The organism is Pseudomonas sp. 203-8, assembly GCF_020708595.1.
Taxonomy (GTDB): domain Bacteria; phylum Pseudomonadota; class Gammaproteobacteria; order Pseudomonadales; family Pseudomonadaceae; genus Pseudomonas; species Pseudomonas aeruginosa.
The window spans coordinates 111212-167874 of sequence record NZ_JAJFDF010000009.1 but is presented as its reverse complement, the minus strand read 5'-3'; the positions used below and the strand labels follow the sequence as shown (position 1 = coordinate 167874).

At 64.5% G+C, this 56663-nt stretch carries 50 protein-coding genes and 3 tRNA genes (2 of these 53 running past the window's edge); 38 read left to right on the top strand and 15 right to left on the bottom strand.

The window, feature by feature from the left end; all coding sequences use genetic code 11:
* A protein-coding gene (locus tag LJF27_RS21620; protein ID WP_223818294.1) for a thioesterase II family protein crosses the window boundary here: on the top strand, positions 1-453 show its 3' portion. 276 nt of this gene lie to the left of the window's left edge; only the last 453 of its 729 coding nucleotides appear in the window; its start codon lies off the left edge, out of view; it ends in the stop codon at positions 451-453.
* Between the two features lie 6 nt (positions 454-459).
* Here LJF27_RS21620 and LJF27_RS21615 read toward each other — a convergent pair whose 3' ends face one another.
* The gene (locus LJF27_RS21615; RefSeq protein WP_003097575.1) at positions 460-1110 is read right to left on the bottom strand and encodes a TetR/AcrR family transcriptional regulator; all 651 of its coding nucleotides are present in this window, start codon (positions 1108-1110) and stop codon (positions 460-462) included.
* Between the two features lie 110 nt (positions 1111-1220).
* On the opposite strand from LJF27_RS21615, the gene LJF27_RS21610 reads away from it, so the two are divergent.
* From LJF27_RS21610 to LJF27_RS21585, 6 genes are all read left to right on the top strand, one after another.
* A complete protein-coding gene (locus LJF27_RS21610; protein WP_003097573.1) occupies positions 1221-2231 on the top strand; it encodes an HlyD family efflux transporter periplasmic adaptor subunit in 1011 nt (336 codons plus the stop codon).
* Complete coding sequence (locus LJF27_RS21605; RefSeq protein WP_003097571.1) at positions 2231-4000, top strand: ATP-binding cassette domain-containing protein; 1770 nt, start codon at positions 2231-2233, stop codon at positions 3998-4000. The genes LJF27_RS21610 and LJF27_RS21605 overlap by 1 nt, the downstream gene beginning before the upstream one ends.
* 12 nt (positions 4001-4012) lie before the next feature.
* Positions 4013-5146, top strand: a complete 1134-nt coding sequence (locus LJF27_RS21600; RefSeq protein ID WP_003097570.1) for an ABC transporter permease — start codon at positions 4013-4015, stop codon at positions 5144-5146.
* 4 nt (positions 5147-5150) lie between these two features.
* A complete protein-coding gene (locus tag LJF27_RS21595) occupies positions 5151-6269 on the top strand; it encodes an ABC transporter permease (protein WP_003122617.1) in 1119 nt (372 codons plus the stop codon).
* Between the two features lie 11 nt (positions 6270-6280).
* Positions 6281-7777 carry an efflux transporter outer membrane subunit gene (locus LJF27_RS21590; protein ID WP_049874895.1) on the top strand — a complete coding sequence of 499 codons (1497 nt, stop codon included), beginning with the start codon at positions 6281-6283 and terminating at the stop codon, positions 7775-7777.
* Positions 7778-7844: 67 nt separating this feature from the next.
* Positions 7845-8450 (top strand): LysE family translocator, encoded by a 606-nt coding sequence (locus tag LJF27_RS21585; protein ID WP_003097564.1) that lies wholly within the window; start codon positions 7845-7847, stop codon positions 8448-8450.
* A 29-nt stretch (positions 8451-8479) separates the two neighbouring features.
* Here the strand turns inward: LJF27_RS21585 and qteE are convergent, their stop codons facing one another.
* Entirely contained in the window at positions 8480-9052 is a 573-nt protein-coding gene (gene qteE, locus LJF27_RS21580) for a quorum threshold expression protein QteE (RefSeq protein WP_003090369.1), read from the bottom strand.
* 206 nt (positions 9053-9258) lie between these two features.
* Positions 9259-10362: a polyamine ABC transporter substrate-binding protein gene (locus LJF27_RS21575; protein WP_003451562.1), complete on the bottom strand. Its 1104-nt coding sequence runs from the start codon at positions 10360-10362 to the stop codon at positions 9259-9261.
* Between the two features lie 152 nt (positions 10363-10514).
* On the opposite strand from LJF27_RS21575, the gene vqsR reads away from it, so the two are divergent.
* The 3 genes from vqsR (at position 10515) to LJF27_RS21560 (ending at position 15320) form a co-directional block, all read left to right on the top strand.
* Entirely contained in the window at positions 10515-11321 is an 807-nt protein-coding gene (vqsR, locus tag LJF27_RS21570; RefSeq protein WP_003097562.1) for a transcriptional regulator VqsR, read from the top strand.
* Positions 11322-11440: 119 nt separating this feature from the next.
* Complete coding sequence (locus LJF27_RS21565) at positions 11441-14095, top strand: TonB-dependent receptor (RefSeq protein WP_003162157.1); 2655 nt, start codon at positions 11441-11443, stop codon at positions 14093-14095.
* Positions 14096-14105: 10 nt separating this feature from the next.
* Complete coding sequence (locus LJF27_RS21560; protein WP_003113355.1) at positions 14106-15320, top strand: MFS transporter; 1215 nt, start codon at positions 14106-14108, stop codon at positions 15318-15320.
* A gap of 15 nt (positions 15321-15335) precedes the next feature.
* Here the strand turns inward: LJF27_RS21560 and LJF27_RS21555 are convergent, their stop codons facing one another.
* Positions 15336-16364 carry an AraC family transcriptional regulator gene (locus tag LJF27_RS21555; RefSeq protein ID WP_003451560.1) on the bottom strand — a complete coding sequence of 343 codons (1029 nt, stop codon included), beginning with the start codon at positions 16362-16364 and terminating at the stop codon, positions 15336-15338.
* 617 nt (positions 16365-16981) lie between these two features.
* Between LJF27_RS21555 and pqsH the strand changes: the two genes are divergently transcribed.
* From pqsH to LJF27_RS21510, 8 genes are all read left to right on the top strand, one after another.
* Positions 16982-18130, top strand: a complete 1149-nt coding sequence (pqsH, locus tag LJF27_RS21550; RefSeq protein ID WP_003090354.1) for a 2-heptyl-3-hydroxy-4(1H)-quinolone synthase — start codon at positions 16982-16984, stop codon at positions 18128-18130.
* Positions 18131-18471: 341 nt separating this feature from the next.
* Complete coding sequence (gene uvrY, locus LJF27_RS21545) at positions 18472-19116, top strand: response regulator transcription factor GacA (protein ID WP_003090351.1); 645 nt, start codon at positions 18472-18474, stop codon at positions 19114-19116.
* Complete coding sequence (gene uvrC / locus LJF27_RS21540; RefSeq protein ID WP_003097551.1) at positions 19117-20943, top strand: excinuclease ABC subunit UvrC; 1827 nt, start codon at positions 19117-19119, stop codon at positions 20941-20943.
* A gap of 33 nt (positions 20944-20976) precedes the next feature.
* The gene (gene pgsA / locus LJF27_RS21535) at positions 20977-21537 is read left to right on the top strand and encodes a CDP-diacylglycerol--glycerol-3-phosphate 3-phosphatidyltransferase (protein WP_003090349.1); all 561 of its coding nucleotides are present in this window, start codon (positions 20977-20979) and stop codon (positions 21535-21537) included.
* 68 nt (positions 21538-21605) lie between these two features.
* Positions 21606-21681, top strand: a tRNA-Gly gene (locus LJF27_RS21530).
* Between the two features lie 639 nt (positions 21682-22320).
* Positions 22321-25299, top strand: coding sequence for an ATP-binding protein (locus LJF27_RS21520; protein WP_016852816.1), 2979 nt, complete (start codon positions 22321-22323; stop codon positions 25297-25299).
* Between the two features lie 90 nt (positions 25300-25389).
* Positions 25390-25923, top strand: a complete 534-nt coding sequence (locus LJF27_RS21515; RefSeq protein ID WP_003099002.1) for a ProQ/FINO family protein — start codon at positions 25390-25392, stop codon at positions 25921-25923.
* A gap of 289 nt (positions 25924-26212) precedes the next feature.
* A tRNA-Cys gene (locus LJF27_RS21510) sits at positions 26213-26286 on the top strand.
* A gap of 391 nt (positions 26287-26677) precedes the next feature.
* Here the strand turns inward: LJF27_RS21510 and LJF27_RS21505 are convergent.
* A complete protein-coding gene (locus tag LJF27_RS21505) occupies positions 26678-27718 on the bottom strand; it encodes a hypothetical protein (protein ID WP_003102461.1) in 1041 nt (346 codons plus the stop codon).
* Positions 27719-28141: 423 nt separating this feature from the next.
* Here LJF27_RS21505 and LJF27_RS21500 point away from each other — a divergent pair, with 423 nt between their 5' ends.
* Positions 28142-28732 (top strand): NAD(P)H-dependent oxidoreductase, encoded by a 591-nt coding sequence (locus LJF27_RS21500; protein ID WP_003102463.1) that lies wholly within the window; start codon positions 28142-28144, stop codon positions 28730-28732.
* A 324-nt stretch (positions 28733-29056) separates the two neighbouring features.
* A complete protein-coding gene (gene kynA, locus LJF27_RS21495) occupies positions 29057-29923 on the top strand; it encodes a tryptophan 2,3-dioxygenase (RefSeq protein WP_023086164.1) in 867 nt (288 codons plus the stop codon).
* Between the two features lie 31 nt (positions 29924-29954).
* Here kynA and LJF27_RS21490 read toward each other — a convergent pair whose 3' ends face one another.
* Together LJF27_RS21490 and LJF27_RS21485 are read right to left on the bottom strand one after the other, a co-directional pair.
* Complete coding sequence (locus LJF27_RS21490) at positions 29955-30515, bottom strand: GNAT family N-acetyltransferase (RefSeq protein WP_003102467.1); 561 nt, start codon at positions 30513-30515, stop codon at positions 29955-29957.
* A 14-nt stretch (positions 30516-30529) separates the two neighbouring features.
* Positions 30530-30967, bottom strand: coding sequence for an Lrp/AsnC family transcriptional regulator (locus tag LJF27_RS21485; RefSeq protein WP_003102469.1), 438 nt, complete (start codon positions 30965-30967; stop codon positions 30530-30532).
* A gap of 132 nt (positions 30968-31099) precedes the next feature.
* On the opposite strand from LJF27_RS21485, the gene LJF27_RS21480 reads away from it, so the two are divergent.
* The gene (locus tag LJF27_RS21480; RefSeq protein WP_003122625.1) at positions 31100-31999 is read left to right on the top strand and encodes a DMT family transporter; all 900 of its coding nucleotides are present in this window, start codon (positions 31100-31102) and stop codon (positions 31997-31999) included.
* Between the two features lie 62 nt (positions 32000-32061).
* On the opposite strand, the gene LJF27_RS21475 is transcribed toward LJF27_RS21480, so the two are convergent.
* Positions 32062-32664, bottom strand: a complete 603-nt coding sequence (locus LJF27_RS21475) for a nitroreductase family protein (protein WP_003113348.1) — start codon at positions 32662-32664, stop codon at positions 32062-32064.
* Positions 32665-33010: 346 nt separating this feature from the next.
* On the opposite strand from LJF27_RS21475, the gene alkB1 reads away from it, so the two are divergent.
* The gene (alkB1, locus tag LJF27_RS21470) at positions 33011-34159 is read left to right on the top strand and encodes an alkane 1-monooxygenase AlkB1 (RefSeq protein ID WP_023115940.1); all 1149 of its coding nucleotides are present in this window, start codon (positions 33011-33013) and stop codon (positions 34157-34159) included.
* Positions 34160-34270: 111 nt separating this feature from the next.
* Positions 34271-35878, top strand: coding sequence for a methyl-accepting chemotaxis protein (locus LJF27_RS21465; protein ID WP_016852819.1), 1608 nt, complete (start codon positions 34271-34273; stop codon positions 35876-35878).
* A gap of 10 nt (positions 35879-35888) precedes the next feature.
* Here the strand turns inward: LJF27_RS21465 and LJF27_RS21460 are convergent, their stop codons facing one another.
* The gene (locus LJF27_RS21460) at positions 35889-37232 is read right to left on the bottom strand and encodes a response regulator (protein WP_003102481.1); all 1344 of its coding nucleotides are present in this window, start codon (positions 37230-37232) and stop codon (positions 35889-35891) included.
* 77 nt (positions 37233-37309) lie between these two features.
* Between LJF27_RS21460 and LJF27_RS21455 the strand changes: the two genes are divergently transcribed.
* The 5 genes from LJF27_RS21455 to LJF27_RS21435 all read left to right on the top strand — a co-directional run bounded on the left by LJF27_RS21455 (position 37310) and on the right by LJF27_RS21435 (position 40848).
* On the top strand, positions 37310-38722 hold the full coding sequence (locus LJF27_RS21455; protein WP_003120048.1) for an ATP-binding protein: 1413 nt from the start codon (positions 37310-37312) through the stop codon (positions 38720-38722).
* Between the two features lie 113 nt (positions 38723-38835).
* Positions 38836-38922 (top strand) — tRNA-Leu (locus tag LJF27_RS21450).
* A 416-nt stretch (positions 38923-39338) separates the two neighbouring features.
* Positions 39339-39707 carry a PA-I galactophilic lectin gene (lecA, locus tag LJF27_RS21445; RefSeq protein ID WP_003102492.1) on the top strand — a complete coding sequence of 123 codons (369 nt, stop codon included), beginning with the start codon at positions 39339-39341 and terminating at the stop codon, positions 39705-39707.
* 273 nt (positions 39708-39980) lie between these two features.
* Complete coding sequence (locus LJF27_RS21440) at positions 39981-40322, top strand: hypothetical protein (RefSeq protein ID WP_003120049.1); 342 nt, start codon at positions 39981-39983, stop codon at positions 40320-40322.
* A gap of 118 nt (positions 40323-40440) precedes the next feature.
* Complete coding sequence (locus LJF27_RS21435; RefSeq protein ID WP_003113345.1) at positions 40441-40848, top strand: hypothetical protein; 408 nt, start codon at positions 40441-40443, stop codon at positions 40846-40848.
* A gap of 58 nt (positions 40849-40906) precedes the next feature.
* Here LJF27_RS21435 and LJF27_RS21430 read toward each other — a convergent pair whose 3' ends face one another.
* Complete coding sequence (locus tag LJF27_RS21430; protein ID WP_003113344.1) at positions 40907-42670, bottom strand: putative bifunctional diguanylate cyclase/phosphodiesterase; 1764 nt, start codon at positions 42668-42670, stop codon at positions 40907-40909.
* Positions 42671-42925: 255 nt separating this feature from the next.
* On the opposite strand from LJF27_RS21430, the gene LJF27_RS21425 reads away from it, so the two are divergent.
* The 4 genes from LJF27_RS21425 (at position 42926) to LJF27_RS21410 (ending at position 45780) form a co-directional block, all read left to right on the top strand.
* Complete coding sequence (locus tag LJF27_RS21425; protein WP_003090037.1) at positions 42926-43135, top strand: hypothetical protein; 210 nt, start codon at positions 42926-42928, stop codon at positions 43133-43135.
* A 192-nt stretch (positions 43136-43327) separates the two neighbouring features.
* Positions 43328-44515 (top strand): NAD(P)/FAD-dependent oxidoreductase, encoded by a 1188-nt coding sequence (locus tag LJF27_RS21420; RefSeq protein WP_003090036.1) that lies wholly within the window; start codon positions 43328-43330, stop codon positions 44513-44515.
* Between the two features lie 22 nt (positions 44516-44537).
* Positions 44538-44963 carry a DUF1641 domain-containing protein gene (locus tag LJF27_RS21415; protein ID WP_003090035.1) on the top strand — a complete coding sequence of 142 codons (426 nt, stop codon included), beginning with the start codon at positions 44538-44540 and terminating at the stop codon, positions 44961-44963.
* A complete protein-coding gene (locus LJF27_RS21410; RefSeq protein WP_003090032.1) occupies positions 44953-45780 on the top strand; it encodes a class I SAM-dependent methyltransferase in 828 nt (275 codons plus the stop codon). Before LJF27_RS21415 ends, LJF27_RS21410 begins: the two co-directional genes overlap by 11 nt.
* A 9-nt stretch (positions 45781-45789) precedes the next feature.
* Here the strand turns inward: LJF27_RS21410 and LJF27_RS21405 are convergent, their stop codons facing one another.
* Positions 45790-47277, bottom strand: coding sequence for a SulP family inorganic anion transporter (locus LJF27_RS21405; RefSeq protein ID WP_023116910.1), 1488 nt, complete (start codon positions 47275-47277; stop codon positions 45790-45792).
* 356 nt (positions 47278-47633) lie between these two features.
* Between LJF27_RS21405 and LJF27_RS21400 the strand changes: the two genes are divergently transcribed.
* On the top strand, positions 47634-48146 hold the full coding sequence (locus LJF27_RS21400) for an anti-virulence regulator CigR family protein (RefSeq protein WP_003090028.1): 513 nt from the start codon (positions 47634-47636) through the stop codon (positions 48144-48146).
* Positions 48147-48272: 126 nt separating this feature from the next.
* Here the strand turns inward: LJF27_RS21400 and ctpH are convergent, their stop codons facing one another.
* Complete coding sequence (gene ctpH, locus LJF27_RS21395) at positions 48273-49979, bottom strand: methyl-accepting chemotaxis protein CtpH (RefSeq protein WP_073654551.1); 1707 nt, start codon at positions 49977-49979, stop codon at positions 48273-48275.
* A 168-nt stretch (positions 49980-50147) separates the two neighbouring features.
* Here ctpH and LJF27_RS21390 point away from each other — a divergent pair, with 168 nt between their 5' ends.
* Entirely contained in the window at positions 50148-50435 is a 288-nt protein-coding gene (locus tag LJF27_RS21390) for a hypothetical protein (protein ID WP_003116846.1), read from the top strand.
* Between the two features lie 74 nt (positions 50436-50509).
* On the opposite strand, the gene srfA is transcribed toward LJF27_RS21390, so the two are convergent.
* Positions 50510-50740 carry a stress response facilitator SrfA gene (gene srfA, locus LJF27_RS21385; protein WP_003090022.1) on the bottom strand — a complete coding sequence of 77 codons (231 nt, stop codon included), beginning with the start codon at positions 50738-50740 and terminating at the stop codon, positions 50510-50512.
* Between the two features lie 318 nt (positions 50741-51058).
* Between srfA and LJF27_RS21380 the strand changes: the two genes are divergently transcribed.
* The gene (locus LJF27_RS21380; RefSeq protein WP_003090018.1) at positions 51059-51601 is read left to right on the top strand and encodes a DUF4946 domain-containing protein; all 543 of its coding nucleotides are present in this window, start codon (positions 51059-51061) and stop codon (positions 51599-51601) included.
* 39 nt (positions 51602-51640) lie between these two features.
* On the opposite strand, the gene LJF27_RS21375 is transcribed toward LJF27_RS21380, so the two are convergent.
* Positions 51641-51787: a PSPA7_2676 family Cys-rich small protein gene (locus tag LJF27_RS21375; protein WP_003090016.1), complete on the bottom strand. Its 147-nt coding sequence runs from the start codon at positions 51785-51787 to the stop codon at positions 51641-51643.
* Positions 51788-51923: 136 nt separating this feature from the next.
* Positions 51924-52616, bottom strand: a complete 693-nt coding sequence (locus LJF27_RS21370) for an MgtC/SapB family protein (protein WP_003102512.1) — start codon at positions 52614-52616, stop codon at positions 51924-51926.
* 221 nt (positions 52617-52837) lie between these two features.
* Here LJF27_RS21370 and LJF27_RS21365 point away from each other — a divergent pair, with 221 nt between their 5' ends.
* The 3 genes from LJF27_RS21365 to LJF27_RS21355 all read left to right on the top strand — a co-directional run.
* The gene (locus LJF27_RS21365; RefSeq protein ID WP_003162170.1) at positions 52838-54532 is read left to right on the top strand and encodes an AMP-binding protein; all 1695 of its coding nucleotides are present in this window, start codon (positions 52838-52840) and stop codon (positions 54530-54532) included.
* A 68-nt stretch (positions 54533-54600) separates the two neighbouring features.
* Positions 54601-55686 (top strand): AraC family transcriptional regulator, encoded by a 1086-nt coding sequence (locus LJF27_RS21360; protein ID WP_003451531.1) that lies wholly within the window; start codon positions 54601-54603, stop codon positions 55684-55686.
* A 177-nt stretch (positions 55687-55863) separates the two neighbouring features.
* On the top strand, positions 55864-56663 hold the 5' end (the start) of the coding sequence (locus LJF27_RS21355; RefSeq protein WP_003102517.1) for an acyl-CoA synthetase. 868 nt of this gene lie beyond the right edge of the window; the window shows 800 of its 1668 coding nt (coding positions 1-800); the start codon lies at positions 55864-55866; the stop codon falls past the right edge of the window.

Sequence of the window (56663 nt, the reverse complement as noted above, 5' to 3'; positions counted from 1 at the left end):
GGGCGGACGGAGCCCTGTCGGCTAGTGCTTTCCGGCATGGCTCCGCCGCACCTAGGGCAGGCGGTGCAGCCCTTGCATCGCCTGCCGGCCAACCAGGCGATCACGCTGCTCGGGAGAATGGGCGGGGTGCCTGACATCGTCCTTGGCGAGCCCGACCTCATGGAGATGTTCCTGCCGATCATCCAGGCGGATATCGAGCTGGTCTACTCCCATGGCTGCCGGGAGCCGCAGCCGCTGGACTGCGCGCTGACCTGCCTGGCGGGAGATCGAGATCGAATCGCCCCCGCCGATCGGATGGCGGAATGGCGGCGCTACAGCAGCGGGCCGTTCGAGCATGCCTGCCTACCGGGCGGGCATTTTTTCCTCAACGAAAGCGGGGTCCAGGCCATGGCCCGGATTCGCTCGGCACTGACTGCGAGCAGCGCGGTCTCGTGCGCGTTCGTCACACTCTGAGCCGCGTCAGGAGGGGTCGTGGTGCCGGCGTATGGCTTCCAGTCCGCTGCGGGCGAAGAGGTTCAGGTGGTTCTTCAGGGCGTCGGCGTCGTGCAGCAGGATCGCTTGCATCGGGCTCGACTGGTCGCGATCGATGACCATCAGCATCAGGCAGGGCGCGATGATGCTTATGACGCAGCGCGACAGGGCGGGGTCGTGGCGGGGCAGGCCGGTGATCTCGCCGATGATCCGCTCCAAGGCTTCGAACTTGGGCATCACCTCCTCGCGGATCAGGCTGGCGAAGTGCGCCGTCGGCGCGAGGATTTCGCGAGCGCAGACCTTGCTCTGCCAACTGCGGTCGTCGAGCAGGCGGGAAACAATGGCATTGATGAAACGCTCCAGCTTGGTTTCCGGCGGAAGAGCGCTATCCGCCAGTTCGCGGAGGTCGTGCAGGCTGACGAACTGCTTGTGTCCTTCGACCAGCACCGCCTTGTACAAGGCGTCGCGGCTACCGAAATGGTAGTTGATCGCGGCAAGGTCGGCCCCAGCTTCCTCGCAGATGGCCTTGCTGGCGGTATTGGCATAACCGTGCTGGGCGAACAGCCGGCCGGCGACTTCGAGAATCCGTGCGCGGGTACTTTCGCCGTCGCTTCGTGGGGTGCGGCGTCGTGTGCTCATGGGAGTCCTGCTGTCAGGGGGTTGATAAGGGCGATTGTCTGTTATTTACTAGATCAAATTCAATTGGAATTTGATTTCGACATCTCCTGCGCTGACCAAGGGACCCAGACATGAAGAAGCAGCTGATTGCCGGAGCCGCCGTACTGCTTGCCATAGGAGCGGGGGCGAGCTGGTATTTCCTTGGCGCGGACGACAGCGAGGATGCCCTGAAACTGTACGGCAACGTCGACATCCGTCAGGTTTCCCTGGCGTTCGAGAACAGCGAACGAATCGTTGCGCTGCATGCGGAGGAAGGCGACAAGGTGCGCGCCGGGCAGGTTCTGGCCGAGCTCGATACGCGTACCCTTCGCCTGCGTATCGAGACCGCCAGGGCGAGGATCGGTGTGCAGGAGCAAGTGTTGCTGCGCCTGCGCAACGGCACCCGGCCGCAGGAGGTCGACCAGTCCAGGGCGCGCCTGCAGGCGGCACAGGCGGAAGCCGAACTGGCCCGCCTGGAGTTGGTGCGCCTGCAGCGGATCGCCGGTGGCACCGACGGCAAGGGCGTCAGTCGGCAGAGCCTGGATGCGGCCGCCGCGCGACTGAAGGTCGCCAGGGCCGAAGTGGAGAACCAGCGCAAGGCCTGGCAGCTCGCCGACATCGGCCCGCGGGACGAGGACATCGCCCAGGCGCAGGCCGAACTGGAGGTCGCCCGGGCCGACCTGAGGCTTCTCGAGCATTATCTTTCGCAGGCGCAATTGAAGGCACCTCGCGACGCGACCGTCCGGACGCGCTTGCTGGAACCGGGCGACATGGCTTCGCCGAGCAGGCCGGTGTTCGCTTTGGCGCTGACCGATCCGAAATGGGTGCGCGCCTATGTCAACGAGCGGCAACTGGGACGCGTGCATCCCGGACAGAAGGCGCGGGTGGTCACCGACAGCGTGCCGGAGCGGCCCGTCGATGGGCGGGTCGGCTATATCTCCTCGGTTGCTGAGTTCACCCCGAAGACGGTGGAGACCGAGGACCTGAGGACCAGCCTGGTCTATGAGATCCGGGTGTTGCTGGACGATCCCGAGGATCGCCTGCGGCTGGGGATGCCCGCCACCGTCTACCTCGACGAACCCGGCGCCGGGGGTGGGCAGTGATGGAGACGGTGGTCCCGGTAGAGGCGTGTGGACTGGTCAAGCGCTTCGCCACCCGCGGCGGCACCCCGCTAGTCGCGCTCGACGAGGTCAGCCTGCGGATTCCGGCGGGGCGGCTCAGCGCCCTGGTCGGGCCGGACGGTGCCGGCAAGACCACCCTGCTGCGACTGATCGCCGGGCTGATGAAGGCCGATGGAGGGCAACTGAGGGTACTCGGGCTGGACGTTGGCGCCGAACCCCAAGCCGTGCAGGACCGGATCAGCTACATGCCGCAGAAGTTCGGACTCTACGAGGACCTGACGATCCAGGAAAATCTTGATCTTTACGCCGACCTGCACGGTGTGGAACCTGGCCAGCGCAAGGAGCGTTTTGCGCGTCTGCTGGAGATGACCGATCTTTCACGCTTCACCGGGCGCCTGGCCGGCCAGTTGTCCGGTGGCATGAAGCAGAAGCTCGGCCTGGCCTGCACCCTGGTGCGTTCGCCGGACCTGCTGCTGCTGGACGAACCCACGGTCGGCGTGGATCCGCTGTCACGCCGTGAGCTCTGGCAGATCATCGAGCAACTGATCGAGCAGGAGCGGCTGAGCGTGCTGATCAGTACCGCCTACATGGACGAGGCGCAGCGTTGCGCCCAGGTCTTCGTGTTGTACCAGGGCAACCTGATCGCCGAGGGAACCCCGGAAGACCTGAGCGAGCGTGCCAAGGACCTGTGCTATGGCATCGAGCCGGCAGCCGGGGTGCCGGCCAGGACCTTGCAGGCCAGGCTGATCGATGACCGGGAGCATATCGTCGATGCCGTTCCTCATGGTGGCCAGGTGCGTTTCATCCGCTCCGGCCATGCGTCGCTCGAGGAGATTCCCTCGCTACACGGAGAGCAGGCTGCGCAGCCGCTGGCGGCTCGTCTCGAGGATGGCTTCATGGTGCTGTTGCGCGAGCACGCCAGCGACCAGGGCCAGCCCTCTCCCCAGGCGCCTGCGGACGAGCCGGGCGGCGAGGAGGAACTGGAGAGCGAGCGTCGCCCGATCATCGAGGTCCGCGACTTGGTGCGCAAGTTCGGTGATTTCACGGCGGTCGCCAGTACCTCGTTCAAAGTGTTCAAGGGCGAGATTTTTGGTCTGCTCGGCCCCAACGGAGCCGGCAAGACCACCACCTTTCGCATGCTCTGCGGCTTGCTGCCAGCCTCCAGCGGCCACCTGGAAGTGGCCGGGGTTAACCTGAGGAGCGCCCGGGCCGCCGCTCGGCGGCGCATCGGCTACGTTTCGCAGAAGTTCTCTCTCTACGGCAACCTGTCTGTCCAGGAGAACCTGGAGTTCTTCGGCGGGGCCTACGGCCTGTTCGGGGGGCGACTCAAGGCACGGCTCGATACCGTCCTGCGCCAGTTCGAGTTGCAGGGGCAGCGCAATGATCGCAGCGGGGACCTGCCGGGCGGCTACAAGCAGCGCCTGGCCATGGCGGTGGCCTTGCTCCACGAGCCGGACATCCTCTTCCTCGACGAGCCTACCAGCGGCATCGACCCGCTGGCGCGCCGCGCCTTCTGGCGGCAGATCACCGAACTGGCCGCGGCGGGGACCACCGTCGTCATCACCACGCACTTCATGGAGGAAGCGGAGTACTGCGACCGGATCGTCATCCAGGATGCCGGGCGCCTGCTGGCGCTGGGAACGCCGGAAGAGGTCCGGCGACAGGGAGGCGAGCAGGCTTCCGACATGGACAGTGCCTTCATCGCCGTGGTCGAGCGCTCGCGCGCCCGACTGGGCATGGCGGCGGGCTAGGAGGAACGACGCATGCACCATCCGGATAGCGGTTTCAGGCGGCGCCTCGTCGCCCTGACGCGCAAGGAACTCCGCCAGTTGCTGCGCGACAGGAGCAACCTGGCGATCGGCGTGATCCTGCCCATCGTGCTGATCCTGATCTTCGGCTACGGGCTTTCTCTGGATATCCGCAACACGCCCCTGGCGATCGTTCTCGAGGACAGCTCGCCGGCTGCGAGGGACGTGGCTGCGAAGCTGGCGGGCTCGAGCTACTTCTCGACCGTCCAGGTGGCAAGTATCCGCGAGGCGGAAGACCTGATGCGGCAGCGTACGGTAGACGGCATCCTGCGCATCCCGGTGGATTTCTCGCGACGCCTGGAGCAGGGGGACGGGCGCATCCAGCTACTCCTGCATGGTGCCGACGCGAACAGCGCGGCCACCCTCGGGCGCTACGTGAACGGGGCGCTGCGGGTCTGGCACGAGCAACGCGTGGACCGTCTGGGCGGCGAGCGGGTGCAGGGGGGCGTGCGGATCGTCGAGCGGATGTGGTTCAACGCCGCCAACAGCAGTACCTGGTACCTGGTACCGGGGCTGATCGCCCTTATCATCACCCTCGTCGGCGCCTTCCTGACCTCGCTCGTGGTGGCGCGCGAATGGGAGAGGGGGACGCTGGAGTCCCTTTTCGTCACCCCGGTGCGCTCCGCGGAGATCCTGCTGGCCAAGATCATCCCCTACTTCCTGGTTGGTCTCCTGGGATTATCGATGTGCCTGGTGTCGGCCCGCCTGCTGTTCCGCGTACCGATACAGGGATCGCTGGTGCTGCTGCTGTTCAGTTCCATGCTGTATCTGTTCGTCACCCTCGGCATCGGCCTGCTGATCTCCGCCAGGACACGCAACCAGTTCCTTGCCAGCCAGGTAGCGATCCTCTCCAGCTTCCTTCCTGCACTAATGCTGTCGGGCTTCCTGTTCGACCTGCGCAACGTGCCGACCTTCATCCGCCTGGTCGGCTCGATCCTGCCAGCGACCTATTTTATGGAACTGGTCAAGACCCTGTTCCTGGCCGGCGACAACTGGCACCTGGCGCTGAAGAACCTGCTCATCCTCGCCGGCTACGCGGTATTCCTGCTGAACGCTGCGCGGCTATGCACACGCAAGAAGCTGGACTGACGCCATGGCCAATCTCATCTCGGTCGTCCGCGGCCTGTTGTACCTCTGTCGCAAGGAGTTCCTGGCCATCGTCAAGGATCCCGCCAACCGTGTGATCCTCATCGCGCCGGCGATCGTGCAGACGCTGTTGTTCGGCTACGGCGCGACCTACGACCTCAACTACGTGCCCTACGCCGTGCTTGACCAGAGCAACGGGACAGCGTCCCGCGAACTGCTCGCCCGCTTCGACTCCACCGGGGTCTTCCAGCGGGTGGAGACCCTGCGGCGGGTGGAAGATATTGCCAGGGTCATCGATGGCGGCGATGCCCTCCTCGTGCTGCACATGGGCCCCGATTTCGAGGAGCGCCTGGCCAGGGAGCGAGGCAGCGACCTGCAATTGATCCTGGACGGTCGCAACTCCACCACCGCCGGCATGGCTGCGGGCCACATCAGCCGCCTGGTCGGCGAGTTCAACGCGCGCTATCTGCGCCAGGGGCAGCCACGTGTGCAGTTGGAGATGCGCGCCTGGTTCAACCCGAACCTGGAGACCCGCTGGAATATCGTGCCAGGCCTGATCGCGGCTCTTAGCATGATCCAGACTCTGATGCTGGCCGCGCTCTCGGTCGCAAGGGAGCGTGAGCAGGGCACCTTCGACCAACTGCTGGTGACTCCGCTGACGCCGCTGGAAATCCTCATCGGCAAGGCGGTGCCGTCGGTCCTCATCGGCCTCCTGCAGTCGACCCTGATCCTCGCCATCGGTCTTTTCTGGTTCCGCATCCCAATGGCCGGTTCGCTGCTCGACCTGTATCTGGGTCTGCTGGTGTTCACTACCGCGTGCGTCGGCATCGGCCTGTCGGTCTCGGCACTGTCGGCCAACATGCAGCAGGCGATGGTCTACACCTTCGTCATCATGATGCCGCTGATCCTGCTCTCCGGTCTCATCACGCCTATCCACAGCATGCCGGAAACCCTGCAGATCCTGACCTACGCCGACCCGTTGCGCTTCGCCATCGACCTGGTGCGCAGGGTGTACCTGGAAGGCGCGAGCCTGGCCGACATTTCCGGGAACTTCATTCCAATGCTGAGCGTCGCCGCAGTCACCCTGCCGCTGGCGGCTTGGCTGTTTCGCAATCGACTCGTCTGATGGGGCATGCCATGCACGCTATTCATCTTCATACCAGGTCAGGCGCAGGTGTCCTGCGCGGGTTGGTGCTGCTGCTGTCGCTCTCGTCGAGCGCCTGCACCGTGGGCCCCGACTACCAGCCGCCGCAAAGCGTTTCTCCACAACGCTGGGGCGACTGGCACAGCGGGCCGGAAGCCCTGCGCAGTACCCGACACGAGGGCGAAAGACTGCGCGACCAAGCCTGGTGGAAGGTGTTCGGCGATCCGGTGCTGGACGACCTCCAGGCCAGGGCGATACAGGCCAACCCGGAACTGCATGGCGCTATCCTGCGCTTCGCCCAGGCTCGTATGCAGCGCCGGATAGTCTCCAGCGCCTACCTGCCGGAAGTGACGCTGGAAGGGGGAGTGTCGCGCCAGAAACAGAGCCTCTACGGTATGAACAACCGCTTGCTGGAGGCTACCGAGCCGGGCAACCGGGAGGCCTTGGAGAAAGCCCTCGGCGACCCGTTCACGCTGTACCAGGCAGGCTTCGACGCTTCGTGGGAGCCGGACCTCTGGGGGCGGGTCGGACGTTCGGTAGAGGCGGCCCGGGCGGAGATCGGCATGGCCGCGGCCGCGCTCGACGACACGCTGTTGAGTATCTCGAGCGAGGTTGCCAGGAGCTATATCGATGTGCGTACCGCACAACGCCAGATCCGTCTGCTCGAGGAGGACATCCGCATGCTCGAGGAGCGTCTGCGCCTGGTGCGGGTGAGGGCGGGCGAAGGCCTGACCGATGAGCTCTATGTCGAGCGGCAGAAAGCTGAGCTGGAGGCGTTGCGCGGACGGCTGCCGGCCTGGCAGGCGAGCGAGACGGAAGCGACCAACCGCATCGCCGTGTTGCTGGGCGAACGTCCCGGCGCCCTGGCACGGGCGCTCGAGGCGAAGCCGGGCAACGTGCTGGAAAGGGCGTTGCCCGATTTCAGGCTCGGCGTGCCCTCCGAGCTGGTCCGGCAGAGACCTGACATTCGTGCGGCGGAGCAATCCCTGCACCGTGCCACCGCGGACATCGGCATCGCCAAGGCGGCGCTCTATCCGAGCATCGCCCTGGGCGCGCGCTTCGGCTACGAGTCCTACCGGGACGGGAAGTTCGGCGAATGGGGCAGTCGCGCCTGGAGCATCGGGCCCACTCTCGACCTGCCGCTGTTCGATGCCGGCCGCAGGCGAACCGTCGTGCGTCTGCGTGAACTGGAGCAGCAGGAGGCCGCGGTGACCTTCCAGCGTACGGTGCTGGGCGCCTGGCAGGAGGTCGACGATGCCCTGAGCCGCTACCACGCCGAATACCAGCGCAACCTGCACATGCGCGACAAGGCCGCCAGCAGCCGCCAGGCCTATGAATGGACACAGGTCAAGTACGCCCAGGGGCAGGTGGACTTCCTCGAGGAAATCGACGCCCAGCGTACGTCCATGCAGGCGCAGCGCGAGCTGATCGATAGCGAGGCGCTGCTGAGGACCCAATTGATCGCACTCTACAAGACCCTGGGTGGCTGAAGGACGCCGCCCGGTTCCACGCGTTCGTCAACAGGAAAACAACAACGGCTTCTCGCTGGAGGGAACCATGCTTGCCGAAGATATCTACGCGATCATGCTGTTTTCATCGCTCATCCTGGTCGTCCCGGGGCCATCCAACACCTTGCTGCTCAGCGCCGGTTTCCATTTCGGCTCGCTGCGGGCGGCGCCCTTCATCCTGCTCGAGGCGTTGGGCTACTCGCTATCCATTTCGGCATGGGGCTGGGTATTGGCGCGCCTGTCCGAGAGCAATCCATGGATCATCAGTCTGACCAAGGCACTCTGCGCGCTGTATGTGGCGCTCCTGGCGGTGAAGACCTGGAATGCCTCGATCCGCAGTGCCGGGACCGGTAACTTCCGCCGATGGCCCTTGCACCTGTTCGTGGCAACCCTGTCGAACCCGAAGGCGCTGATCTTCGCCAGCGTGATCTTTCCCGGCAAGGCGTTCCTCGACTTCTGGAACAACTACACGATCTCGCTGCTGGCCTTCCTGGTTGTGCTGGCGCCCATCGGGATGCTTTGGGTCGGGCTGGGGGCCGGTATTCGAAAAGGCTACCTGGGGTCGATATCCGGCCCGCTGTTCTCCAAGGTCACCTCGGTCATCCTGGCACTGTTTTCAGCTTCCCTGACCTATACCATGGTGCGGGCGGCCTGAGCGTGCCATCCGTGGTCCTCGATGCTCGCTCAGGCCAGCCCATAGCTGATCTGCTCGGCCTTGACGTGGAACGCCTGCTCACGGCTCGGAAGATGCTGGTTGGCATCGGCGTTGCCCTGGCGCAGGCGTTCGGACCTCAGCGTCGGCAGGCGGAACACATCTTGCCGCTCGGTCTGCAACGCATTGCCGCGCATCAGTTCCATCAACGGAACCTGCATGGCCGGGGTGCTCTGGCCGAGGAAGTAGTTGGGCACCTCGTCGCACCACAGCAGCATGTAGTCGCTCACCGCATCGTGCTCGGCGTCGAGCACCACGTACTCGACGCGGTGGCGCAGGACCACTTCGGCGTCGATGCTCCAGCGGGTGTCCACGGTGAACAGCGGAACGTGCTTTTCCACGTCCACCAGCAGGCCATTCACCGCCTTGCAGCCGGACTTGCGGCAGGCCACGTGGTAGCGCTTGTCGGGGAGGGGGTGACGCGCCACCACGTCGCGCCCGCCAAGCAGGTGCAGGTCGAACTCCTTGATGCGGATGTCGATCAACTCGCACGGCAGGTCGAACCCCGCAGGCGTCAGCAGCCTGGGGCAGAAATGGATAAGCATGGTTTTCTCCATCAGGCATGCCCGGGGCTTTCCCGCCCTGGGGGAGAGGTATCTCTATCGGTCGCAGGTCAGCCGGCAAGCCGCATCCTGACGGACGAGGCAGAGCCTCGCCCGGTGAAAGACGCGAACGCCGGTCCTGGCGGACCTCGCTGGATTTTTCTGGCTCCGGGCGCTCCCGCGCTTCCAGGGGGCGTCTCGGGCGGGTGTCAGCTCCCGGTCTTGACCCGGCTCCAGACACGGGTACGGATTCTCTCGACCTTCAGTGGCAGGGTTTCCAGCGGGAAGAGGGTCGCCATGGTTTCCTTGCTCAGGTAAACCGCCGGGTTTTCCCGCAGCTTCCGCTCTACCAGCGGCAGCGCCGCCTGGTTGCCATTCGGATAGCCCACGTAGTTGGAGGTCCTGGCGATGACCTCCGGACGCAGCAGGTAGTCGATCAGCGCATAACCCTGCTGCGGATGCGGTGCATCCTTGAGCAGCACCATGTTCTCGGCCCAGACCAGCGAGCCTTCCCGGGGAATGCTGTAGGCGATATGGCGACCGTTCCCGGCCTGTTCGTTGTTGACCTGGGCCATGTAGGCCGTGCCCTGCCAGCCGACCACCACGCAGACGTTGCCGTTGGAGAGATCGGTGTCGACTCTGGAGGAGTCGAAATAGCGAATGTAGGGGCGAACCTTCAGCAACAGTTCCTGGGCTTTCTGGTAGTCCTCGGGATTCTGGCTGTTGTGCGGCAGGCCCAGGTAGTTGAGGGCGATGGACACCAGCTCGGTGGAGGAGTCCAGCGTGGCCACGCCGCACTGGCTGAGGCGGGAGATGTTCTCCTCCTTGAAGACCAGGTCCCAGGAGTCGACGGGCGCGTCGGGGCCGAGCAGCTTGCGGACCTTGTCCACGTCGTAGGCGAGCCCGGTGGTTCCCCAGAGATAAGGTACGGCATAGCGATTGCCGGGATCGTTGGCCTGAAGCTTCCCGAGGATGTCCGCGTCGAGGTTCTTCCAGTGGGGGAGCCGGTCGCGGTCGAGTTCCTGGAGGACGCCCGCCTTGATCAGCCCGGGCAGGATGTTGGAGGTGATCACCACCACGTCGTAGCCGGAGCGGCCGACCATCAGCTTGCCCTGCGCGGTCTCGGCGCTGTCGAAGGTGTCGAGGACGACACGGGTGCCGGTTTCCTTCTGGAAAGCCTTGGGCGTTTCCGGGGCGATGAAGTCATACCAGTTGTAAAGATGGACGCTGGTTTGCGCAGCCCATGCACTGTCCGCCGCTGTCGCACCGATCGTCGTCAGGATCGATAACGCCAGTGCACAAACTTTTTTCATTGGATTTCCTTTCCGAAACGAAACAAGTTGGATTTTGCACCTACCAGAACTGGTAGTTCTGACCTGTGGCTATCTTCGAAGGCATCGATATTATGCACATTGGAACTCTTCATGACATAACGCCGAGTGACTAATCCCAGAGGAGTAGTTGTGTGGATATCGCATTGCACGGCGGCGCCTGGCACGAGTCACTGGGAAAGTTGCTCGAAGCGCTGGACCGGCCGTTCTTCTGGCGGATCCTGGCGCAGACCCTCGGCCAGTTCGCCCCCGTCGACAACTGGGCGGCCCTGATATTCAGCGATTCCAGTCCCTTGATTCTTTCCTTCATGGAGGAGGAGAGAGAAGAAGTCGAGCCGGACCCGCTGATCAGTCGATATATAACCGGACTTTATCTGCAAGATCCTTTCTACCAGGTATCCAGGAACTGTCGGCGCGGCGGGCTTTTTCATCTTGCGGATATCGTCTCCGAAGATTTCGAAACGACCGAATATTACAATACGTACTTTGCGCATTATGTGGTGACGGACGAAGTTCAATATAACGTCCCGCTGGATGGTGAAAGAACCCTATGCCTGTCGTTGGGCAGCGAGAGCCGCTTCGGTGCCGAGCAGATCGCGCTGTTCGAGCTGCTTCGCCCGTGGGTCATCGCGCTGATGAAAAAACGCATCCACTTCGAGGATGCGGTCAGGGAGGAGGCGAAACCGATCGCAGCGGCGGAGGTGGAAGTCCAGCCCTGGAGAGGGTTGATATCGCCGCTGACCGCGCGGGAGTCGGATGTCATCCGGCTGATGCTGGATGGATACTCGAACAAGGAAATAGCGGATCGGCTGACGCTGTCGATCGCCACTATCAAGGTGCATCGCCGGCACATCTACGCGAAGCTGAACGTGAAGTCCCACTCCGAGATATTCGCGCTGTTGATCAACCCGCCCGCGCCGCGGCTCGCCGACGCACGCTAGTGCGCCGCCTGCGGAGGAACCCGGGCGCATAAGGTTATGCGAAATTCATATTGCCCGACGCTGAAAAAGCCGGCGTCGGATTGCACTCATGGGCGAATTCCATCCAGGACGATTCGACCATGCCCGATGTACGTCTTTCCTCTCGTTCGTTGACCCCGGTGCTCTGTGCGGTGGGGCTCGCCTGCGCGCTGCAGGGCGAGGTGCAGGCCGCCGACGGTGGGCCGCGCGACGTGGCCACGGCGCCCCGGGTATTCGACATAGCGCCCGGCGAACTGGCCGAGGTGTTGTTGAACATCGTGCGCCAGGGACACGTGCCGATCGCCTTCGACCAGCGCCTGGTGGCGGGGTTGCGCGGACCGGATATCCGCGGCCGGCTCAGTGTCGAGGAGGCCTTGCGGCGTGCCCTGGCCGGCAGCGGGCTGGCATACGCGCAGGACGAAAGCGGTGCCTTCGTCCTGCGCCGCGGACAGGCGCCTGTGCAGGAGACGCGAGGTGCGACGGTGGCACCGACCTTGTCCACCGTGGTGGTCACCGGCACGCGCAAGAGCGATGTGAAGGCGCAGGACAGCCTGAGCCCGATCGATGTGGTCAGCGCTACCCAGCTACGCAGCAGCGGTGCGGTCGACCTGCGCGATGCGCTGGTCAAACTGTTGCCCTCGCTGACCCGCCAGGCCCAGCCGTTCAACGCCTCGGCGTTGACCCACACGCAGTCGCTGCGCGGGCTGAGCCCCAACCATGTGCTGGTGCTGGTGAACGGCAAGCGTCGCCACGAAACGGCCAATCTCAATATCAGCGGCGGGCTGGAGAAGGGCTCCACCGGCGTCGATCTGGACACCATCCCGATCAACGCCATCGAGCGGGTCGAGGTGCTGCGCGACGGCGCCTCGGCGCAGTACGGTTCGGACGCCATCGCCGGGGTGATCAACGTCATCCTCAAGTCCGCCGACAGCGGCGGGTCGGCGGCCGCTGACGTCGGGCAGACCGGCGACGGCGACGGCTTCACCCATGGCGGCGGGGGGAACATCGGGCTGGCCTTCGGCGATAGCGGCTTCGTCAACCTCACCGCCGAATATCGCGAGCAGGAGCGCACGATGCGCAGCGGCATCGATGAGCGCACCGGTCGGCGCGACAACATTTCCATGGGCGATCCCGCGTTCCACCGGCAATCGTTGGCGCTCAACTCGGGTTTCGGGTTGGGCGACGATATCGAGGTGTACGGCTTCGGCACCTATACCCGGCGCAAGGCCTCCTCGGCGGCCAACTATCGCCTGGCTTCGGTGGCGCCGACGCTGTATCCGGACGGCTTCACGCCGCGCCCGAACAGCGACGAGGACGACTATGCGTTCCTCGCCGGGGTGCGCGGCGAGCGTCTGCTGGATGCCTGGCACTGGGACCTGAGCAGTGGCTACGGCGCCGACCGTCCCGATATCGGCATGACCCAGTCGGTGAACGCGGCGATCTACCGTGAAACCGGCAACAGCCCGAGAAGCTTCGACCTGGCGCGCTACCGCAACAGCCAATGGACCAGCAACCTGGACCTGGGGCGGGAATTCGAACTGGATTTCCTCGCTGCTCCGCTGGCGTTGTCGCTGGGTGCGGAATACCGGCGGGAAAGCTACCGCATCGACGCCGGCGACCCGGCGTCCTACTACAGCGGCGGGGCGGAATCCCTGGCTGGCCTCTCGCCGCTCAGCGAGGGGCAATGGTCGCGGCACGCCTGGGCGTCCTACCTGGACCTGGGTACCTCCCTGACCCCAGCCTGGGAGGTCGACGTGGCGGTGCGCCACGAGAAATTCAGCGACTTCGGCAGCACCACCAACGGCAAGTTCGCCACCCGTTACCAGTTCGATCCGCGGGTGGCGCTGCGCGCCAGCGTAAGCAGCGGGTTCCGCGCGCCGTCCCTGGTCCAGGAGCACTACACCGGCCTCAGCGTCGGCCCGACCATCGCCCTTGGCCTGCTGGCGGCCAACTCGCCGGCGGCGAAGATGCTCGGCGCCGACGAACTGCAACCGGAGAAGTCGACCAGCTTCAACCTTGGCCTGGTACTCAGCCCGTGGGAAAACGTCGGGCTGAACATCGACGCCTACCAGATCAGCATCCGCGACCGCATCGTCGACAGCGCCACCTATTCCGGCCAGGAAGCCATCGATGCCCTGGCCGCGGCGGGGATCTCGTTGCCGGCCAGTGCCAGTACGGTCAGTACCCACTACCTGGCCAACGGTGCCGACACCCGCACCCGCGGTGTCGACATCACCGGTCACTACCTCGTCGCGCTTGGCGAGTACGGGCAGGTCGACTGGGAACTGTCGGCCAACTTCAACCGCACCACCTTGCGCAAGAACCATCGAGGCGCCAACGGCGAGCCGCTGCTCAATGCCCAGCAGGTCGCCTGGATCACCAGCTCCACCCCGCGCAGCCAGGTTTCCCTCGGCGGCACCTGGAGCCGCCAGGACTGGGAGGTCAGCCTGCGCCTGACGCGCTACGGCCGGACCAGCTCGGAACTCGACTACACGGTAGGGCCGGACGCCTGGTCGACGGAGAAATTCAACCATTTCGTCAACGACCCGAAGTACATCACCGACATCGCCGCGCGCTACCGGCTCAGCGCCGACCTGACGCTGACCGCCGGCGCCGACAACCTGTTCGACGTCCGTCCGGACAAGCTGCCCGCGCAGAACACCACCTATGGCGACGTGCTGCGCTACGACACCTATGCCTCGCAGATCGGCTTCAACGGCGCCTTCTACTACCTACGCGCGGCATACCGCTTCTAGAGGGCCAGACGTGGCGCAACGAGAATTTTCCGCGACCAGCGGCGGTGTGCTGCTGGCGTCGGTGGTGGCGATCATGCTCGGGCCCACCGGCATCCTGCTGAACACCTTCAGTCTGTTCATCGCACCGATGAGCGCCGAGTACGCCTGGGACCGCGCCGAGGTGTCGTTGCTGGTGACGCTGTTCGGACTGGCGGTCGCCATCACCAGCCCGCTCAAGGGCTGGCTGATCGACCGTTGGGGCGCGCGGCGGACAATGCTCGGGCTGACCGCGGCCCTGTCGCTGCCGCTGCTCGGCCTGGCGGCGGTGAATGCCGTCTGGCAACTCTACGCGCTGTTCCTGCTGATCGGCCTGCTGGCGCCAGGCAACCTGCCTTACGGACGTATCCTCGGACTCTGGTTCCGCCAACGCCTGGGCGTGGCCTACGGCCTGCTAGGCCTGGGCTTCGGGGTGGGCGGGCCGCTGGGCCTGCTGGTCGGCCACCAGAGCCTCGAAGCGTGGGGCTGGCGCGGCGCTTTCCTGGTCTACGGCGTGCTCGAACTGGGCCTGGCGCTGCCGCTGCTGGCCTGGCTGTTCCGCGAGCCAGCGCCGGATGCTGGCGTGGCCGCCGGCACGGCCGTAGCGGAAACCGCGCTGAGCGGATCGACGGCGCCCCAGGCCTGGCGCAGCGCCAGTTTCTGGCTGGTGCTGGGCAACCAGGTACTGGCGGTGTTCGTGATGTCCGGGATCATGACCCATGGCGTGCCGATGCTGGTGGAGCGCGGTTTGTCCCGGGGCGAGGCGGGCACCGCGCTGTCGGCGTTGTGGGTCGGCATGATGCTGTCGCAGCCGCTGATGGGCTGGCTTCTCGACCGCGTGGCGACGCCTCGGGTGGCGTTGCCCTTCGCCCTGGCGGCGGTGCTCGGCATGGCCTGGTTCCTGGTGGGCGACACACCGAGCGGTCTATGGCTGGCGGTGTTCCTGGTCGGCCTGGGTGGAGGAGGGGAAAGCGGCACCACCAAGTACCTATTGATGCGCTACTTCGGCCTGCGCAGCTTCGGTGTGATCTACGGTTCGATCCAGCCGTTCACCTTCGCCCTGTCGATCAGTCTCGGCGCTTACCTGCTGGGCTGGCTGTACGACCGCGCCGAAGGCTACGGGACGGCCGAATGGGTGCTGCTCGCGGCTTTTTCCCTGGCTGCGTGCAGCCTGTTCGCCTTTCGCCCCTATCCGCAGAAATTGCCCTGAAGGGAATCATGCCGGCTAGCGTTCGCCCTGGCGCCGCGCGGTCTTGCCGGCGAGGCGGGCCTGGCGATAGTCGTTGGCGCACTGTCCCGTCCAGCGACGGAAGGCGTGGCGAAAACTGGAGGTATCCATGTAGCCCAGCCTCTCGGCGACTTCCTCGATGCGCAGTCGCTCGTCCCGCAGCAGTTGGCGCGCCCTGTCGTGGCGGACCAGATCGAGCACTTCCCGGTAGTTGGTGCCCTCGTCGGCGAGCCGTCGGCGCAGCGTCCGCTCGGTGACCTTCAACTGCCGGGCGACCCAGGCGATGCTCGGGTAGCGGTCCTGTAGCACCTCCAGCAGTGCCACGATGCGTTGGCGGTAGCCGCCCATCTCGCGGGTGACGCGGGTGTTGAAGGCCTTGCTGCCGAGCGCCAGCGAGGCCTGGAACACGGCGGAGTTGGCAGTGGCGATCTCGGCCTCGAGCAATTCCTCGGGGAGGGTGAAGGTGATGCCTGCGCCGGCGAAATACACCGGCACCCGGAAATACTCCTCGTATGCCCGCACGTCGCCGTTCCTTTCCGGGAGGCGCAGGCGGACCAGTTCCAGCTCGCCCAGCAGCAGGTCGCGGAACACCGCGTAGGCGGCCGACGCCAGGACGTTGGCGTGATACAGCCGGGCCGACTGCGGCCAGTCCGGCTTGTCCTGCAGGTCGATATCCACATCCACGGTGTCGCAACTGGAACGTCGCACCGCGATCCCGCGGATATCCTTGCGGAACAGCAGCATGTTGGTCTTGATCAGTTGCAAGGCTTCGCCCACGGTGCCGGCACTCTGCAATGCCAGCCCGGCGACGCCGTAGTCGGAAAGGCGGTAGTGCTCCCCCAGGCTCAGGCCTTCCAGGGGGGAGCGTCCGTTCAGCACGATCCACTCGTAGAGCGCTTCGCTGGGCAGGCGCGGCTCGGCAGCCGAACCCTGACGTATGTCCGGAGGCGTGATGCGTTGCACGGCGAGGTAGTTGTTGAGTGGTCGCCACTCGAAATCGTACTGGATGTTTTCGGACGGGCTCATCGGTTACCTCTTGCACGCGATGCTATCGCCCTGAAGGCGTCAGGGCTTCGTTATTCCATGCGGATGTCGTTTCGGTTGATTTTCGTACGCTGGGCTTCCGGCAATCACTACCTTGCGTAAGGGGTTGACAGGAGCGGGGTCTGCGTATAGCCGCGCCTCCGCGACGCCGTGCCGATCGGTCGTGCATGCTTGCCGTGGCCCGGCTGAGCACTGCCGTCCCGGCCACTCTCGCCGGGGTGGCTGCGCCTGGATGATCGTCGTGGGCGGTGGTGGCGCGGGCCGGTCGCCCTGAGCTTCAGGCGCCATCGCCGCTTGCCGGCGCTCGGGAGGCCGCTGGCCAAGGAAAACCGTAGCGCCGCGGCGGGCGGCGGCTAGCGGGGATTTCCGGCCACGCGTGCCGTGCCCGGGCCACGCTTGCCTTCCCGGCGCGCCGGACTCCCGGTGGCCTGGAGGACAGGAAAAGCGAGCGGCGAGGTGTCGGCGAGCAGGGTCAACTCGATCTTCTGATAGGGTCGGTGGGCTGTCCGGGGCGGCTAGGATGGACATTTTCATCGTCTCGGGCAGGCCTGTCGCGACCGCACGAAGTCGCGACGGATGCCGCTGCTAAGGAGCAACGGATGACCGTTCTTATCCAGGGGGCCGGGATCGCCGGCCTGGCGCTGGCGCGCGAATTCACCAAGGCAGGCATCGACTGGCTGCTGGTCGAGCGGGCCAGCGAGATCAGGCCCATCGGTACCGGCATCACCCTGGCGAGCAATGCGTTGACGGCGTTGTCCAGCACCCTGGATCTCGACCGGCTGTTCCGCCGTGGCATGCCGTTGGCCGGCATCAACGTATACGCCCACGACGGTTCGATGCTGATGTCGATGCCTTCCAGTCTGGGTGGGAATTCCCGCGGCGGCCTGGCGTTACAGCGCCACGAACTGCATGCGGCGCTGCTGGAGGGGCTGGATGAGTCGCGCATTCGGGTCGGGGTCTCCATCGTGCAGATCCTCGACGGACTCGACCACGAACGCGTGACCCTGAGCGACGGCACTGTCCACGACTGTTCGCTGGTGGTCGGTGCGGATGGCATTCGTTCGAGCGTGCGACGTTATGTCTGGCCGGAGGCGACCTTGCGTCATTCCGGCGAAACCTGCTGGCGCCTGGTCGTTCCCCATCGGCTGGAGGACGCCGAGCTGGCGGGAGAGGTCTGGGGGCACGGCAAGCGCCTCGGCTTCATCCAGATCAGCCCGCGCGAGATGTATGTCTACGCGACCCTGAAGGTGCGCCGGGAGGAGCCCGAGGACGAGGAGGGCTTCGTCACCCCGCAACGGCTGGCCGCCCACTACGCGGACTTCGACGGCATCGGCGCGAGCATCGCCCGGCTCATACCGAGCGCCACCACGCTGGTGCACAACGACCTCGAGGAGTTGGCCGGCGCCTCCTGGTGCCGCGGACGGGTAGTGCTGATCGGTGACGCCGCACACGCCATGACGCCGAACCTGGGGCAGGGCGCGGCCATGGCCCTGGAGGACGCCTTCCTGCTGGCGCGCCTGTGGTGCCTGGCGCCGCGCGCCGAGACGCTGATCCTGTTCCAGCAGCAACGCGAGGCGCGGATCGAGTTCATCAGGAAGCAATCCTGGATCGTCGGCCGCCTTGGTCAGTGGGAATCGCCCTGGAGCGTCTGGCTGAGGAATACCCTCGTTCGCCTGGTGCCGAATGCCAGTCGCAGGCGCCTCCACCAGCGTCTTTTCACCGGTGTCGGTGAGATGGCCGCGCAGTAGCCGCCGGTGCCAGTGGCGTCTTGGTCGCCTGTTTTCGACTTCGGCGATGGTCGCTATGGAGGAGTCCCGGGCAACCAGGGCGCTTGCGCTTTACCAGGCCCGGCGTCGCTGGGCTCTCCACAGATTCGCCGGTTTTTGCTGCGATCCGGTCTGCCGCTCGCCGGGGGCTGGCGGTATACTTCGCAGCGCCCGTTCGATGCCGTCGAATGATGTTTCCATGACGCTTGATTTATGACGCCTTTGCGCCAAGCTAGGTCATGGGATGGCTTTCTGTTAAGGTTGCCGAAATCTCCTGGGGGCCCGTGTGGGCGGTTGTCTGCTAATGCGCGACGAGGTGCAGCGTGATTAAGGTGCTGGTGGTCGACGACCACGATCTGGTACGCACCGGTATTACCCGCATGCTGGCCGACATCGAAGGCTTGCAAGTGGTCGGCCAGGCCGACTGCGGTGAAGACTGTCTGAAACTGGCCCGCGAACTGAAGCCGGATGTCGTCCTGATGGACGTGAAGATGCCCGGTATCGGCGGCCTGGAGGCAACCCGCAAGCTGCTGCGCAGCCAGCCCGACATCAAGGTCGTGGTAGTCACCGTCTGCGAAGAGGATCCGTTCCCCACCCGCCTCATGCAGGCCGGCGCCGCCGGCTACATGACCAAGGGCGCGGGGCTGGAGGAAATGGTCCAGGCGATTCGCCAGGTCTTCGCCGGCCAGCGCTATATCAGCCCGCAGATCGCCCAGCAACTGGCGCTGAAGTCCTTCCAGCCGCAGCAGCACGATTCCCCCTTCGATTCGCTGTCCGAGCGCGAGATCCAGATCGCCCTGATGATCGCCAACTGCCACAAGGTGCAGAGCATCTCCGACAAGCTGTGCCTGTCGCCGAAGACCGTGAATACCTATCGCTACCGCATCTTCGAGAAGCTCTCGATCACCAGCGACGTGGAGCTGGCGCTGCTCGCCGTCCGCCACGGCATGGTCGATGCCGCCAGCTAGATGAGCGCCGTTTTCGACGCAAGCGCTTTCCTCGCTACCTGCAGCAATCGTCCGGGCGTCTACCGCATGTTCGATGCGGACGCCAAGCTTCTCTACGTGGGCAAGGCGAAGAGCCTGAAGAAGCGCCTGGCCAGCTATTTCCGCAAGTCCGGCCTGGCGCCGAAGACCGCTGCGCTGGTGGCGCGGATCGCCCAGGTGGAAACCACCATCACCGCCAATGAAACCGAGGCGTTGCTGCTGGAGCAGACGCTGATCAAGGAGTGGCGGCCGCCCTACAACATCCTGCTGCGGGACGACAAGTCCTATCCCTTCGTGTTCCTCTCCAGCGAGGACGAGTATCCGCGGCTGTCCCTGCACCGTGGCGCGAAGAAGCGCAAGGGGCGTTACTTCGGTCCCTATCCGAGCGCGGGAGCGATCCGCGAGAGCCTCAACCTGCTGCAGAAGGCGTTTCTCGTCCGCCAGTGCGAGGACAGCTATTTCCGCAACCGTACGCGGCCCTGCCTGCAATACCAGATCAAGCGCTGCAAGGGGCCCTGCGTGGGGCTGGTCAGTCCTGAGGAGTACGCCGAGGACGTGCGCCACTCGGTGATGTTCCTCGAAGGAAGGAGCAACGCGCTGGCCGACGAGCTGAACGTCGGCATGGAGCAGGCGGCGATGCGCCTGGACTTCGAGAAGGCGGCGGAGTTGCGCGACCAGGTGGCGATCCTGCGGCGGGTCCAGGACCAGCAGAGCATGGAAGGTGGCAACGGCGACGTCGACATCGTCGCCGCCATCGTCACCCCTGGCGGCGCTTGCGTACACCTGATCAGCGTACGCGGCGGGCGGGTGCTGGGCAGCAAGAACTTCTTCCCGCAGGTCGCGATCGAGGAGGAGGTGGGCGAAGTGCTGCTGGCGTTCCTTGGCCAGTACTATCTCAGCCACCAGGAGCGCGACCTGCCGGCGGAGTTGATCGTCAACGTGACGCACGAGGATTTCCCGGTGCTGGTTTCGGCGATCGCCGAAGCGCGAGGCCGCGAACTGGAGATCAGCTACCGGGTGCGTGGTACCCGCGCCCGCTGGCAGCAACTGGCGGTGACCAACGCCGAACAGGCCCTGGGCGCACGCCTGGCCAACCGCCAGCATGTGGCGGCACGCTTCGAAGCCCTTGCCGAGGCGCTCGACCTGGCGGAGCCGCCGCAACGCCTGGAGTGCTTCGATATCAGTCACTCCAGCGGCGAGGCCACCGTGGCTTCCTGCGTGGTGTTCGGCCCGGAAGGGCCGCTGAAGTCGGACTATCGCCGCTACAACATCGAAGGCGTCACGGCCGGCGACGACTACGCGGCGATGCACCAGGCGCTGACCCGCCGCTTCAGTCGCCTGAAGGACGGCGAGGGGAAGATGCCCGACATTCTCCTGGTGGATGGCGGCAAGGGGCAATTGGCCATGGCCCAGGAGGTGCTCCAGGAACTGGCGGTCGCCGGTCTGATCCTGCTCGGCGTGGCCAAGGGCGTGACCCGCAAGCCGGGGCTGGAAACCCTCTACCTGAACGATGCCTCCCACGAGTTCACCCTGCCGGCCGATTCGCCGGCGCTGCACCTGATCCAGCAGATACGTGACGAAGCGCACCGTTTCGCCATCACCGGCCACCGTGCGCGGCGCGGCAAGGCACGGCGGACGTCGACGCTGGAGGACGTCCCTGGCGTCGGCCCGAAACGTCGGCGCGACTTGCTCAAGCATTTCGGCGGGTTGCAGGAATTGTCGCGGGCGAGTATCGATGAACTGGCCAAAGCCCCCGGTATCAGTAAAAAGCTTGCCGAGCAGATTTATGCCGTCCTGCACAGCGAGTAGAATGCCGGCTCACCTCGCAGCCTAGATGGTCCGATGAATATCCCCAATCTGCTCACGTTACTGCGCGTCCTGCTCATTCCGATCTTCATTCTGCTGTTCTATCTGCCGACGTCCTGGAGCTACCTGACCGCCAGTGCCGTGTTCGCCCTGGCCGCCGCCACCGACTGGCTGGACGGCTACCTCGCCCGGCGCCTCGGCCAGAGCACGCCGTTCGGCGCCTTCCTCGACCCGGTCGCGGACAAGCTGATGGTGGCGGTTGCGCTGGTCTTGCTGGTGGAAGAGCACGCCAACCTGTGGCTGACCCTGCCGGCGGTGATCATCATCGGCCGCGAGATCGTGGTTTCCGCCTTGCGTGAGTGGATGGCCGAACTGGGGGCGAGGGCGCAGGTCGCGGTGTCCAACCTGGGCAAGTGGAAGACCGCGGCGCAGATGCTGGCGCTGGTCATTCTCCTGGCGAATCCGCCGCTGATGACCTTCTGGGTGATTCTCGGCTACGTGCTGCTGATCATCTCCGCGGCGCTGACCCTGTGGTCCATGGTGCACTACCTGCTGGCCGCGTGGCCGCATCTGTCGACCACCCCGAAAGAGAAATAAACTTTTTTGAATCAAGGAGTTGACACGGCGCCGCGATGCTATACAATGGCGCCCGTCACCAAGACGATGCGGGAATAGCTCAGTTGGTAGAGCACGACCTTGCCAAGGTCGGGGTCGCGAGTTCGAGTCTCGTTTCCCGCTCCAAATATAGATCTATAGAGTTCCAATGAAGTCTGTAGATCATTGAGAAAGGGCCTTCGGGCCCTTTTTTCGTTCCGCCTCCAAGTCCCGTACCCGTTCGTGGAACGTCCGCGCCGAGGGGCGGTTCTCCTTGCCGCTTTCCCGGCGACCGGGGCCGTACGTTTCGCGAAGCCCTTCGTCTCGCCAGCGAGGCGGCTTGCCGCAAGATGCTGCCTCGGCACATCAGAAGTGTGGCTGTCGCACTCCAGGGGGGCTCGATTCATTGCACCTTGGACCGCCTTCGTGCGCCTGTTGCTTTGGCTGCCACGTTCGACCGAGCCGTCCCAAGGCCAGCGCTTCGACGACCACTGAGAAGGTCGGCGAAGGTTGCCTCTGACTTGGGTGATAGAGGTAATAGCCCGGGAATGGATCGCACCAGCCTTCCAGCACGCTACCAGGTTGCCCTCGGCGATGTGCGGCTCGAACTGGGCTTTCGAGTGCAGGCATGCCACGGCCAGGGCGCACGTCATCGCAAGCGGCTTCATCGATCTAGCCGGCGACGCGAAAGAGTCGAGGGTTTTCGCGAGCCGGGCATAAGGCGGCTGCCAGAGCGAGTGTCGACAGGCGTGGGTTCCTGGGAAAAGTATCCATCTACCTGCTAACATGGCGGCATCGTTGCCGATGTATCCGCAGGCTCCGGGTCGCGGATGCGCTGCTTTCTGTCCGGCCGGAGAACTTTGCCATCGTAGACTCGACATGCTGACAAGGTCGTTGCTGTCCGCGGTCTTTTGCCTGTTGCTGATCGCTCTGCAGCCGCTGCCCGTCGAAGCCGAATCCATCCTGCCGGATGGGCGTACGACGACAACGATGCGTCCCTGGCTCGATAAACGAGCCAGGCAGTGGCTGGATGCACGGGAGCCGCTGACGGTAGGCGTGGTTTCCCCCGACTATCCGCCGTTGTCCATCTTCTACGCAGGCTCCTACAAGGGCTTCACGGCCGATTACCTGGCCCTGGTGTTCGAGCGGCCGTTGCGCGTCAGGGACTTTCCGTCGCGGCAGGCGGCAATCGACGCGTTGTCGCAAGGGGAGATCGACCTGCTTGGCGTCGGTAGCGAGGTCGAGGCCCGACAACACGGCTTGCTGGCATCCGCTGCGTATCTTTCCGACCGGCCGGTACTGGTGTCTTCCAGCGGTGCCCCGTTCGATTCGCAGGCGGAGTCCTGGCTGGCCACGGTCAAGGGCTATCTTCCCGCCGAACGTATCAAGGCTGCCTATCCGCACAGCAGGATCATCTGGTTCGACTCTCCGCAGCTTGCCCTGGAAGCGCTGAGCATGGGGGATGTCGATGGCGTGCTGGGGGACGCAGTTTCCACGCACTACCTCATCCAGACCCATTACCTGCTGAACTTGCGCATCGAGAACTTCGCACCCATCGACAGCCAGGGTTTCCGTTTCCTGCTCCGGCCAGGTGACGAACCTCTGCTCGCGCTCATCGATCGCGCCCTGCCGCATATTAGCGGGCGCTACGGCGACGAACTGTTGCGCAGCTGGAGCGCCGGGCGGCGCCTGCGCTTCGACGAGCCCCGGGTGACGCTGTCGCCGGCGGAGCAGCGTTGGCTCTCCGCGCACCCGGTCGTGCCGGTGGTGATCAACCATTCCCTTGGCGCGCTCGGGCAACTGGATAACGAGGGGAGGCTGAGTGGTATCGGGCGTGACTATCTGGACCTGATCGGCAAGCGCAGTGGCCTGCAGTTTTCCTTCACTGGAGCACGCAACTTCGTCGAGACGAAAAGCCGACTGGATGCGGGGGAGGCATTGGTTACGCCGACCATGCCTTCGTCGGAGCGCTTCGATTCCGGCCTCGAAGTGCTGACGCCCTATCTACGCAGCACCACGGTGCTGATGGGCGCCCGCCAGGGTGGCCGGGATGAAAGGGTGGGGCGTGTCCATGGCCTCGCGGACCTGGCGGGCAAGCGATTGGCGACGACGATTGGCTACTTTCTCAACGACTTCATTCGACGCGAGCACCCGGAGATCAAGCTCCAGGTCTATCCGACCTTCCTCGCCGCCATGCGCAGCGTAGACGCCGGCCAGAGCGAGGCCGCCATCAGCAGCGACTATACCGGTCGCTATCTGTCCGCCCAGCATTTCGACAACCGGATCCAGGTCGTCGGTATCCTCGATGACCTCTCCATCCCGATCAGCATCGGCGTGGCGAGGAACCAGCCGGAGCTGCAGGGCATCCTGGAGAAGGCGCAGCTGGCGATCGCTCCGGAAGAAGTGGCGGAAATCCTCCACCGCTGGGAGCCTCGCTTCGCCAAGGGAGGGGCGGACTTCTGGCGCGATCACCGGAGCAAGATTCTGCAGATCGGCGGATTGTTCGGCGTACTGATTTCCATCTCCCTCATCTGGGGTTTCTACCTGATGCGCCAGGTGCGCAAGACCCGCCAGGCAGAAGAGCAAGCCGACGCTGCCAACCGTGCCAAGAGCGTGTTTCTTTCGACGATGAGTCACGAGATCCGCACGCCATTGAATGCGGTCATCGGCCTGCAGGAACTGGTGCTGAAAAAGGGCGAGAAGGGCGTGTTGGACCTAGATTCGCTGAGCATTGCCCAGGAGGCCGCCCAGGGGTTGCTGCTTCTGCTGGGCAATATTCTCGATTTGTCGCGGATCGAATCCGGTCGGTTCGATTCAGCTCCCGAACCAGTGCTTCCTGGCGAGTTGATCAGAGGAATCCTGCCGTTGGTTGGTGGGCTGACGCGGCAGAAGAATCTTTCCCTGGCACTGGAACTCGACGGGGATCTCGAGCACTGGGTGCTGGTGGATCCCCTGCATTTCAAGCAGGTGTTGTTCAACCTGCTGGGCAATGCCATCAAGTTCACCGAGCGCGGAGGGGTAACGGTGCGGGCAGTGGGGCGGCGCGAGGCGGAGAGGCTTCATTTGCTGCTCGAGGTAAGCGACACCGGCCTCGGTATTTCGGAGGAGGACCAGGCCAGGCTGTTCCGGCCATTCTCGCAGGTCGGCTCGCCTGCGCTTGGCCAGGCGTCCGGCAGCGGCCTGGGGTTGTACATCAGCCGACGCCTGGTGCACCTGATGGGCGGCCAGATCAGCCTGCGCAGCGAACTGGGCAACGGCTCCTGCTTCTCGGTCGAGTTCGATCTTCCGCTGACCGAGCCTCCGCCCAGCGAGTCCAGCGAAGCGCGTTCCGGAGTTGCCGAGGTCGAGGAGCAGAAAGAGGCAAGGGCGCTCTCGATCTTGCTTGCGGAAGACCATCCGTTCAATCGGCTGACCCTGACCATGCAATTGGAAAGCCTTGGGCACCGGGTGACCTCCACGGAAGATGGCGAGGAAGCATTCGAACGTTGGCAGGGCGAAGACTTCGATGTCGTGATTACCGACGGCATGATGCCGCGGATGGATGGCTACGAGCTGGCGCGACGTATCCGGTCGCAAGAGGCCCTTGGCGGTCGGCGTCGCTGCTTGGTGATAGCGCTTACCGCCAGCGCCGAGAAGGATGCGCTGGAGCGTTGCCTGGCTGCCGGCATGGACCGGGTCCTGTTCAAGCCGACTACGCTCGATGAGCTCGCTCGGGCGCTGAACGGGGGAGAGCCGCTCATGCCTACGAGCGTCGATTCGAAATGAAAGTGCCCGACTGGTTGCCGTTTTGCGTGCCGCGAGCGGATGTATCGGGTAATCTCTCGCAGAAATGAACCAGCACTAGTGAAGCGAACGATGGGTTTTGAACAACTTGCCGAGCTGAGAGACCGTCTGCGCGCACAGGCGGCGCAGGCGAAACCGGCTCAAACCAAAAGCTCCGCGGGACGCGCGAAGAAACGTGAAGCCGTCGAGCCGGGAGTCGAGGCTATCTGGAGGCTGCAACGGCATTTTCCGCTGGCGTTTCCGAAAAGCCCCGCGGCCAAGGTTCCGCTCAAGCAGGGCATCCTCCAGGATGCGCAGCAGCATCTCGAGCTACTGGGAATCACCGCCGAACAACTGAAACAGGCCATCGCCACCTGGTGCCAGGGCAGCCGCTACTGGAGTTGCATGGTGGAAGATGCGCCGCGACTGGATCTGCAAGGCCAGGTTGCCGGCAAGGTAACCGCCGAGCAGGCGGTGTATGCGCGGCGGCAGGCGTCTCGCCGGCAGCGCGAGCAGATGCGCGAGAAGCGCGCCAAGCGTGCACAGGCGGGTGGCGAAGCGCCGGCCGCCACGGAGGCGCCGACGCCTGAAGCGCCCGCAACCGAAGCGAGCCCCGAGGCGAACTGATCGCCGGGGCAGGGCGCGTCGGATCCTGGCGCGCTCCTCGGTTGCCGGTCGCTGCGGGCCCATTTCGCGGACGTCTGGGCCCGTTTCTCCCGGCTTGTGCTACGCAATAGCCTGATCTGCAAAGTTTTTTTCGTAGAGCGCTTGCCAAGCTCGGCGAATCCGTCCATAATTGCGTCCATTCCAGCGATGGGTGAGCTAAAAATCTTTTGAAATCAAAGGGTTATAAGTTCAAAATCGCGCCAGGAAAGAAATTTCAGCGATATGCCAAACGCATGTCGCTTCGCTCAAAGGCTGAGTAGCAGAGTGGTTATGCACCGGATTGCAAATCCGTGAACGCCGGTTCGATTCCGACCTCAGCCTCCAACAGGAAAGCCCCGTAGCTCAGTGAGTTACGGGGCTTTTTTCTTTCCTGTCCGGTATTGCTGAAGCAAGTTCCTTGGGGTGCCCCCATAACGCTTTCATACTTTTACGGTCTCGCAACCGCCTCCCTTTCCCGATAACCGCTCCGTAATTGCTACTTTCCCGGAGTGTCCGAGGAGTACCCCAGCACCTGTCACGTTTTCGGCCGTTGCCTGCAATCCAGCCCCGTGCGCGGCTTTCATCTGGACGCAAGATCCGGTCTGGGTCGGTCATCGGCTGGTCGTCATCGAACATGACCAGCCGAGCCGGTCTGTCCTGCCGCCTGCCTTCCGGGCCTCTATCGATCAACCGTTGTGGCGACCGCGAGCGGAAGGCGCTCGGCGGAGGGCCCGTTTCATCTTGCCTTGCGTTTCAAGGAAACCGGCAGGCCCCAGGTCAGGTCTTCCATGCCTGCTTCGCCGAGTATCTCGGTTTTCATCGGCTGGATGCGCGCGAGCACCTGGCGGCCCGTTTCATCCAGCCTTGGCTGCTCGCGATCGATGAACCTTTTCGTCAGCTCCATGGGCGCTGGCCTCATGAAGACCTGGATATCCTGCAAGGCGCACTTGATGTTTTGCGTGTCCACGGCCTTGCAGGTCTTCCTGTCATAGCTCACGGCCGGGGTCTTCAAGTGGAACCGATCGCTGAGCAGGATCTGCCCAGGCTGAATGGTGAAGGACAGCGGGGCATAGGCGTCGGGTATCTGCGCTTGCAGCTTGATGGAGGGAACGTCCTCGATCTTCGTGCCTTCGGCCCAACCGGCATCCGAGACCATTTCCCGCTGGCTGTATTGCTGCTCGGTCCAGCCCACGCATTGGCCGGAGGCCATGTGCACGGCGCTGCAGACATTCTGTGTGTAGGTTTTGTCTGCATAGGAGGCGTCGCGCCAGTAGTTCTCCTTCACGAACCGGCGATACAGCACGGCGGACAGGTTCACCGAACCAAGTGGGCTGGCAGCCGGCTGCCCCTTTGGCGCCTTGATCTGGGCAAGGGTGCTGTCGATCTTGTAGTCGATCCCTCCGGACAGCAGGTAGGTTCCCGGCGGGACGATGTTGACCTCGAGGAAGTCCCACAGATAGACGGCTTCCTTGATCTTCTCCAGGTCGTTGTTGGCAAAGGCCTGCATGTAGGCGATCCCGGGCACGTCCTTGTTCTTGAATATGACCCGATGCGAGTAGCTGGAGAGGTCCGTCACGCTCTTGTTGGGCATGAGTGCCGGTACCAGCACCACGGACATACCTTCGCGGGTAGCCTCATCGATCATGTTCAGGAGCTGGTTGGTGGGGTTCTGCTGGGAGCCGCCGAGTCCGGCGTTGCCTAGGGAGGCGCAGGCTGACAACAGGCTTGCCGGGAGCAGGATCGCGAAGGGGCTCAGACGCCGAGCGATGGTTTTCATGAGATATCCTTATCTATACGGGCCAATGACTTAAGGCGAGTGCGGGAAGAATCCTAATCTACTCCTTGCGGATTCCCAAGGAGCGTTCGTCCCGCGCGTAGGAAGGAGCGTTTGAGTCGAGCGCGTCACAGCCTGTTGCTGCAATCCTGGGTACTCACATGCGTTCGAATGCTGGCGAGCCAGTGCGTACTGCGTTGGTGATGGCTCGCTGCGGGTAGAGTTCGTGCCGGTCATCGAGGGCTGGCTGCGTGGGGGCGCAATGAAGACGCGCATCCCAGCTCTTCTGGCGATTCGTGAGTGCGGATCAAATCTGTTTTACCGCCGAACGACTTTTTCCGTTCCCTGCGCCTATCTAACCTGCCGCTCTCTTCAACCCGGGATCGGCAGGCATCTCCGCTGCGGTTCCAGCATGTACGGAACACCATGAAAAACATTCTCCTGCTCAACGGCGGAAAGCGTTTCGCCCATTCCGACGGTCGCCTCAACCAGACCCTGCACGAAACCGCCCTGGCCCATCTGGACCGCCGTGGCTTCGACCTGCGCCAGACCTTCATCGACGGTGGCTATGACATCCCGACGGAGGTGGACAAGTTCCTCTGGGCCGACGTGGTGATCTACCAGATGCCCGGCTGGTGGATGGGCGCGCCATGGACAGTGAAGCGCTACATCGACGAAGTCTTCACGGCCGGACACGGCAGCCTCTATGCCAACGACGGTCGTACCCGCTCCGACAGCACGCAGAAATATGGCAGCGGCGGTCTGGTGCAGGGCAAGCGCTACATGATCTCGGCGACCTGGAATGCACCACGGCAGGCGTTCGACGATCCGAGCGACTTCTTCGAAGGAAAAGGCGTGGATGTGGTGTATTTCCCCTTCCACAAGGCCAACCAGTTCCTCGGCATGTCCGGCCTGCCGACGTTCCTCGCGGTGGATGTGATGAAGCGCCCGGACGTCCCGGCTACCGTCGCTGCCTACCAGGCGCACCTGGACAGGGTGTTCGGGCGCGCCGGCTGAGTTCGACGGCGGGCCTCGTGTCGCTTCGCTGGATGGAGTGGCGGGTCGAAATCCAGGCTCTCGGGACGAGGCCTAATGGTCACGGATCCGCTATCCGGGCTTTTCTCGGCCACGACCCGCGAGTGATCCGAAATTCGATTTTTCCATCGATCCGTCGAATTAGATTTCATCGGGGACGGGCAGGAAAGGATGCTTTGCACGAATATTCGAATGGGCGCATCGTAAAATGAGCGCGCTTCGACCGTGTCGAAGCCACCCCCGACAACGTTGCCGGCAGGTCGCTCATCGACTTCCGACGCCTGCCGCCGAATTCAGGAGATTCACATGTGTCCTTGCCCTCACTCCCAGGCCCAGGGAGAAACGGACGGAGAGGCTGAGTGGCATAACGCCACCCTGGACTTCACCCATGCGATGAGCTACGGCGATTACCTGAAGCTGGACAAGGTCCTGGACGCCCAGTTCCCGCTTTCGCCCGACCACAACGAAATGCTGTTCATCATCCAGCACCAGACCTCGGAGCTATGGATGAAGCTGATGCTCCACGAACTGCGGGCCGCCCGGGAGCACGTCAAGTCAGGCAAGCTCGGTCCGGCGCTGAAAATGCTCGCCAGGGTTTCGCGGATCTTCGACCAGCTGGTACACGCCTGGGCGGTGCTGGCCACCATGACGCCGACCGAGTACAACACCATCCGCCCGTACCTGGGCCAGTCTTCCGGTTTCCAGTCCTACCAGTACCGCGAGATCGAATTCATCCTCGGCAACAAGAACGCCACCCTGCTCAAGCCCCATGCTCACCGTGCCGAGCTGCTGGCGGCCCTGGAGCAGGCCCTGCATACGCCGTCGCTATACGACGAAGCGATCCGCCTGATGGCCGCCCAGGGGTTGCCGGTAAGCCAGGAGCGGCTCGCCCGGGACGCGGCGGCCGGCACCTGTTACGAGGCCTCGGTGGAGGCGGCGTGGCGACAGGTCTACCAGGCGCCGGAACGCTACTGGGACCTGTATCAGCTGGCGGAGAAACTGATCGACCTGGAGGACTCGTTCCGCCAGTGGCGCTTCCGTCACGTGACCACGGTGGAGCGCATCATCGGTTTCAAACCCGGCACGGGCGGAACCGAGGGAGTGGGGTATCTGCGCAGCATGCTCGATACCATCCTCTTCCCCGAACTGTGGCGGCTCCGTTCCAACCTGTAGTACCGGATGAGGCGCAGCATCCGCCTGCGCCTCAGTCGTTGCCGGCGCCTCCCGCCGCCCACTCTTGCCGCAAAAGCCCCATGAGAACGACATTCCAGCGTTCCCGGCCGACCCGGGTGGCGGAGCGGCGCAAGCCTTCTTCGCGGAACCCCGCGCGTCGATAGAGATGACGGGCGGCAGCGTTCCAGTCGTACACGTTCAATTCAACGCGCTCGATGTCGGCGTCGGCGAAGGCCTCGGCGAGCAGCGCCTCCAGCATCGGCAGCCCCAGGCCCTGGCCGCGCGCGCTTGGCGCCAGGGCTATGCGAGCCAGGCGGACGACGCCGTTGCGGCGGTCGAACAGCAACTGGCAATGGCCGATGACCTGGTCATCCCGGCAAGCGCTCCAGAGCAGGCGCAGCGGCGGTCGCCGGCGGCTTTCCGCGAGGTCTTCATGCATCTGCTCGAGGCTCAGCGGATGCCGCAGGGCGGGGCCGGCCCATTGCACCAGCTCCTTTTCCGTGGCGAACCAGCGTTGCAGGATTGGGAAGTGTTCCAGCTGGAACGGGACGAGTTGCAATTCCGGGACGGAACCCGTGCCGGGTGTGGGCATGCGGAGTGCCTCGCTCAGGTCATCGGGGGGAGCCGGCGTTTAACCGGGGACTTCTTGACGATGGCGGTGTTGGTTTCCGCGTAGCCGTTGATCCTGTCCAGCAGCGTGTCGAGCTGTTCCATCGAACGAACCTGGAGGCGGGCGATGAAGCAGTCGTCACCGGTGACCTTGTCGCACTCGGTGAACTCGGCGATGTCCTGGATCTGTCGCTCGACCTCGTGCAGCCTGCCGGGCAGGGGGCGGATGCGCACGATCGCCTGGAACTGGTAGCCGAAACAGCGGGGGTCGACATCCAGGGTGTAGCCGCGGATCACGCCGCGTTCTTCCAGCTTGCGCAGGCGTTCGGCGACGCTCGGGGCCGATAGCCCGCTGACCTGGGCGAGAGCCTTGAGGGACAGTCGCGAGTCAGCCATGAGGGCGTTGATCAGGCGTTGGTCGATGTCGTCGGTCATGTCGGCCTCGAAAGTTTTTTTTCAAAATAGCCCTGATAAAAAAGGTCGTCACGGGTTTTTGCCTGAGTAATGCGATGGAGGGCTGGAAGACGACTTTGGATAATCATAGGCCTGTCTTGCGGGAGAGCGCCCATGAACGATCCGATCCGTCGCGGTACGCTGGAAATGACTTCGGCCATGCTGATCTGCGGCACCATTGGCTGGCTGGTGCTGCTCTCCGGGCAGCCCGTGCTGGACGTGGTGTTCTGGCGCTGCGTATTCGGTTTCGCCACGCTGCTGGTCGCCTGTGCCGCGCTGGGCTTCCTGCGCCGCGGCAGCCTGGGGCGCAAGGCGTTCCTGCTGGCGCTCCTCAGCGGGGTGTTCATCGTCGGCAACTGGGTGTTGCTGTTCGCATCCTACTCACGGGCTTCGATCGCCATCGGTACCGCGGTCTACAACGTCCAGCCGTTCATGCTGGTGGGGCTAGGCGCGGCGTTTCTCGGCGAGAAGGTCACGGCGCGCAAGCTGGGCTGGCTGGGGCTTTCGTTCGCCGGCATGCTGGCGATCGTCAGCGCCCACGGCGACAGCGACGCCCCGCGCGGGGACTACCTGTTCGGTATCCTCCTGGCGCTCGCTGCCGCGCTGCTGTATGCCTTTGCCGCGCTGATCGTGAAGCGCCTGCAAGGCACGCCGCCGCATCTTATCGCCTTGATCCAGGTGGGCACCGGCGTGCTGATGCTCGCACCGCTGGCGAACCTTGCCGAACTGCCCCGGGACGTTGCTCCCTGGGCCAGCCTGGCGACCCTGGGAATCGTCCATACCGGGCTGATGTACGTACTGCTCTACGGCGCCATTCAGAAATTGCCGACGGCGCTGACCGGTGCTTTGTCCTTCATCTATCCGGTCGCGGCGATCCTGGTGGACTGGCTGGTCTTCGAACATCGCCTGAGCCTGGCCCAGTGGCTTGGCGTGGCTGCCATCCTGCTCGCCGCGGCGGGCATGCAGCAGGGTTGGAGCGTGCGCCTGCCGAGGCCGGCGGTGCGTCGCGGCTGAGGCGCGGGGGAAAGAAAAAGCCCCGCGACGAGGCGGGGCTTTTCTACGGCGATCTCGGCCGATCAGTTGCCGAAGACCTTGAAGCGTTCGCTTTCGGCGATGAAGGCTTTCTCGCCCGCCGGAGCGGCGATGGCGCCGAAAGGCATCTGTGCGCGCAGCTTCCAGCTTTCCGGCAGGTTCCAGGTCTTGTGGGTCTGCGCATCTACCAGCGGGTTGTAGTGCTGCAGGCTGGCGCCGACCTTGTGCTCGGCGAGGGCGGTCCAGACCGCGAACTGGGCCATGCCGCTGGCCTGCTCCGACCACACCGGGAAGTTGTCGGCGTAGAGGGCGAACTGCTCCTGAAGCTGGCGCACTACCGTCTGGTCTTCGAAGAACAGTACGGTGCCGGCACCGGCGGCGAAGGAATTGAGCTTGGTTTCGGTGGCGGCGAAAGCGTCAGCGGGAACGATCTTCTTCAACTCGTCCTTGGCGATGTTCCAGAACTGCTCGTGCTCGGCGCCGAACAGGACGACCACCCGCGAGCTCTGCGAGTTGAACGCGGAAGGGCTGTGCGAGACGGCCTCCTTGACCAGTTCGACGATTTTCTCCTGGGAGACGGGCAGTTGCTTGTCCAGGGCGTAGATGGTGCGGCGGTTCTTGATGGAGGAGAGGAATGCGTCAGACATCTTGAGGCTCCTTGTTTGGAAATTGGATTCGATATTAACGACGGCCTCGATGAGATCAATGGGAAATAACCGGTGATTCCTATCGGCTGATGCGATGGATACCCGGCTTACCCAGGAAAGCCGGGTATCCACGGTCCAGCGCGGCCAGCAGCGAGAGACGGCAAGTACGGATGAAAATGGAATATCGAGAAAGTCGATGGGCATAAAACCGCGAGGACTTGGCCTTTGATTCAGGTCAAGGAGGGTGAAGGCCGGGGAGGCGGCCAACCTTTAGTGATGGTGACCTGGCAGCCCGGCTCGGTGATGGTTCGATTGTAGGATTGTCGGACAAAAACTGGAGCGCACGATGTTTGAAAATTTCTCTCCCAGCACCATGCTGGCCATCAAGAAGTACGCCTATTGGCTCTGGCTGCTGCTGGCGTTGTCCATGCCGTTCAACTACTGGATGGCCCAGGACAGCGCGCATCCGGCCTTCTGGGCATTTTCCCTGGTGATTGCGGTATTCGGCATCGGGCCGCTGCTGGACATGCTGTTCGGCCGCGACCCGGCCAACCCCGACGAGGAAACCCAGACGCCGCAGTTGCTCGGCCAGGGCTATTACGTATTGCTGACCCTGGCCACGGTGCCGGTGCTCATCGGTACGCTGGTGTGGGCCGCTGGCGTGTTCGTCGCTTTCCAGGAGTGGGGCTGGCTCGGCCGGTTGGGCTGGATCCTCTCGATGGGCACGGTGATGGGAGCGGTGGGGATCGTCGTCGCCCATGAGCTGATCCACAAGGACTCGGCGCTGGAGCAGGCTGCCGGCGGCATCCTGCTGGCCGCCGTGTGCTACGCGGGGTTCAAGGTCGAGCATGTGCGCGGCCACCATGTGCATGTGTCTACGCCGGAGGACGCTTCGTCGGCGCGTTTCGGCCAGTCGGTCTACCAGTTCCTGCCGCATGCCTACAAGTACAACTTCCTCAACGCCTGGCGCCTTGAAGCGGTGCGGCTGCGCAAGAAGGGCCTGCCGGTGTTGGGCTGGCAGAACGAACTGATCTGGTGGTACCTGCTGAGTCTGGCGTTGCTGGTCGGTTTCGGTTGGGCGTTCGGCTGGCTGGGGATGGTTTTCTTCCTTGGCCAAGCGTTCGTCGCGGTGACCCTGCTGGAGATCATCAACTACGTCGAGCACTACGGCCTGCATCGGCGAAAGGGCGAGGACGGGCGCTACGAGCGGACCAACCATACCCACTCCTGGAACAGCAACTTCGTCTTCACCAACCTGGTCCTGTTCCATCTGCAACGGCATTCCGACCATCATGCCTTCGCCAAACGCCCCTATCAGGTCCTCCGTCATTATGACGATAGCCCGCAGATGCCCAGCGGTTATGCCGGGATGGTGGTGCTGGCGCTGATCCCGCCGCTGTGGCGGGCGGTCATGGACCCCAAGGTGCGGGCCTACTATGCGGGCGAAGAGTTCCAGTTGACGGCCGAACAGAGCGAGCGGCCGGCAGCTTCCTGAGAATGGCCGGCGTCCCCGCTCCGTGCCCGAATAGCTCTTCGTTCGGGCAATCCCGCCTTGCCTGGGGTTGACTATCCTTAGCGATATCTCGGCACGGAAAGGAGCCCAGGGATGAACATTCGGCAGAGAATCCTCGCTTCGGGCGCCATCGGCATCGTGGCTGTGGTGCTGCTAGGCGGGGTCGGCTTCTGGGGGCAATTGCGGTTGGGCAAGGCGCTGTCGGAGAACGAGCTGAGCGTCAATGCGCTGCGCAACCACATGGAAGGCGACATGATGCACGACGCCTTGCGCGCCGACGTCCTGGCGGCGTTCGTGGTCCAGCCCGGCGACGGCGCGGCGGCCGAGCAGGTCCGCCAGGACCTGCAGGAGCACAGCCAGTGGTTTCGCAAGGTGGTCGAGCAGAACCAGGGGCTGCCTCTCAACGACGCCATCCACCAGGCGCTGGTCGAGTTGCGGCCCGACCTGGAAGCCTACATCGGCGCCGCCGAGAGCATCGTCGGCAAGGCGTTGCTCGATCCCGTGGCGGCACGGGCCGAGCTGCCGCAGTTCGTCCAGGCCTTCAAGGAGCTGGAAGGGCGCAACGAAGCGCTCAGCAGCCTGATCGAGAAACACGTCGAGCAGACCAACCGGGCGCGCGAAGACAGCATGCGCTATTCCGCCTGGATGCTCGCGGGCGGCATCCTGGTCGCCTGCCTGGTCCTCGGGCAGCTTTGTCGCCAGTTGCTGGGTGCCGTCCTCAAGCCTCTGCGCAAGCTGGTCGCCTCGGCCCGGGTGATCGCCCAGGGCAACCTGCAGGAGCCGATCGGTGTCGACAGCGACGATGAGGCCGGACAGTTGCAGCGGGCCTTGGGCGAGATGCAGGGGAACCTGCGGCAGATGATCACCATCATCCGCCAGGAAAGCGAAGAGCTCCATGACACCTCCCAATCCATCGGCCAGACCTCGCAGTCGATCGTCGACGGTGCCAGCCAACAGGCCGACAGCGCCACCAGCATGGCCGCGAGCATGGAAGAGATGATCACCAATATCTCGCAGATTTCCGACCACGCCGACAACGCCAGGGTGATCTCGGCCAAGTCCGAGGAGCTGGCCAGCAGTGGCGGGCAGGTGATCCTCAACGTGGTGGAAGGGATGAGCCGCATCGCCGACGTGGTCAACCAGTCCTCCACCAGCATCACCGCTCTCGGCCAGTCGTCGGACGAGATCCATTCGATCATCCAGGTGATCAAGGGGATCGCCGAGCAGACCAACCTGCTGGCGTTGAACGCCGCCATCGAGGCGGCGCGGGCCGGAGAGGCCGGGCGCGGTTTCGCCGTGGTCGCCGACGAGGTACGCGGGCTGGCGGCGCGGACCACCCAGTCGACCCAGGAGATCACCGCGATGATCGAGCGCATCCGCGCCAGCACGGGGCAAGCGATCAACAGCATGGAGGCCGGCGTGAGCCGGGTCAACGAGGGGGTGTCGTTCGCCCGCCAGGCAGGGGTGTCGATCAACGAGATCCTCGATGGAACCCGTCATGCCGCGTCGGTGGTCGATGAGATTTCCCAGACCATCCGCGAGCAGTCGCGCGCCAGTGATGAAATCGCCCAGCGCGTGGAACTCATCGCCCAGCGTTCGCAGCAGAACACCCAGGCGATGCACGAGATGGCCGCCACCGCCAGGCGCCTGAACGAGGTTGCAGCGACCATGCGCTCGTCGGTGGAGCGCTTCAAGATCTGACGGGAGCCGCCTAGGTCGTCGACTCCGGGAGGCGCACGAACAGCGTGTAGCGTGCGCCTTCGATCGCTTCGAAGGCGATCAGCTTCTCGATCAGCGCCAGGTTCAGGACCTTGCCCGCGTTGAGCAGCAGCATGCCGTTGTTGGCGGTGAGGTTGCGCGCCAGCACCATGCCCGGAACCAGGTCGCGGGTGCCATGGGCACGGACTTGCGGATCGGCCAGGGTGACATCGGCAAGGGTCGTCGCGCAGACCTGGATGAACGGTTCGATCAGCTCGGGGTCGTACAGCCGGCCGGCGTATTTGCGGATGTACATCAGTGCTTCGTCGCGATTCATGCGCCGTTCGAGGATCAGTCCGCGCTGCAGCTCGACGAAATCCACCGCCAGCTTCAAGAGGCGCGAGCCCAGGGGAATGGCCTCGCCCTTGAGGTGGTCCGGATAGCCGCTGCCGTCCCAGTGCTCCTGGTGATGGCGAATCAGGCGGGCGGCGTCCTGCATCGGTTCCAGCGACATCAGCAGCGACTCGCTGAGCTCCGGGTAGCCGCGGAAACGATCGCGGTCGTGGTGATAGAGCAGGTCCGAGGGCGAGCTGAGCAGGGTGTCGTTCCAGCTCAGCTTGCCGATGTTGTAGAGCGCCGCGGCCATCGCCAGGTCGCGACCATCCGATTCGTCGACGAGGCCGCTGGCACAGCAGGCGCGGACCAGTTCGATGATTTGCTGGTTGGTCTGCTTGTCCTTGGGCAGGCGCTGGTTGACCAGCAGCGAGAAGACCTCGGTGCCGACCACGTAGCTGCGCTTTAGCTCCTCATAGGCGAGGTCGAGCATGTCGGCGGTCTGCTGCAGTTCGGCGGTGCGCGCCTGAACGCGCTTTTCCAGCGTGGCGTTGAGTTGCTGGAGGCGGTCGTTCTGCTCCTGGGTAAGTCGCTCCAGGCGCCGCCGCTCGCGCTCGGAATGCAGGTATTCGAGCGACTGGCGCAGGGTCAGCAGCAACTCGTCGTCGTTCCACGGCTTGCTCAGGTAATGGTGGATGCGCCCTTCATTGATGGCCTTGGCGATGGTTGGCAGGTCGGCATGGCCGGTGAGCAGGATGCGAATGGTTTCCGGGGAGCGGCGATGGATTTCCGCGAGCAGGGCAGCGCCGTCCATGTTCGGCATGCGGGCGTCGGACACCACCAGGTCCACGGGCCGGCTTTCCAGCAGTTGCAGGGCCTGTTCGCCGCTCTCCGCCAGCAACAGGTCGTAGGGCTGGTTGCGTAGCAGCCGGCGCAGGCTGCTGAGGATCAGCGGCTCGTCGTCGACCAGCAGCACGCTGAAGCGGATCTCCGTCTCGTTGGAAGGAGGTGCGCTATCGTTCATGAGTGTCTGTCCACCGGGTGAGTTTTGCCTGAATACTTCAGGCAAGCATAGTCCGAGTCTGGCCTGGACGAGGGCGCATGCACGCGGCGGCTGGGCGAGCGGAGGTGCGGATCATGGAGACGTTACCCATCAGGAACCGGCGCTTGCTGGTGATCGATGAGCGGCAGGCGGATCGAGACCGTGTATGCGGGTTGTTGCAGGGAACCCTAGGGGCCGAATCGCCTCCCGTGGCGCCTGAGCGGGGCTACCAGGTGGATACGGCGGGAAGCGCCGAGGAGGCATTGGGGCGGATACGCTCGGCCCTCCAGGCCGATGCGCCGTATGCCGTGGTGTTTCTCGGGATGCCGTCGGTAGGCGCGGATATTCCCGTTCTAGAGCGGTTCTGGCGTCTCGACTCCCGCTTGCAGGTCGTGGTGCATGCGCCTCCCGCCGATTTTCCGCTATTGGCGCCGTGGGCTGCGGAAGAGCGCCTGCTGCTCCTCGGCCTGCCTTTGCAGGGACAGGAGGTCCGCCAGATGGCCGGCAATCTCAGCGCCAAGTGGAACGTGACGGCTCACCTCCAGTTGCAGATGAGCCGGATGGAGGCTGCCATCCAGGAGATCACCCGGGAAGTCGGCCAGGCCAAGGAGGCGCTGGAGAAAGAGATCGGCGAGCGCAAGGAACTGGAAAGCCAACTGGTGCAGACGGAGAAGCTTGCCTCGATCGGCCACCTGGCCGCCGGCGTCGCCCATGAGATCAATAACCCCATCAGCTACGTTTCCTCCAACTACACCACCCTGGAGGAGCACGTCAGGCGTTTGCTGGAGGTACTTGAAGCCTATGAAGAGGCTCGCCCCGCGATCCGCGACGAGGCGCTGGCAAGACGCCTGGAGCAGCTCGGCGAGCGGGTCGAACTGGCCTTCGTCAAGGAGGATGTCGCCGTGTTGCTGCGCGAATCCAGGGAAGGTATAGGGCGGGTGCGCAAGATCGTCCAGGACCTGAAGAACTTCTCCCGCGTCGACGCCGAGGACGACTGGCAGTGGACCGATCTGCACCAGGGGATCGAGTCGACCCTCAATATCGTCGCCAGCGAACTGAAGTACCGGGCCGACGTGGTCCGCGAATACGGCGATCTGCCCGAGGTGAAGTGCCTGCCGTCGCAGATCAACCAGGTGGTGATGAACCTGGTGATGAACGCGGCCCAGGCGATGGGGCCGGAGCGGGGTCGCATCGTGATTCGCACGGGGCATACCGTGGAGCATGCCTGGATCGAGGTGGAAGACTCGGGGCAGGGTATCTCCCCCGAGATCCTGCCGCGCATCTTCGATCCGTTCTTCACCACCAAGCCGGTAGGCAAGGGGACCGGCCTGGGGTTGTCGCTCTCCTACGGCATCGTCCAGAAACACGGCGGCACCATCGAGGTACGTAGCCAGCCGGGAGTCGGCAGCGCTTTCCGGATCGTGCTTCCCCTGGAATCGCCCGGCAACCTGGGCGGAGCCCACGGAAATTAACTGTTGCGCCGGCTAGGGTAACGTAAGACAATGATTTATCTACCGTTTGGGGTGGGTCTCGGGTTGGGATGCCGGTTTGGTTCCCGTTGCCGGCTCACTTGAAGCGAGATCCTGCCCGGATGGCGAAATCGGTAGACGCAAGGGACTTAAAATCCCTCGGGGGTAACCCCGTGCCGGTTCGACCCCGGCTCCGGGCACCATCGTGTTTCCTGGCGTTCAGCCGACTTCTGCGTTCCTTCCCCGATTTTCTTCCGGCCCGCCATCGCGCGGCAGTCAACGAGTCGACGTTGCCTTCTTTCCCTCCTCGGCCTCGGAGGCGTTTCATTCTAGTACGGCTCCGTATAGGGTTCGCCCTGGCTGGCGAGCGGGAGTGTTTGTTCAGCTTGAAGTAGTTGTCTTTGGAAGTTTGATTTTTTTGTCGTTATCTTCTGCTCCTGCTTTTTAATTTCCTTTCCGAATATATTCAATTCACTGGCGGAATTATCCTCTTTTCTCCTGCATGAATTGGTAGGCGGTACTTCCTCGTTGCTGTGCTTTGCTGACAGGGAAGGATCGCGAATCAGGGTTTTTCGCCTCTTTCGTTTATGAACAGGAATTCATATATCGGAGATCAATCATGGCTTGGAAAGGTGAGGTTCTGGCTAATAACGAAGCAGGGCAGGTAACGTCGATTATCTACAATCCGGGCGATGTCATTACCATCGTCGCCGCCGGTTGGGCCAGTTACGGACCTACCCAGAAATGGGGGCCGCAGGGCGATCGGGAGCATCCGGACCAAGGGCTGATCTGCCACGATGCGTTTTGTGGTGCGCTGGTCATGAAGATTGGCAACAGCGGAACCATTCCGGTCAATACCGGGTTGTTCCGTTGGGTTGCACCCAATAATGTCCAGGGTGCAATCACTCTTATCTACAACGACGTGCCCGGAACCTATGGCAATAACTCCGGCTCGTTCAGTGTCAATATTGGAAAGGATCAGTCCTGATAACTTGTCTCGGAAAAAAAGGGCCCGAATGGGCTCTTTTTTTAAATACAAATAAAGTGAAGTTGCCCGTGTGGCCGTTATGAACGGACAGGCAGCGCTTCGCAGTTGCGACTACCAATGACAAGGGTATCGAACTCCTGGGGCTGCCGCGGTCGTGGGAAACCGAGCGAGGGGGGGGCGGGGAACTGCTTCAACACGCTTCGGTCTGAACGGGAATATCGATTCCTGACCCGATTCAGAATTCCGTCCACATAGTAGACAGTACCGAAGCCGATGCCCTGCCGACTTTCCCTGGTTGTATTTCCCGCTCTCTTCTCCATTGCCGCTGGCGCCGCGGAGGAACTCAAGGACATGGCAGGTTCGACCATCGTCGTTGCCGGAAGACTCGAGGCCGTCGAATGCCCTGGCGCAGGCCTGTACGATTGCACGGGGTGGCCTGCCAACCTGTACCGTTTCGAGGGACAGGACGTGTGCCTCAGCATCGAGGCTGGCTGCGATTACAGTTGCGATGGCATTCTCAGCGAGAAGGGCGGCACGCAATCGATCCTGGTTTCCGGCTCCTATCGCGATCACATCCGCAAGGTGGAAGGCACGCAGGTCTCCTGCCCGCGCTAGAGACGCTCGGCCGAGCGCTGGAAACATCGCGAGGTGCAACGGACGGTCTGCCGCCCGCTGAAGAAGGCGAGCGGCGTGGGATGTGCTAGGGTGCCCGTTTGCAGGGAGGACCCAGGGCATGGAGCACCCATACAAGACCCCAGAAGCGGACCTGGCCGACGAGAGGCTGACTGCGGGAGGTTTCCTTTCCGGCGGGCAGCCGCTTTGGAAGGCATTCTGGCTGTTCTTCGCTGCGGGTTTCTTATTGCTCAGCGTCGCCGCCAGGCAGGCGATGGTGGCCATTGTCGATCCGCTGATGCAGGAAGCTCCCGGCGAACATGCGGTGGCCCTGACCTTGTGGGGAATGGTCGGTGTCGAGCTGGTTAGGCTGGCCTACCTGTGCCTCAGCCTCGTCGTGGTCTGGCGCTGCGGGCGCAATTCCCGCTGGGTGGCTGCGCGCCATGCCAGCAGGGCGGTGCTGTTGGCACTGATACTCCTGACCCTTTACTCGATCTATCTGGTCTGGGCCTTGCTCGCCAGTCCCTGAGCGACGCGCCGAGGCTGGCGAGCATGCTGGTACGGCCCATTCCACGTGCCTGCGTTGGCTAACGCCGCAGCCAGTCCTCCAGTTGCTCCGGCAGCATCGGCTGGGCGATCAGATAGCCCTGGCCCTCGTGGCAGCCCCATGCCTGCAGCAGGTGGAAGGTGTCGTGGGTCTCTATGCCTTCCGCGACCACCCGATAACCCAACTGGCTGGCCAGGCCGATCACCGCCTGGGTGACGCTCTGCGCCTTCGGCGAGCCGGCGAGGTCGCGGGTGAACGATTGGTCGAGCTTGATGGCGGTGATTGGCAGATCGCGCAGGTAGGTCCAGTTGCTGTAGCCGGTGCCGAAGTCGTCCACCGCGATGCCCATGCCAAGCTCCCGGGCACGCAGCAGCACCGAGCCGACCGCCGAGGCGTCGCGGATGAGTACGCTTTCGGTGAATTCCAGCTCGAGGGCGGAAAGGTCGATGTCGTAGGTTTTGGCGAGTCTGACGGCCTCTTCCAGGAAGCTGCTGTCTTCCATGTCCGATGCCGATACGTTGATCGCCAGCCTGAGCGGGATGTTCCGTGCGTTCCATTGCGCCAGCTGGGCCATGGCATGGCGCAGCACCCAGTCGCTGAGGGGGCGCATCAGTGCGGTTTTCTCCGCCAGGGGCACGAATTCGGCGGGGCTGACGAAGCCGAGTTGCGGGTGCCGCCAGCGCAGCAGCGCTTCCACGCCCGTGCACCTGCCTGTCGGCAGGTCGATTTTCGGCTGATACACCAGATGGAAGCCTTCTTCGGTTCCGATCGCCTGGGACAGCGAGGTCAGCAATGTGAAGGCACGCTGCTGGGCCTGGTCCAGCGGCGGGTTGTAGCGGGCCCAGCCGACACCGCGGTCGCGGGCGTCGTCGGCCGCGCTGACCACCAGGCGCAGCCAGTCCTGATCGCCGTCGAGGGTATCGTCGGCAAGCGGTAGTACGCCGAGGCCCACGTTGGCCTTGATCGGGATCCCGCGACATACGACGGGGCTTTCGAAGGCCCGCAGCAGGCGGAGGCAGACCGACTCGGTTTCTTCCTGTTGCTGCCGTGGCAGGAGCAGTCCGAAGCGCGTCGGGCTGATCTTGTAGAGAGTGAAATCCGGCAGTTCCGCGCGGATGCGGTCGCGCGCCTCGAGCATGAGGTCGTTGGAAAAGGGATAGCCCAGCGTACGGATGATGGTATTCAGCAGGGCGAGGGGCAGGAGGTCGGCGGCGATCACGGTGAGGGCGCCGTCGCGCTGCAGGCGCAGGGAAACGTCCTCCTGCAGGCGGAGACGGTTGTACAGGCCGGTTGGCTCGTCGATGTAGTTGGTCGAGCGGAGCGTATGGATACGGGCCATCACCAGCCGGGCGAAGTGCTCGAGCATGGCGACGTCCCGCTCGGCCAGCGGCCCGCGTGGTTCCCGGTCGATGACGCAGAGGCTGCCGAGGTTGAGACCTTCCGCGGTGGCCAGCGGAGCCCCGGCGTAGAAGCGGATGCGCGGTTCGCCTTGCACATAGGGGTTGTCCCGGAAGCGCGGGTCGAGGGTGGCGTCGGCCACCTCGAATACTCCCTTGCCCAGGATCGCATAGGCGCAGAATGAATCCCGTCGCGGCGTCTGCCGGATATCGAGGCCGATGCTCGCGCGAAACCACTGGCGCTGATGGTCGAGGATGGAAATGAGCGCGATGGGCGTCTGGAAGTAGGACGTAGCGGCGGCGAGGATTTCCTCGAATACCTCGTCCGCACCTTCTTCCAGCAGACCGAGTTGGTCGACGTAGGCCTGTCTCGAATGCTCGTCCTCGGGATAGGGTGGGGTTGCCATGCTGGACTCCTGGGCTACTGCGATGTCGGGCATCGGCAATCAATGATGTCATTGTGCCTTTATTTCGTGGAGCGCGGGCTCTTTTCCAGATTGCAGCGATGAAAGGGCATGGGGGTTGATCGCGGTCATGCCGGTAGGGCCTTCGACGCCGACGCCAGCTCTGCGAAACCGATTACCTGCCAATCGGAAGTTTCCTATATCGACCGGCACCACCGCTCGCTAAAACGGTCGCACATGCTTCCACCGAGAAAAGACATGTCCGATACGTTCTCCTTCGCCTCGCGCCTCTGCAAGTTCGTCATCCTTCTCGTCATCCTGCTGATCGGCGGAGCCAGCCTCTACCTGTGGTGGCTGGGGCGGCCTTACCAGGACGCCATGTCCGCCTTCGTCCCGTTGCTCATGCCGATGCTCGTGCTGGTGCTGGCGTTCGATACGTTCCGGGCCCTCGCCCGAACGAGGCGCTAGGCGTCAGCGAGGCAGCGCTGTATTCCCGTCGTTCTACCCTGCCAGTTCTGGTAGGCGGCGGGTCTTCGCAGGCAAGCGCTTGAACTGGGTGAGGTTTCCGGATTTGTCCTGTTTCCGTGGCGAAGCCGTGCTTGCCTAATCCCCCGGTTCATCTAGATATACCCATGGCTTCCTCAGGGTTAAGGAGAAGTCATGCAACGAATCGTCATCGTCGGGGGCGGAGTGGGCGGCACTATGCTCGCCAACCTGCTGGTCGTCCGGCTCTACCCGGAGATACTCGGCGGCGAGGTGCAGGTACTGCTGATTTCCGACTCGCCGGATCACTACTACAAGCCGGCCTTCATGTACGTCGCCTTCGAGCAATTCTTCCTCGAAGATCTGAAACGACCGCAGCGCTCGCTGCTGCGGCCGGAAGTGATGTTCCAGCTCGACCGGGTCGACCGTTTCGATTTCCCCCGCCAGGAACTGCAGACCCGCAGCGGCAGGCGCCATGGCTACGACTACCTGGTGATCGCCACGGGTTGCGTGCCGGCTCCGGAACGTATCGAGGGGCTGAAAGAGGCTGGCGACCATTTCTACCAGTACCAGCCGGCCCGTCGGTTGGCCGAGCGGCTGGCGAGCCTGGAGTCGGGGCGGGTATTCATCACGGTGAGCTTCCCGAGGACGCCGAATGTGCCCCACCAGTGCGGGATCGCACCTGTGGAGACGACCCTGATGCTCGACGACTACTTGCGCCGCCGGGGTGTCCGCGAACGTGTCGAGATCGTCTACACCTATCCCACCACGGCCCAGTTGCTGCGCAACTGTCTGTTCCTGCAACGACCGACCTGCGAAATCCTGCCGAGCCTGTTCGAGCAACGCGGCATCCGTTTCCAGCGCGGTTTTACCCTGGCCAGGGTCGACCCGGAGCGGCGCATCGCCTATTCGGAGGAGGGCGACGAGCAGCCGTTCGACTTGCTCATGGCGACACCGCCGATCCACGCCGTGGATGCGGTCAGGGAGTGCGGCCTGTCCCAGGCCGCCGCCGACGAAGGCTGGTTGCCGACGAACCATGAAACCTTGCAGGTGTATGGCGTCGACCGGGTGTATACCCTGGGCGATACCGTCGATCTGCCGGTGAGCAAGGCCGGTGGGGCCTGTCACAACCAGGCGCCGGTAGTCGCCAGCAACATCGCTGCCGAGATTCGTCTCGGCAAGCCCTGCGCGATCTACGATGGACGAGTCCAGGCTGTCGCGCAGATGGGCCTGAACGCCGGAATGCCGCTCTGGTACGACTATCGGCACGACGTAAAGCCGACCCCGCCGACCAAGCTTGGCGGGTTGTTGCGCCAGGGTTTCAATCGCGGCCTGTACTGGGCCGTAGCCCGTGGAATGCTTTGACCCCGCACGGGGAGGAGCCGACATGGATAGCCATCAGCAGCCATACGCGTCGCAGGCGCAGGCCGATACCACCCTGTTTCCCGAGCAGACCCGCGAGAGTCTCCAGGCCCTGGCCGTCAAGTTGCAGCCGCTGATCGAGGGCCACCGCCTGGACAACCTGGTGGATCTGCTGTCACTGCTTTCGGATATCGTCGATCTGCTGGACCCGGCCATGGTGGACAGGCTGGCGCAGCTCTTCGAGCAGGTCACCAGTGTCGGTTGGTCAGTCGGTAACGCGGTACGCGTGGCCAAGGCGGAGCTGCTCCGAGAGCAGCCGCCAAGCCTGAAAGACCTGCTGCGGTTGTTGCGCGACGCCGATACCCGGCGCGGGCTGGCTCTCGTGCTGGGTAGTTTGCGCAGCCTGGGGTGCCAACTCGCCGCGGAGCAGGAGGTTGCCCATGGTGCATGACCTTCTCCGAGATCGTGCGGATCTAGAGGCGCGTTGGAACCCTTCCGCCTACATGCAGTTCGCCCGATTGCGCCAGCGGCCGGTGGTCGAGTTGCTGGACCATATCGAGCTGTGCTGTCCGGAACGGATCTACGATCTTGGCTGCGGAACCGGCATCGCCACCGAATTGCTCGCCCGCCGCTGGCCGCTGGCCGAACTGCACGGCGTGGACAGCTCCGTGGAGATGCTCGAGGAGGCCGCGCGCTTGCCGATCAAGGCCAGTTGGGAACGCGCCAACCTGCGCCACTGGTGCGCCGAGCGCCCTGCCAGCCTGCTGTTCGCAGCGGCGGTACTGCACTTTCTCGAAGATCACGGCAAGCTGCTGCCACGCCTGCTGGGGCAACTGGCTCCGGGAGGCTGCCTGGCGGCGCACATGCCGAACTGGCGCGATGCTTCCTGGTATCGCCTGATGCTCGATGCGCTGGACAGTGCGGGCCCCGGTGGTGCATCGCTGGGCAGCCCCGCGTTGCGCTACCGGCTGCATCGGCGCAATGTGCTGTCGCTGGACAACTACTACCGGCTACTGGCGCCGCTGACGGCGGAGCTGGACATCTGGGAGACCGAGTACCTGCAAGTGGTGGACGGCAACGACCCGATCTTCGATTGGATCAAGGTCTCCGCCTTGCGTCCGGTGCTCGGCGAACTGGACGAAGAGGCGCGTCGGCGCTTCCTCGACCGTTACCTGGAACTGCTGCACCGTCACTATCCACGGGAACTGGATGGACGAACGCTGTTCCCGTTCCGTCGAGTATTCATCGTCGCCAGTCTCGGCCGCTGAACGGGCGTTTCAGTGATCGGAGAGAATGTCCACGGCGCCCGGCTTGTCGTAGGCGCCGAAGCGATCGACCAGGGTCGCGCTGGCGGCGTTCAGGCCCAGCACGTCGACCTGCACGCCGCGCTGGCGAAAGCCCAGGACCACCTTGTCCAGTGCCGCGACGGCGGTGACGTCCCACAGGTGGGCGTGGCGCAGGTCGATGAGCACATGCTCCAGTGTCTCTTTCAGGTCGAAGGCAGCGACGAACCTGCCGGACGACGCGAAGAACACCTGTCCCCTCACCTGGTAGTGGCGGCGGGTGCCGTCGGCGGAGCGTTCGCTGTCGATATCGAGGTAGTGCCCGATCTTGTTGGCGAAGAACAGCGAGGCCAGGAGAACGCCGGCGACCACGCCGAAGGCCAGGTTGTGGGTGGCGAGGACCACGCCGACCGTCACCAGCATGACCAGGTTGGTCGATAGCGGGTAGCGCTTCAGGTTGCGGATCGACTCCCAGCGGAAGGTGCCGATGGACACCATGATCATCACCGCCACCAGGGCCGCCATGGGAATCCGCCCGACCCAGTCGCTGAGGAACACCACCATCAGCAGCAGCGCGACGCCGGCCACCAGGGTCGAGAGCCGGCCGCGCCCGCCGGATTTAACATTGATCACCGACTGGCCGATCATCGCGCAGCCAGCCATGCCGCCGAGCAGGCCGGTGGCTATGTTCGCCAGGCCCTGGCCCTTGCATTCGCGGTTCTTGTCGCTGCCGGTGTCGGTCATCTCGTCGACGATGGTGGCGGTCATCAGCGACTCCAGAAGGCCGACCACCGCCAGGGCGGCGGAGTAGGGCAGGACGATCAGCAGGGTGTCGAGGTTCAGCGGCACGTCCGGCCAGAGGAACAGCGGCAGGCTGTCGGGCAACTGACCCATGTCGCCGACGGTGCGGATGTCCAGGCCCAGGTAGATGGATATGCCGGTGAGGACCAGGATGCATACCAGCGGAGAGGGCAGCAGCCGGCCGATCCGTGGCAGGTGCGGGAAGCCGTAGACGATCGCCAGGCCCGCGGCGGTCATCGCGTAGACCGGCCAGCCGACATCGGTGAGTTCGGGTAGCTGGGCCATGAAGATGAGGATCGCCAGGGCATTGACGAAACCGGTCACCACCGAGCGCGAGACGAAGCGCATCAGCGAACCCAGGCGCAGGTAGCCGGCGAGTATCTGCAGCACGCCGCAGAGCAGGGTCGCCGCCAGCAGGTATTGCAGGCCGTGGTCCTTCACCAGGTTGACCATCAGCAGCGCCATGGCGCCAGTCGCGGCGGAGATCATTCCCGGACGGCCGCCGGCGAAGGCGATCACCACCGCCATGCTGAAGGAGGCGTACAGGCCGATCTTCGGGTCGACCCCGGCGATGATGGAGAAGGCGATGGCCTCGGGGATCAGCGCAAGGGCGACGACCAGGCCGGCGAGCAGGTCGCCGCGGAGGTTGGAGAACCAGTTCTGTTTCAGCGTCTGTAGCATCGGGATACCCAGGGGCGAGGCACGGCCCGTGCAGTCGGTCGACAGCGCGGGCCGCGGGATGGCATTGGAAAAAACAAGGGATGACGACAGGCGTTCAGGCGAACGAACGCTGGCCACGGTCGTTCGGACCGTGGCCGGAAGGGGCCGGCATGGCTATGGCGGAGTGGGCAGCCAGGTCATCGGGGAGTAGCGGGTAGTCGCTTGCAGGGAGCGGCAGCATAGCCGATTCGACAGGTTCGACCAAGCCGGCAGCTCGGGCTTTCCCTGGGTTGCGTCGCGATCGACGGCATGGAACCAAACAAGCGAAACGGTTCTAAGCTATCGAGGGATCGTCCTCGCATGGAGAGAACATCATCATGTTCAACACTCGTTCTGTGCTCGCGCTGGTCGTGAGCCTGTCCCTGATCGGCGGTACGCCTGCCGTCCTGGCCGACCCGGGCAATGGCAAGGGCAACCCGCACGGTAACCAGATGGACGGCGGAAAGGGTAACAAGGGCAACAAAGGCAACCAGGGTGGCCACGACAACCATGGCGGCCCCGGCAACAAGGGCGGCGGCGCCGGCCAGAAGGGCAACGGCGGCGGCAACTGGGACTCGGGACCGCGTATCGACGTCGGCGGGGTACGGGTGATCCTCGGCGACAACCGCGGCTACTGGAACCCGGGGCCGGCCCTGCCGCCCGGCATCCAGAAGAACCTGGCGCGCGGCAAGCCGCTGCCGCCCGGCATCGCCAAGAAACTCGATGGCCGCCTGCTAGGCCGGCTGCCGCACTACGACGGCTACGAGTGGATGCAGGCCGGCACCGACCTGCTGCTGGTGGCGGTGGCGACCGGGCTGATCTACGAGGTGCTGGACAACGTCCTCGACTGATCGAACCCTGGCTGTGCATGGCGGATAGCGCCACAACGCTATCCGCCATGACCCCCCGTTGGAGCGGCGGATAATCGCGCTGCGGTTGTCCGCCTTACCTCATGGAAGTCGTTTCCTTACCCCAGGTCAGGCCCGCAGACGTTGCAGGGCATCGCCCAGTTGCGCGGAGAGGCTGTGGAGATCACGGCTGGCGGCTTCGGTCTGCTCCACCTGTTCCTGGTTGCTGGAGGCGATCGAGGTGATTTCCGTGAGGTTGCGGGAAATGTCCTCGGCCACGGCGGTCTGCTCCTCGGCGGCGGTAGCGATCTGGCGGTTCATGTCGCGGATCGCCTCCACCGAGGCGGTGATCTGGCGCAGCATGGCGCCGGCGTTGGCAACCTGCTCGGCGCCGGCCTCGCTGCGCGACTGCCCGCTTTCGATGGCGCGCGCGGCATTCACCGCGCCGCTCTGCACGGTATCGATGATCTGGTGGATCTCGGCGATGGACTCGGCGGTGCGCTGCGCCAGGGTGCGGACCTCGTCGGCGACCACCGCGAAGCCACGGCCGGCATCGCCGGCGCGGGCGGCTTCGATGGCCGCGTTGAGGGCGAGCAGGTTGGTCTGTTCGGCGATGCCGCGGATCACGTCGAGGACCTTGCCGATCCTGCCGCTATCGCTTTCCAACTGGCGGATGACCTCCACCGTATGGTCGATCTCCTTGCGCATCTCGCCGATGCTGCGAATCGTTTCTTCCATCACGTCTTCGCCGCGCTGGGCGGAATCGTCCGCCTCGTCGGCGGCCTTGGCCGCGTCGCCGGCGTAGCGCGCCACTTCCTGGGCGGTGGCGGACATTTCCTGCATCGCCGTGGCGACCTGGTCGGTGCGGCTGAACTGCTCGCGGGTACCGGCCGCCATCAGGCTGGCGATCGCGTTCAGCGAGCCGCTGGCGCTGTCCAGGTCGCGGGTACTGCGCCGCAGCCGGTCGAAGATGTCCACCAGGAAGTCGCGCAGCGTGTTGGCGGCCAGGGCCAGCTTGCCGAGTTCGTCCTTGCGCCGGATCTCGATGCGCTCGCCGAAGTTGCCATGGCTGAGCTGGGCGATGTGCTCGATCAGGCGTTGCACCGGACGGACCAGGTTGCGATTGGCCAGCCACAGGCTGAGCAGGGCGACGGCCAGGCTGGCGCCGATCAACACCAGGCTGCCGAGCAGCATGGTGCGCCGGGCCTCCGCGCTGATGGCGGCGGAACGGAGATCACTGGCCTGGTGCAGTTCGCCGCGCAAGGCCTGCATCTGCGCGGTGGTGGCGCGGTCGATGCCGGTCACCGCCTGGTCGCCGGCGATGGGGTCGGCGCCCGCCTCGAGGAACCGTTGCCTGCCTTGTCGGTAAGCCGTACCGAGCCGCCGGTGCTCTTCGCGCAGGCGCTCGACATGATCTTTCAACTCGCCTTCGGCCACGCTGCCCAGGCGGCCGAGGATGTCCTGCACCGCTCGTTCCTGGGCTTCGAACTGGCTCCAGTATTTCGTCTGGGCCTCTGCCTGGCGTCCGCGCAGCAGGACGTTCTTCCATTCCTGGACCTGGCCGCGGAACTGCAGGTTGGCCTCGTCGATCAGTTGCGCCGCCCGCACGGGGCCGCCGAGCAACTCGCGGTAGGCGCGTACGTTGCCGGTCAGCGAGCCGAAGCAGACCAGGGCTATGAGTAGCAGCGCCGCCAGGCTGCCGCCGAGCAGGACAAGGATTTGCGCACGTAGGGATTGTTGCAGCATGGAACGCCTCGATGGATTGCCAGGTTGGACCGGCACGCAGGCTGCGACGAGGCAGCCGAGGACGTCCCTGTGGCCCGGCGAGGCGGGCATGGCGCGTGTTCCGGCACGCAGAGTATCGACAGCGGATCTGACAACTTGAGGACGACGCAGGGGCCGGGCCAGAGCCGACGAAGGGAAATAGCTGGCATGGATGTTCTGCGGGGCTTCGGTTAATCTCTGTGACGAATGTCACATTGTGCCAGTCGAAGGATCTGACTCATGGATGTCCCTCCCACCGTTCAGGATGAACAGGCCGTTTCCCGCCAGTTGCACTCGTTGAGTGTGCGCAATCTCGCTCACCTGGCCGCTGCCCTGACCCAGCTCGGCTTCGAGCTGTCGCGCAGCTCCGACCCTGGCACCCGCCAGGCGGCCAATGCCTTCATCGGCCAGTTGGCCAATATCAACCAGGACATTGATCGACAGATCGAGCTGCTCAGCGCGCTGGACGCCGACAACGTGGGGTTTCGCCTGCTGGACGAGGTGCAATACCCGGATGCGCCCAAATGAGCCGACGCCAGGAGCACGCAAAGAGTGGAGGGGGTGTGCGGGCCGAGAGCGGCAGTCTCCCGGCGTGGCGCTGATCAGTCTTCCTGGCGCAGGTCGCTGAGCATCTGCTCCCAGTACTGGTTGGCCTTGCGGTTGAGATCGAAGGCGGCTTGACGCAACTGGTCGTACTCGGCGCCGCTGTAGCCGCTTTCGCGCAGCTTCTGGCGAGCGGCGTCGGCTTCTTCGCGCAGACGGTTGTAGGTCGCCTGGTCGTCCGCCCAGGTCCTGCCTGTGCGCCGGGTGTACTTGTCCTGGGGTTCAGCCATGGGTTCTCCTTGCGGGCCGGATGGGACTTGGAAAAACGCTGCGCTGAACAGACTTTTTCCAATGGCAAAAATTCAAAAAAAACTGACGGATTGCGCGACTTCGCTATTGGTACCGATGTCCCATACCTGTACGCCAGCCGATGAAATTTGTGCGTTCCTCGCCAAGTCGGCTAGCTTGTTCAGGCTTGCGCCTTGGCGCTCGCCGTCTCTCCGGTAAGCTGGGAACGTTGTCGCCATGGGCTCGGAGACTGCGCGGACGGCGCCATGGCGACAGGTCCGACCTTTCCCTCCGATGGGTTTTGCGAGTAAGGAAATGCTATGAGAAGCAAGGCGTCCGGCTTGGCGCTGGTGGTAGTGGCGGGGCTTGTGGCGGGTTGCGCCAGCAGTGGCTATCAGCCCGAGGTCGACTGGCCGGCCGGCTGGCAGGTGATCACCGAGAGCATCCCACCCGAGGCCAGCGACGTGGAGCAACTGGGCTCCCGGCAACTGGCGACCAAGCTCGGGCCGGGAGGCGAGAAGGAAGCCAGCATCGAGTTGCTCAGCCTGAAGATGATGGAAGAGGAGTCGGTGGAGATCGACGGCCAGTTCCAGAGTGTCTTCGATGTCGTCCAATCGGGCTACCGCAAGGCCGGGCTGGGCTCGCGCTGCACCACACCGATCCGCTCGAACCTCGGCGGCCTGGCATCGCTGGAGACCCACTGCCGGATCAGCCAGGGCAACGAGGTGCTGCTGACCCAGATCGTGGCGATGGCCCTGGGACAGCGCGCGATGTACTCCCTGGTATATACCGCCAGTCCGGCCAACAGCGTGGTCTACCGGCAGAGCTACCTGCGCACCCGGGCCAGCCTGGTCCTGCGCTGAAGGGCCAGCCGCTCGACGCCTGGACGCGACCGGCGTCGCTCAGGCTTCCTCGGGCGGCGCCTCGACGCTGAGATAGCGATGGGCGCCGCAACGCCGGCAACGTTGGCGCAGCATCAGGTCGGGGCCTACCGTGACCAGGCTACCTTCGTCCCAGCGGCAACCTCGCAAGAAACAACGCAAGCGCATGACTCCTCCCCGCGGGGCGGCTCGCCCCGTCCACGAAACAGGCAGTGGTGGTGTGGTTCACTCCGGCTTGTTCTTGTCTGGAGGTGGGAAAAGCCTGCGGCGAAGCGTCTAGAATGGGCAACCTAAATTCGCCGGTTCATTCCGCGGCGGGATTCATCACCCAACTGGCGGCGGTGACCTGCGGTGCCAGGCACAGCTCGCCGACCATCTGTTCCACCAGCGAGTCCTCCTTGTGCAGGGTGAACACCACGGCGTTCACTTCCACGTTGCCGCTGCCTTTCAGCGCGTGGCTTTCCAGGCTCTGCAGGTTCAGGCGGTTGTCGCCCATGCGTTGCAGCAACTGCATGCGCACCAGCGCTTCGTTGCGCGCCTCGCAGGACACGCTGATCTGGTAGAAGCGCTCCTGCTCGGCCTCGCCCGAGGTGTGGCGGTCCACCACCCGGCCGAGAGCGGGCAGGAACAGGTTGGCGATGACGATCAGCGCGGTCGTCATGCAGGCCGCCAGGATGAAACCGCTGCCGGCCAGTACGCCGATCGCGCCGGTGCTCCAGATGCTCGCCGCAGTGCTCAGGCCGCGTACGCTGAGGCCGTCGCGCATGATCACGCCGGCGCCGAGAAAACCGATGCCGCTGACTACCTGGGCCGCCATGCGGGTCACGCTGACCTCGTTGTCGAGCAACAGCGGCAGGATCGAGAAGCTGGCCGCACCGAGTGCGACCATCGCGTGGGTGGCCATGCCGGAAGAGCGCTGTCGCCATTGTCGCTCGAGACCGACCAGCGCACCGAGGCCGAGGGCCGTCACCAGGCCGATGGCGATTTCCGGGGTCATGCTGTGCTCCTGTGAAAAAACCGCCCATTCTACGCCGTTCCGTTGGGCCGCGCCGGGGCCGACGGCCCTGGGCGGATAAGTCTCTTGCGTTTACCTTTACGTTAACGTAAACATGCTCTTCGACTTCACCGACACCGCTCGCCGGTGTCCGTCGTAGCGCCCTGGCGGCGCAGGACGACGGTTCAGCGACATTCCCAGAACAACCACAACAAGGGAAAGCCATGAATCAGCCGAGCTATACCTCGGGTCGCCAGGATGTCGCCTTGCTGGCGACCACCGTCGGCGACGCCTTCGATGCCACCGTCGCGCGTCATGCCGAGCGCGAGGCGCTGGTGGTGCGGCATCAACGCCTGCGCTACAGCTGGCGGCAACTGGCGGAGCGGGTCGATGCCTACGCCCGCGCCTTCATCGCCCTGGGCCTGCGCCCCGGCGAACGCCTGGGGATCTGGGCGCCGAACTGCGCCGAATGGTGCATTACCCAGTTCGCCAGCGCCAAGGTCGGTGCGGTCCTGGTGAACATCAACCCGGCATACCGCAGCAGCGAGCTGGAATACGCTCTCAAGCAGTCCGGTTGCAGTTGGCTGATCTGCGCCGACGCCTTCAAGACCAGCGACTACCATGCGATGCTCGGCGACCTGCTGCCGGAGCTGGCGCGGGCGCGTCCGGGCGAACTGGCCAGCGAGCGCCTGCCGGAACTGCGCGGCGTGATCAGCCTGGCTGAGCGGGCGCCGGCGGGCTTCCTGCACTGGCAGGGCCTGCCGGGGCTGGCCGCCGCGGTAGGCGCCGAGGAACTGCGCCAGCGCCAGGCCTCGCTGCAGTTCGACGAGCCGATCAACATCCAGTACACCTCCGGTACCACCGGCTTCCCCAAGGGCGCCACCCTCAGCCACTACAACATCCTCAACAACGGCTACATGGTCGGCGAAAGCCTCGGACTCGGCGCGGAAGACCGCCTGGTGATCCCGGTGCCGCTGTATCACTGCTTCGGCATGGTGATGGGCAACCTCGGCTGCGTCACCCACGGCTCGACCATGATCTACCCGGCGCCCAGCTTCGACGCCGAGGCGACCCTGCTGGCCGTGGCCGAGGAGCGCGCCACCGCGCTGTACGGGGTACCGACCATGTTCATCGCCGAGCTGGATCATCCGCGCCGCCGCGAATTCGACCTTTCCAGCCTGCGCACCGGAATCATGGCCGGCGCCACCTGCCCGATCGAGGTGATGCGGCGGGTCATTGGCGACATGCACATGGCCGAGGTGCAGATCGCCTACGGCATGACCGAGACCAGTCCGGTGTCGCTGCAGACCGGTCCGGACGATGGCCTGGAACTGCGCGTGACCACTGTCGGACGCACCCAGCCGAGGCTGGAGAGCAAGATCGTCGACCAGACGGGCAGGGTGGTGCCGCGCGGCGAGATCGGCGAGCTGTGCACCCGCGGCTACAGCGTGATGCTCGGCTACTGGAACGACCCCCAGGCCACCGCCGAGGCCATCGACCCGGCGCGCTGGATGCACACCGGCGACCTGGCGGTGATGGACGACGACGGCTACGTGCGGATCGTCGGGCGCAGCAAGGACATGATCATCCGCGGCGGCGAGAACATCTATCCGCGCGAACTGGAGGAGTTCTTCTTCACTCACCCGGCGGTGGCCGACGTGCAGGTGATCGGCATCCCCGACGAGCGCTATGGCGAGGAAATCGTCGCCTGGATCAAGCTGCATCCGGGCCACCACGCCGATGACGAACAGTTGCGGGCGTTCTGCAAGGCGCGTATCGCTCACTTCAAGATCCCGCGCCACTTCAGGTTCGTCGACGAGTTCCCGATGACCGTTACCGGCAAGATCCAGAAGTTCCGCATGCGCGAGATCAGCATCGAAGAGATTCGCCTACTCGCGCTGCGCCAGGGACGCGATTGAGAGGATGGAGCCGCGCCCCGCTCCTGCGCTAAGGTGGCGGGCGGCGCGCAGCGAGGCGAGAGGGGCGGGTGAAGAACGACGGCGAGACTCAGGCGAGCACCAAGGGCACCATCTCGGTGCGCCTGGTCGGCGAGGCGCTGGTGGAGTGGCGCCGGCAGGGCGGCGAGGAGGGGGAGGTCCTCCAGGCCGCCGGTATCGATCCGCAGCTGCTCGGCAAACCCTACGCGCGGGTCACCTCGCACGCCTATTCGCGGCTCTGGCTGGATCTCGCTCGGCGCATGGACGACGAGTTCTTCGGCATGGACTCGCGGCGTCTGAAGAGTGGCAGCTTCGCTTTCATGAGCCGCTGCGCGATCCACGAGCAGACCCTGGAGCCGGCGCTGACCGGCATCCTGCGATTCCTCTGCCTGCAGTTCGACGACTTCCAGCCGCGCCTGCAGCGCCGCGGCGGCCTGGCGGAAATCGTCCTCGACGAGGCGCCGGGCCGGTACGGGCGAGCGCTGTCCTACTTCACCCTATGGATGATCACCCATGGCCTGGCCTGCTGGCTGGTCGGCCGGCGCATCCCGATCCTGGCCATCGACCTGCGCTGTCCGCAGCCGGACTACATCGAGGACTACCGGGTGATGTTCAGCGACAACCTGCGTTTCTCCCGTCCCCTCAGCCGCCTGCTGTTCAATGCCGACTGCCTGGCCCTGCCGGTCCGCCGCGACAAGCGGGAGCTGCGGCGCTTCCTGCTCGGCGCGCCGGCCAACATCCTGGTCCGCTATCGCGATCCGCAGAGCCTGGCGGCGCGGATCAAGGCCTACCTGCGCAGCCTGCGGCCGGGACGCTGGCCGGACGCGGACGCGCTCGCCGGGCATTTCTTCATGGCGCCCTCGACCCTGCGCCGCAAGCTGTCCCTGGAAGGGCAGAGCTACCAGGCGCTGAAGGACCAGGTCCGCCGCGACCTGGCCATCGCGCGGCTGGACGCCGGCGCGGCGAATTTCGCCGAACTGGCGCTGGAGCTGGGCTTCGCCGATGGCAGCGCGTTCCACAAGGCGTTCAAGAAGTGGACCGGCTCGACCCCCGGGCAGTACCGGGCGCAGGTCGCGGCGGAAACCGCGTCGGCCGAATCGTCAGGCGTCTTGTCCGAAACGCTCGGCCGTCGATAGGGCGAATGCCCGCGCAGCGTCATCCGCCGTATGTCGCGAACGGTTCGGCGGGGCAGGCGGCCAGCACGGATTGTCCAAACCGCTCAGGCAGATTGAAGCCTTTCGACATTGCCCCGCGTTGGCCACGGCGTGAAGATTCCGGCTACTCCATACAAAAACAAGCCGAGGAGTCCTGCAATGCGCGACTACGCCACCACTGCCGCCGGGTTCGACTTGCAGCGGACCGCCGCCGCCACGCTTTCCGGTACGCTCCAGGCACTCAACGCCTGCGTCGAATGCTGCGACCGGCATGCCCTGCCGGGTCGGATCGCGTTGTTCTGGGAGGGCAAGGATGGCAGTCGCGCCAGCTATACCTTCAGCGAGCTGAAAGCGCTCTCCGGACGTTTCGCCAATTTCCTCCAGGCCCAGGGCGTACGCCCGGGCGACTGCGTCGCCGGCCTGTTGCCGCGCACGCCCGAGCTGCTGGTCACCATCCTCGGCGCCTGGCGCCTGGGCGCGGTGTACCAGCCGCTGTTCACCGCCTTCGGCCCGAAGGCCATCGAACACCGCGTGGCGACCGCCGGCAGCAAGGTGCTGGTCACCGATGCGGCCAACCGCGACAAGCTCGACGAACTCGCCGATCCGCCTCTGGCCGTCACCGTCGGCGGACCGAAGGGGCAGGGCATCCGTCGCGGCGATTTCAGCTTCTGGGCCGAGCTGGAGCGCTATCCGGCCGAATTCGAACCGGTTCCGCGCAGCGGCGAGGATCCGTTCCTGATGATGTTCACCTCCGGCACCACCGGCCTGGCCAAACCGGTGCCGGTGCCGCTCAAGGCGATCCTCGCCTTCGTCGGCTACCTGCGCGAGGCGGTGGACCTGCGCCCCGAGGACGCCTTCTGGAACCTCGCCGATCCGGGCTGGGCCTACGGCCTCTACTACGCTGTCGCCGGTCCCCTCGCCATGGGCCATCCGACCACCTTCTACGAAGGGCCGTTCAG

Coding starts and splice junctions, on each gene's coding strand:
- LJF27_RS21615 (WP_003097575.1), bottom strand. CDS start 1,110: ATGAGCACACGACGCCGCACCCCACGAAGCGACGGCGAAAGTACCCGC.
- LJF27_RS21610 (WP_003097573.1), top strand. CDS start 1,221: ATGAAGAAGCAGCTGATTGCCGGAGCCGCCGTACTGCTTGCCATAGGA.
- LJF27_RS21605 (WP_003097571.1), top strand. CDS start 2,231: ATGGAGACGGTGGTCCCGGTAGAGGCGTGTGGACTGGTCAAGCGCTTC.
- LJF27_RS21600 (WP_003097570.1), top strand. CDS start 4,013: ATGCACCATCCGGATAGCGGTTTCAGGCGGCGCCTCGTCGCCCTGACG.
- LJF27_RS21595 (WP_003122617.1), top strand. CDS start 5,151: ATGGCCAATCTCATCTCGGTCGTCCGCGGCCTGTTGTACCTCTGTCGC.
- LJF27_RS21590 (WP_049874895.1), top strand. CDS start 6,281: ATGCACGCTATTCATCTTCATACCAGGTCAGGCGCAGGTGTCCTGCGC.
- LJF27_RS21585 (WP_003097564.1), top strand. CDS start 7,845: ATGCTTGCCGAAGATATCTACGCGATCATGCTGTTTTCATCGCTCATC.
- qteE (WP_003090369.1), bottom strand. CDS start 9,052: ATGCTTATCCATTTCTGCCCCAGGCTGCTGACGCCTGCGGGGTTCGAC.
- LJF27_RS21575 (WP_003451562.1), bottom strand. CDS start 10,362: ATGAAAAAAGTTTGTGCACTGGCGTTATCGATCCTGACGACGATCGGT.
- LJF27_RS21565 (WP_003162157.1), top strand. CDS start 11,441: ATGCCCGATGTACGTCTTTCCTCTCGTTCGTTGACCCCGGTGCTCTGT.
- LJF27_RS21555 (WP_003451560.1), bottom strand. CDS start 16,364: ATGAGCCCGTCCGAAAACATCCAGTACGATTTCGAGTGGCGACCACTC.
- pqsH (WP_003090354.1), top strand. CDS start 16,982: ATGACCGTTCTTATCCAGGGGGCCGGGATCGCCGGCCTGGCGCTGGCG.
- uvrC (WP_003097551.1), top strand. CDS start 19,117: ATGAGCGCCGTTTTCGACGCAAGCGCTTTCCTCGCTACCTGCAGCAAT.
- pgsA (WP_003090349.1), top strand. CDS start 20,977: ATGAATATCCCCAATCTGCTCACGTTACTGCGCGTCCTGCTCATTCCG.
- LJF27_RS21520 (WP_016852816.1), top strand. CDS start 22,321: ATGGCGGCATCGTTGCCGATGTATCCGCAGGCTCCGGGTCGCGGATGC.
- LJF27_RS21515 (WP_003099002.1), top strand. CDS start 25,390: ATGGGTTTTGAACAACTTGCCGAGCTGAGAGACCGTCTGCGCGCACAG.
- LJF27_RS21505 (WP_003102461.1), bottom strand. CDS start 27,718: ATGAAAACCATCGCTCGGCGTCTGAGCCCCTTCGCGATCCTGCTCCCG.
- LJF27_RS21500 (WP_003102463.1), top strand. CDS start 28,142: ATGAAAAACATTCTCCTGCTCAACGGCGGAAAGCGTTTCGCCCATTCC.
- kynA (WP_023086164.1), top strand. CDS start 29,057: ATGTGTCCTTGCCCTCACTCCCAGGCCCAGGGAGAAACGGACGGAGAG.
- LJF27_RS21490 (WP_003102467.1), bottom strand. CDS start 30,515: ATGCCCACACCCGGCACGGGTTCCGTCCCGGAATTGCAACTCGTCCCG.
- LJF27_RS21485 (WP_003102469.1), bottom strand. CDS start 30,967: ATGACCGACGACATCGACCAACGCCTGATCAACGCCCTCATGGCTGAC.
- LJF27_RS21480 (WP_003122625.1), top strand. CDS start 31,100: ATGAACGATCCGATCCGTCGCGGTACGCTGGAAATGACTTCGGCCATG.
- LJF27_RS21475 (WP_003113348.1), bottom strand. CDS start 32,664: ATGTCTGACGCATTCCTCTCCTCCATCAAGAACCGCCGCACCATCTAC.
- alkB1 (WP_023115940.1), top strand. CDS start 33,011: ATGTTTGAAAATTTCTCTCCCAGCACCATGCTGGCCATCAAGAAGTAC.
- LJF27_RS21465 (WP_016852819.1), top strand. CDS start 34,271: ATGAACATTCGGCAGAGAATCCTCGCTTCGGGCGCCATCGGCATCGTG.
- LJF27_RS21460 (WP_003102481.1), bottom strand. CDS start 37,232: ATGAACGATAGCGCACCTCCTTCCAACGAGACGGAGATCCGCTTCAGC.
- LJF27_RS21455 (WP_003120048.1), top strand. CDS start 37,310: ATGCACGCGGCGGCTGGGCGAGCGGAGGTGCGGATCATGGAGACGTTA.
- lecA (WP_003102492.1), top strand. CDS start 39,339: ATGGCTTGGAAAGGTGAGGTTCTGGCTAATAACGAAGCAGGGCAGGTA.
- LJF27_RS21440 (WP_003120049.1), top strand. CDS start 39,981: ATGCCCTGCCGACTTTCCCTGGTTGTATTTCCCGCTCTCTTCTCCATT.
- LJF27_RS21435 (WP_003113345.1), top strand. CDS start 40,441: ATGGAGCACCCATACAAGACCCCAGAAGCGGACCTGGCCGACGAGAGG.
- LJF27_RS21430 (WP_003113344.1), bottom strand. CDS start 42,670: ATGGCAACCCCACCCTATCCCGAGGACGAGCATTCGAGACAGGCCTAC.
- LJF27_RS21425 (WP_003090037.1), top strand. CDS start 42,926: ATGTCCGATACGTTCTCCTTCGCCTCGCGCCTCTGCAAGTTCGTCATC.
- LJF27_RS21420 (WP_003090036.1), top strand. CDS start 43,328: ATGCAACGAATCGTCATCGTCGGGGGCGGAGTGGGCGGCACTATGCTC.
- LJF27_RS21415 (WP_003090035.1), top strand. CDS start 44,538: ATGGATAGCCATCAGCAGCCATACGCGTCGCAGGCGCAGGCCGATACC.
- LJF27_RS21410 (WP_003090032.1), top strand. CDS start 44,953: ATGGTGCATGACCTTCTCCGAGATCGTGCGGATCTAGAGGCGCGTTGG.
- LJF27_RS21405 (WP_023116910.1), bottom strand. CDS start 47,277: ATGCTACAGACGCTGAAACAGAACTGGTTCTCCAACCTCCGCGGCGAC.
- LJF27_RS21400 (WP_003090028.1), top strand. CDS start 47,634: ATGTTCAACACTCGTTCTGTGCTCGCGCTGGTCGTGAGCCTGTCCCTG.
- ctpH (WP_073654551.1), bottom strand. CDS start 49,979: ATGCCCGCCTCGCCGGGCCACAGGGACGTCCTCGGCTGCCTCGTCGCA.
- LJF27_RS21390 (WP_003116846.1), top strand. CDS start 50,148: ATGGATGTCCCTCCCACCGTTCAGGATGAACAGGCCGTTTCCCGCCAG.
- srfA (WP_003090022.1), bottom strand. CDS start 50,740: ATGGCTGAACCCCAGGACAAGTACACCCGGCGCACAGGCAGGACCTGG.
- LJF27_RS21380 (WP_003090018.1), top strand. CDS start 51,059: ATGAGAAGCAAGGCGTCCGGCTTGGCGCTGGTGGTAGTGGCGGGGCTT.
- LJF27_RS21375 (WP_003090016.1), bottom strand. CDS start 51,787: ATGCGCTTGCGTTGTTTCTTGCGAGGTTGCCGCTGGGACGAAGGTAGC.
- LJF27_RS21370 (WP_003102512.1), bottom strand. CDS start 52,616: ATGACCCCGGAAATCGCCATCGGCCTGGTGACGGCCCTCGGCCTCGGT.
- LJF27_RS21365 (WP_003162170.1), top strand. CDS start 52,838: ATGAATCAGCCGAGCTATACCTCGGGTCGCCAGGATGTCGCCTTGCTG.